Genomic DNA, 49,906 nt, shown 5'->3' with positions numbered 1-49,906 from the left:
CGCGGGCTTTCCTCCGGACGTTTCGTTCGGTGTTTCAGTTGTTCTGTTCTTGCGTTTCCGACTCTATCAGACCGTTTCCGTTCCGATTTCCTCGGTGCCTTTCAGGTTCTTCGCTTTCGCGTTTTCCCTTTCCGGCGGTTCCGACTCTATCAGATCCTTTCGGGCCTGATTCCCGGTCGAACTCGGGTTGTCTTTGCGGCTGTTGGGCCGTTCCGACGTTTCAAACTCTAGTGGATTTTCCCGTTGAACCGAAATCGGCTCCCAGCGTCAGAATTCGGCATGCCGAAATTGACCCTGGCGGGAGATCGTGCGGAGTTTGTTTTGCCGCTTTCGCGGCGGGAGTCGTTACCGCAGAACCGTTACGGCTGTGGCAACTCGGAGAACCTTACGGATCACAACGAGGGGTGTCAACCCCTCCCCGTGGCTCCCGAACGCCTGTGGCAGACGTACATAAGAGAGGACATCAGAGAGGACATCAATCCAGGTCAGTGAGGCGTCCACCGGCGTCCGGCTGGGTGTCCTCGACCCGGCGCAGGAGGCGGATCAATACGTCTCCCAGGACGCCCCGCTCATCGGCGTCGAGGTCCTGGAGGAGGTCCTCCTCGAAAGAGGCGGCCATGCGCATTGCTTCGAGCCACTTCGCGCGGCCCTCGTCGGTCAGCTCGACGATGACGCGGACCCGGTTGTTCTCGTCGCGGTCCCGGGTGACCAGGCCCTCGCCGGCCATCCGGTCGATGCGGTGGGTCATCGCGGCCGGGGTGAGGCCGAGACGCTTGGCGAGTTCACCGGGGCCCAGCCGGTAGGGGGTGCCGGAGACCACGAGGGTCTTGAGGACTTCCCACTCCGCGTTGCTGATGCCGAGGGCGGCGACCTGGCGGCCGTACGCGACGTTCATCCGGCGGTTCAGGCGGCCGAGGGCCGAGACGACCTTCTCCACTTGGGGGTCGAGGTCGCGGAATTCGCGTTGGTATGCGGCGATCTGCTCGTCGAGGCTCGGCTCATGGGGTCCATGGGGGCCGGGCGTCTCTGGCGTGTCTGGCATCCGCGAAGTATGGCATGGGGTGCGTTGGCGTTGAAGTCCTTCTCTGTGTATTGTTGAGGTTCTAATTTTAGTGTTGAAGTCTTCGGACTTCAGGTCTTCAGGGTTGAGGTGAGTATGACCAAGGCGATGGGCTCGGCGATGCGGCGGATCCAGGCCGGCAACGCGCTGAGTGCGTTCGGGCTGGGATTTACCGTCCCGTATCTCTACGTGTACGTGGCTCAGGTGCGGGATCTGGGGCCGACTTCGGCGGGCATCGTCCTTGGCGCCTTCGCCATGGCCGCCCTGGTCGCGCTCCCCTTCGTCGGCGCGCTGATCGACCGCAAGGGCCCGCTGCCCGTGCTGGTGGGGGCGGCGCTGCTGGCTTCGGTGGGCGCGCTGGCGCTCGGTGTCTCGTCGAGTCTGCTGACGGCGGTCGGCAGTGCGGCGCTGCTGGGTATCGGTACGGCGGTGGCACAGCCGGCGCTCGCCACGATGATCGTGTGGAGTTCGACGGCAGCGACCCGTACCCGGGCCTTCGCCATGCAGTTCTTCCTGGCCAACCTGGGTCTGGGCATCGGTGGTCTGATCGGTGGGCAGATCGTGGACAAGGACGACCCGTCGTCCTTCACCCTGCTGTTCTCCATCGAGGCCGTGATGTTCCTGGTGCTCGCCGGGGTCGCGCTCTCGGTGAAGCTGCCGCGGGCCGAGGCCATGGGCGAGGCGCAGGCCGGGGAGAAGCGCGGCCTGTTCGCCGGGCTCGGCGCGCTGATGAAGCACAAGGCGATGGTCCAGCTGTGTGTGCTCGGCTTCGTGATCTTCTTCGCCTGCTACGGGCAGTTCGAGTCGGGTCTCGCCGCGTACGGCACCGAGGCCGCCGGGATCGACCCCTCCACGCTCGGTATCGCGCTGGCCGCCAACACGGCGGTGATCGTGATCGCTCAGTTCGTGGTGCTGAGGTTCGTCGAGCGGCGTCGCCGGTCGCGGATGATCGCGCTGGTCGGGCTGATCTGGACGGTGGCGTGGATGTTCGCCGGATACGCGGGTCTGGGGCACGGCAGCCAGACCATGGCGACGGCCGCGTTCATCTCGACGTACGCCCTCTTCGGGCTCGGTGAGGCGATGCTGTCGCCGACCGTGGCGCCGCTGGTGGCGGACCTCGCACCGGAGTCGATGGTCGGGACGTACAACTCGGCCTTCGCGCTGGTCAAGCAGATGGCGCTGGCGGTCGGACCGGCCGTGGGCGGGCCCATGGGGGCCTCGCTCCACATGCCGTACATCGTGACCTTCATTCTCTTCTCGCTCGGCATCAGTGTGCTGGCGCTGCGGATGGGCAGGCGGCTCACGCCGACGCAGGATCTGCCGATCCCGGTGAAATCGATCGTGGTGGCGCAGCATGTGCCGGACGCGGCCGCCGAGGCACAGCAGGTGAAGGCAGCGGCGTAACACCCACGCGGTTGGCCCTCCCCCTCTAGTCGGGGAGGGCGAACTCGCACCAGACGGCTTTCCCGCCGCCCGGTGTGCGGCGCGAACCCCAGGACGAGGCGATCGTGGCGACGATCGAGATGCCTCGTCCTGCTTCGTCTCCGGGGTCGGCCCGGCGCCGGCGCGGGAGATGGTCGTCGCCGTCGGTGACCTCGATGATCAGGCGGCGGTCGGTGCGGCGCAGGCGCAACCGCATGGGAGGTGTGCCGTGCTGGAGGGAGTTGGCGACCAGCTCGCTGGCGGCGAGGACGCCGAGGTCGCGGAGTTCGGCGGGGAAGCGCCAGGAGGTGAGGACTCCGGTGGCGAAGGCGCGGGCGCGGGGGGCCGCTTCGATGCCGCCGAGGAGTTCCAGGGCGGCGTTGTGGAAGAGCTCGGCGTCGTGGCCCTTGCGGGCGGGGTGCTGGACGACGAGGACGGCGACGTCGTCGTCGTGGTCGGCGGTGATGCCCAGGGCGCGCATCAGACGGTCGCAGACGACCTCGGGGGTTCCGGTGGCGCCGGAGAGTGCGCGCTCCAGGGCGGCGACGCCTTCGTCGATGTCCTCGCGGCGGCGCTCGACGAGGCCGTCCGTATAGAGGACGGCGGTGGAGCCGGGCGGGAGGGCGATGGTGCCGGAGGTGTGCATCCAGCCGCCGGTGCCGAGCGGTGGTCCGGTGTGGTCCTCGGCGCGGGCGACGGTGCCGTCCTCGTGCCGGACGAGGATCGGGAGGTGGCCGGCCGAGGCGTAGACCAGCCGGCCCTCGTTGGGGTCGTGGACGGCGTAGGCGCAGGTGGCGATCTGGCTGGCGTCGATTTCGGCGGCGAGGCCGTCGAGCAGCTGGAGGACCTCGTGCGGGGGGAGGTCGAGGCGGGCGTAGGCGCGCACGGCGGTACGGAGCTGGCCCATGACGGCGGCGGCGCGCACCCCGCGGCCCATGACGTCGCCGATGACGAGGGCGGTGCGGCCCGCACCGAGGGTGATCACGTCGTACCAGTCGCCGCCGACGGCCGCGTCCTTGCCGCCGGGCTGGTAGGTGGCGGCCAGCCGAAGGTCGTCCGGCTGCTCCAACTCCTGTGGCAGCAGTGACCTTTGGAGGGTTACGGCGGTCTCGCGCTGGCGGCGCTCGGCGGCGCGCAGCCGCTCGTTGGCGTCGGCGTGGTCGGTGACGTCGGCGGCGGAGACCAGGACGCCTCCGCCGTCGGGTGTGTCCAGGGGTGAGCAAGTGACCGTGTACGAGCCGCCCTTGGGGGTGCGGCGGGACTTGACCGTGCGGGAGGTGCCGCTGCGCAGGACCTGGTCCATGAGGGGGAGCAGGCCCAGCTCTTCGAGCTCGGGGAGTTCGGTGGCGGCGGGGGCGCCGAGGGTGCGTTCGCCGAACGCGGCCGCGTAGGCGTCGTTGACGTACGCGACGCGGTGCTCGGTCCCGTACAACAGCGCTACCAGCGCAGGGAGTTGGCGGACGACCTCGCGCAGGGAGAGGTCTTCGAGGGCCGGCGGGCCCGGGGCCTCGGGGACTCTTTCGCCGGTCTCGGGGTCCGTGGCGGGGTCCGACGCGGGGTCGGTCTGCTGCCCGGACTCACCTCGGGCGGCGGGCACGGACCCGCGGTCGGACCGCGCTGCGGCGCGGCGCTGCGTTCCGGGGAGCCGGGCGCTCCAGCGGGTGAAGTTCACTGAACTACTTGCCTCGTGGTCGGGGTGGTGGAGCAGGTCGGCTGGGGTGGTGCGGTGCCCGGGGTGGGTTCCCGGGGTGCTGCTCGTGCGGCAGGTGGGGTCGCTGGGGATGCGTCACTCTGTGCAGGCGCGAGTCCACCTATCGTCACACGTCCAGTGTGACCGACCGCACTGACAGTCGGTAATTGGGAGGACGTCAGCGGGGCTTCGGGGGTTCGCCGCCCGCCGCAAGTTCGAATTCGGCGCGCGGGTGTTCCAGCGATCCCAGCGAGACGATTTCCCGCTTGAAGAGGCCGGAGAGGGTCCACTCGGCGAGCACCCGCGCCTTGCGGTTGAAGGTGGGGACGCGGCTGAGGTGGTAGGCGCGGTGCATGGTCCAGGCGGGAAAGCCCTTGAGCTTGCGGCCGTAGACGTGGGCGACACCCTTGTGCAGGCCGAGCGAGGCGACCGAACCGACGTACTTGTGCCGGTAGTCGGTGAGCGGCCGGCCGGCCAGGGAGGCGGCGATGTTCTCGGCGAGAACCTTGGCTTGGCGGACGGCGTGCTGGGCGTTGGGGGCGCACTCCTTGCCCTTTTCGCCGGCCGTGAGGTCGGGGACGGCTGCCGCGTCTCCCGCGGCCCACGCGTGCGGCGCGCCCGCGACGGCGAGCTGGGCGGTGCAGTCGAGCCGGCCGCGTTCGTTGAGCGGGAGGCTGCTGGCGGCGAGGACCGGGTGCGGCTTCACTCCGGCGGTCCACACGAGCGTACGGGTCGGGAAGCGGGCGCCGTCGTCGAGGACGGCGACGCGGTTCTCGATGGAGTTCAGCCGGGTGTTGAGGCGTACGTCGATGTTGCGGCCGCGCAGCTCCCTGACCGCGTACTGGCCCATCTCCTCGCCGACTTCCGGGAGGATCCGGCCGCTGGCCTCCACCAGGATCCACTTCAGGTCGTCGGCCTTGATGTTGTGGTAGTAGCGGGAGGCGTAGCGGGCCATGTCCTCCAGTTCGCCGAGGGCTTCCACGCCCGCGTAGCCGCCACCGACGAAGACGAAGGTCAGGGCGGCGTCGCGGACCGCGGGGTCGCGGGTGGAGGAGGCGATGTCCATCTGCTCGATGACGTGGTTGCGCAGCCCGATGGCCTCCTCGACGGTCTTGAAGCCGATGCCGTGCTCGGCGAGACCGGGGACGGGCAGGGTGCGCGAGACCGAGCCCGGGGCCAGCACCAGCTCGTCGTACGGCAGTTGGAGGGGCCCGGTGCCCTCCTCGGCGGTGGCGAGGGTCGTGACGGTCGCGGTGCGCTTCGCGTGGTCGATGGAGTTGGCCTCGCCGATGAGGATGCGGCAGCGCGGCAGCACCCGGCGCAGCGGCACCACGACATGGCGTGGGGAGATCGATCCGGCGGCGGCCTCGGGCAGGAACGGCTGGTACGTCATGTAGGGGTCGGGCGTGACGACGGTGATCTCCGCTCCGCCTTCCGCGAGCTGCCGTTTCAGCTTCCGCTGGAGGTGCAGCGCGGTGTACATGCCGACGTATCCGCCGCCTACCACGAGAATGCGCACTGGATTTGTCACCGTCCCATGAGGCAACGGGCGCACGGCTTTGTCCACAGGGCCGACAAATTGTATGACCGACCGCCAGCTCTCCTGAGGCTCCGAAAAGTTGGCGTTCCGCGCCGATGCGAGCGGTATTGGTGCAGGTCAGGGGGCGCGGAGGGAGAGCTGGGTACGGAGGGATCCGGAACCGGCGCCGCCGCTGGTCCGATCGGGGGGCACGCCGCGCGGAACTACCCCCTTCTGAATCTTCCCGCGCTCAACTATGTTCGTATCTCGTCCCGAGTGCGGGGTTTGTGGTCCATGGACTCACCGACTCCGGCAGTCGGGGCGGGGAGTGTCTCCGGGGGGAGACATCATTACCGGGGGAACGCTGATGCACATTCAGGATTCACAATGGCAGGCTGCCGTCGCATCGTCGGCGGCAACGACTTCGGCTTCCGGGCCCGTTTCGGCGGCGTCCCACGTGGCTGCGGAGAGCAACGGACGTCTGGGGGCGGGCGGTTCGACCACGTCTTCCGCCGAGCGTTCGGCGCCGCTCCGCGTGGATGCACAGCGCAATCTCGAACACGTACTGCGGGCGGCTCGCGAGGTCTTCGGCGAGCTGGGGTACGGGGCGCCGATGGAGGACGTGGCGCGCCGGGCCCGGGTAGGGGTCGGCACGGTCTACCGGCGCTTCCCGAGCAAGGACGTACTGGTGCGGCGGATAGCCGAGGAGGAGACCTCCCGGCTGACCGAGCAGGCACGCACCGCACTGGGGCAGGAGGACGAGCCGTGGTCGGCGCTGTCCCGTTTCCTGCGCACCTCGGTCGCCTCGGGTGCCGGCCGGCTGCTGCCGCCGCAGGTGCTGCGGGTGGGCGTCGACACGGACGCCGATCTCGGTGGGGCCTTCGAGCCGGGTGCGGTACGCGATGCCTCCCGGGTGCCACAGCAGCGGCAGGCCGGGGACTCCGGGTCCGCTCCTGAGCTGCGGCTGGTCGAGCAGGACGATGCCGCGGGCGTGGAGTTGGACGACGCGGGTGCCGCGACGCTGCTGGAGGTCGTGGGCCGGCTGGTGGACCGGGCGCGGGAGTCGGGTGAGTTGCGGGGCGATGTGACCGTGGCGGACGTACTCCTGGTGATAGCGACGGCGGCGCCTTCGCTGCCGGACGCCGCTCAGCAGGCGGCGGCCTCGGCCAGGTTGCTCGACATCCTGCTGGAGGGGCTGCGGTCGCGTCCCGCGTAACCGCTGTTCCCTTTTGTTCGCCGTAATGCCCTGTTCGCCGTAGTACCCGCGCAGTTCGTCTCTCCGCTCTCTGTCCGTTCTCTGCGTGTGGAGCAGTGCCGCAAGCCCGCCGACGCCCTCCCCTCACGGGTAGGGACTAGCACTCGATTTCGGGAAAACTCCCCGGACGAGTGGTTGGCGGGCTTGATCGGCTTTCGGCGCGTCGCCCTGTGGGAGTCTTGGCCGGTGTTCCGGTCAGAGGGTGCGTACGGGGGCTTCCGCCATGGGTGTTGACGAGCGGGGCGAGTCTCCCGGGGGTAGCGGGGAAGGGGAGGGGAATCCACCCCGGCAAGTCCCTCAGCAGGGCGGCCCGTTGGGTGCCACCCCGGCACCTGTCGCGGACGCCGGACCCGACCCGACGAGTGTGCCCGCCCAGCGCGGCGGTGGCACCTCCTCCGGGGAACAGGGCCTGTCCGACGCCGACTTGATCGAGCGGATGCGGGGCGGCGACGACCAGGCGTACGAGGAACTCTTCCGACGGCACTCCGAGCCGGTGCGGCGCTATGCGCGTACCTGCTGCCGGGACGCGCACACCGCCGACGACCTGACGGCGGAGGTGTTCGCCCGGACGCTCCAGGCGGTGCGGGGCGGTTCGGGCCCTGAGCACGCCGTACGGGCCTACCTGTTGACCACCGTGCGGCGGGTGGCGGCGGCCTGGGCGAAGACGACGCGCCGCGAGCAGCTCGTCGAGGACTTCGCGGTGTTCGCGGCGCAGGCGGGGCGGGCGTCGGAGGTGTCCGACGACGACACCCTCGACCTGGGCGCGGACGTCCGGGCGATGCACGAGGCCGAGCAGACCCTCGCCATGCAGGCCTTCCGGTCGCTGCCCGAGCGGTGGCAGGCCGTGCTGTGGCACACCACGGTCGAGGAGGAGTCGCCGAGCGCGGTGGCCCCGCTGTTCGGCCTGACGGCGAACGCGACGGCGGTACTGGCTTCGCGGGCGCGCGAGGGGCTGAAGCAGGCGTACCTCCAGGCCCACGTCAGTACGTCGCTCACGGCGGGCGGCGACTGCGCGCAGTACGCGGACCGGCTGGGCGCGTACTCGCGGGGCGGGCTGCGGATGCGGGCCGAGCGGGGGCTGCGCAAGCATTTGGAGGAGTGCGCCAAGTGCCGTCTCGCCGCTGGTGAGTTGCGCGACGTCAACGCGGGCATTCCGGCGCTGCTGCCGGTGGCGGTCATCGGGTGGGTGGCTGCCGGGTACTCGGTGAAGGCTGCGGGCATCGTGGCTGGTGGGGCGGTGGGTGCTGCTGGTGCGGGGGCGGCGGCTGCTGCGGGGGGAGCGGGTGCTGGGGCCGGTGCTGCGGGTGCCGGGGCTGCGGGTGCTGGTGCGGGTGGTTCGGGTGGTGCGGCCGGGGGTGGCCTCGCGGCCGAGGGGCTCGGCGCTCCGGCCAAGGTGGGGATCGGTGCGGCGGTCGCGGTGGCGGTGACGGCGGGGCTGGTGTTCGCGTTCGTGGGCGACGACGATCCGATGCCGCCGCGGGTGGATGCGAAGCCGCCGGCGGTGAAGCCGGTGGTTCCGAAGCCGGTGGTTCCGAAGCCCCCACCGCCGTCTCCCGCACCGCCGCGTGCCACTCCGGCGCCCAAGCCGCCGAAGCCTCCCGCGCCGCCGCGTGCCACTCCTGCCCCGAAGCCGCCGAAGCCTCCCGTGGTCAGGCCTCCGGCCCCCAAGCCCCCTCCCCCGCCGAAGCCGCGTCCCAAGCCTCCGGTGGTCAAGCCTCCGCCGCCGGCGCCTCCTGCGGCGTACCCCGTCGCGGAGTTGACGTACAGCCCGCTGGGCGATCACACCTCGCCCGAGGTGCGGTTGGCGGACAGCAGTCCGCTGTGGCAGCGGTCCGCGATGTCCATCGGCGGGGTGGGCTACGGCCACGGGGTGTCCGTGCCGCCGGACTCGTCGGTGACGATCGACCTGAACCGGAAGTGCACGACGTACGACGCGATGGCCGGCGTCGACGACATGACGATGGGGAGCGGGGCGGTCCGGTTCTCCGTCTACGGCGACGGCGTAAGGCTCTGGCGGTCACCGGTGATCCGGGGCGGTGACGCGGCGGTGCCGGTGCATGTGGGAATCGCGGGGCGCAAGACACTGAGACTGGTGACGGAGTCGGTGGAATCGGGAGAGCCGGGAGACGCGGCGGGATTCGCGGACTGGGCACGGTCCCGCATCGGGTGCGGGTGAGGGGACCCCTCCGGGGCGGGGGCCTGTGTCGATGTGCCGCTACGGCCGCGTGGGCGCAGCCTGCCGCGAGAGGCGGGCGCGCCCCCCTCGCGTCAGAGGCTGCGTCTCTGCGGTACTCCCCCGGCCACCGCGCGCTGTCTCGGGGCCGCTGAGCCGGTCCAGCAGGTTCCTCGGCGGGAGATCAGTCGGCGGAGCCACAGTTCTGTGGAGATGAGGTCGGCGAGGCCGTCGAGCGGGACGGGTTCGCCGGAAGCCGCGGCACGGACGGCCTTGCGGACGACGCGGGCTTCGATCAGGCCGGCGTCCGCGAGCAGCGGGGCGTCGAAGAGGGCGAGAAGGTCGTCCTGGGCCGCGTGGATGCCGGCCTGGGCGGTCGCCGACGAGGTGGTGTGCGGGGTGGCCGCGCCCCACCCGGGCGGGAGTTCGTGGACCCCCGCGCCCCGCAGGACCGCGCGGAGTACGGCCGCCCTGGCGCCGGGCTGCACACGGAGGGTTTCCGGCAGGTCCCGGCAGGCGCGGACGACCTGGTTGTCGAGGAAGGGGGCGTGGAGCCGTTGGCTGCGTACCTCTGCCGCCTGTTCGAAGACGCGGTGGTCGTACGCGTGACGGGCCAGCGCCGCACGCGCCCGCGCCTCGCCGGGCCGCTGCACGGACGCCGGACGCAGCGCCGACTCCTGGAGGCGAACCGATACTTCGGCGAGCGCCTCACCGGTCAGCCAGCGCGCGGCAGGCCCAGGACGGGACCAGGCGAGGGCCTCCAGTGAGGCGTCCAGGGCCCCCGTCGGGCCGCTCGCGTCGACGACGCCCCGGCTGGTGAGGCGGCCCGCCGCCTCCTCGATGCCCGAGCGGTAGGACGTACGGGCGAGGCGGCGAGCGGCGCGGTACACGGTGAGGGGGACGAGCAGGGAGTGCGCGGAGGCGCCCTCGGCCTTGGCAAGCGCCGTGGCGGGACGCAGGATGTGGCGGCGCCGGCGGTCGATGAGGAGGTCGGCGAGGCGGGCCGGGTGGGCGTCCAGCACTTGGCGGGCGCCGTTGCCGACGAGGTGGTCGGCGCTGCCGGACGACAGGCGCAGCCGGGCGCGTTCGGCGGTGACGAGGGAGGGCCCGGGTTCGTCGGTGAGCGGGCCGGACGCCAAGTCGGCGTAGGGAAGGGCTTCTTCGGCCCCCGCGACGACGACGTGGTGCAGCCGGGGGTTGGCCGCGATGGCTCCCGCGCGCTCCAACTCGGCGGCCAGCTCGCTCTCCTGGCTCCGGGCGGAGGAGGCGGCCAGATCGTTGAAGGTGACGGCGAGCAGGCGCTCACCGGCGCCGGTGCCGTGCCCCAGGACCGTACCGGGAAGGCCGGGCAGGCCCGCGGCGAGCAGGGCGAGGGTGGCCGACGCGCTGCCACCGGAGAGGTCGGAGCCGATGCCGGGGACGGGCGCCCCCCGGCGTCGGGCGCGTCGCTCGGCGGGACCCATGCCGGGCACCGGACCGGGGTCGGGCAGCGGAGTCTCCGGCGCGTGCCGGGGCGCGGTCAGCCGTACCCGTACCGCTTCGACCAGCGCGTCCCGGACGGCGTCCACCGCGCGCTCGGCATCGACCTGCGGCGCCGCGACGGCGAGTGACGCCACCGGCTCGTACCCCGTGATCTCGCGCGAGCCCTCCCGCAGGACCAGCGCGTGCCCGGGCGGAATCCGTCTGACCCCCGCGTACGGCGTGCCGTCGCGCAGCGCTTCCGGTACGTCGGGGCAGGCGAGCAGGGCGGCGAGGTGACCGATGTCGAGCTGGGCCTCGATGAGGTCGGCGAGGGGGAGCGCGGCGGTGGCGTACGCGGTGCCATTGGCCCAGGGCGTGTAGAAGACCGGGCGGGCGCCTGCCAGGTCACTGGCGATGGTGACCCGTCTGCCGGTCTGGACGACGGCGGTGTAGCTGCCGGGCCAGGCGGTCAGGTGCCTCAGTGCGCCGCCGCGCGCCGCGAACAGCCCGACCTTCAGTTCCTCGTCGGTGGCGCCGCAGCAGCCGAGGACGGCGAGCCGGGTGAACGGGTCGACGCTGACGGTGCGGACCTCGTCGGGGCGCCAGTCGCCGACCGCCCACAGGGGGTCGGGGTCGCCCCACAGGAGTTGCGCGCCGACGGGCTGGACGGTGTCGCCCTCGTGCTCGGTGCCGGGGGCGCCGACCGCTCCGACCGTGCCGAAGCTCGCGGCGATGCTGCTCCATCCCACCAACCAACGCATCGCCGCCTCCACAGGCTGTGGACAACTTTGCCCGTTGGTGCGCGGGAGAGGGGCGGGGATTCCCGGGCCCTGCATGGCCGGACGATCGCTCTGCCTGGCCGGGCGGCCGTGAGCCCCCTTCTGCCCCCGGTGCGCGCACCGTGTCGCGCATGCCGCGCGTGGGGACCATGCTGCCACGACAACGGGGCATGGGTGGGGGTACGGCAGGCGCAATGCGCGGGTGGAAAGGGGGAGTTGGGGGCAATTGGGGCGGAGCGGGTGAGTGCGCCCCGGTCGGGGGCGGGTCGGCCGCGACACCCAGGGGCCTCATTCGGCCATTTTCCGCCAGGCCGCACGCGTGTGGTCCGGGAGGCGCTGTTCGCCCCCCGGACCTTTCCGCCACCCGCGGGGATGAAGGTGGCGGAGTCCCCCAGCCCACTGGATCCAGTGCAGCGGGCCGACCCACGCACGTCCCATGGAAGCGCCGCTTCCGAGCGGGTGGGAGAGCGCATGGCCGGGCGCACGGCCACACGACAGGAGCACGAAAGGGACGGAACGTTCCTCCCGCACCGGAACTCCGGGCAACAATCTCGCCATACGGGACACATCCCCTTAACGCTTGGGATGCGGCGAACTACGCTGGGTTTACGAATGCCGCGTGCCTATGCCGGGCCCGCGGCGGCCGTCTGCGTGAGGGGTGGCGCGATGTCCAGGGAACAACGCGGGCCGAACGAAAAGCTCGGCACGGTTCTCGCCCTCGCGGGAATCAGCAACGCCGGGCTGGCGCGCCGGGTCAACGACCTCGGCGCGCAACGAGGCATGACGCTTCGGTACGACAAGACGTCGGTCGCCCGGTGGGTGTCGAAGGGCATGGTGCCGCAGGGCGCCGCCCCCCATCTGATCGCCGCCGCGATAGGCGCCAAGCTCGGCCGCCCGGTGCCGTTGCACGAGATCGGCCTGGCGGACGCCGACCCGGCCCCCGAGGTCGGGCTCGCCTTCCCCCGCGACGTATCGGTGGCGGTGCGGCACGCGACCGAGCTGTACCGGCTCGACCTGGCGGGACGCCGGGCAGGAGCCGGCGGAATCTGGCAGTCCCTGGCCGGCTCGTTCGCGGTGAGCGCCTACGCGACACCTGCCTCGCGCTGGCTGATAACCCCGGCGGACTCCTCCGTGGCGCGTGATTCCACCGTCGCCGAGGGCGCCGCCGACGCAACTCCCCTACGGGTGGGACACAGTGACGTCGCCAAGCTGCGCGAGGCCGCCGAGGACGCCCGGCGCTGGGACTCCAAGTACGGCGGCGGCGACTGGCGTTCCTCGATGGTCCCGGAGTGCCTGCGGGTGGACGCGGCCCCGCTGCTGCTCGGCTCGTACAGCGACGACGTCGGGCGCTCCCTGTTCGGCGCGACCGCCGAACTGACCCGGCTGGCGGGATGGATGGCCTTCGACACCGGTCAGCAGGAGGCCGCCCAGCGGTACTACATCCAGGCGCTGCGCCTCGCACGCGCGGCCGCCGATGTACCCCTGGGCGGGTACGTACTGGCGTCGATGTCCCTCCAGGCCACCTACCGCGGCTTCGCCGACGAGGGCGTCGACCTCGCGCAGGCGGCCGTGGAGCGCAACCGCGGTCTGGCCACCGCCCGCACCATGAGCTTCTTCCGCCTGGTCGAGGCCCGCGCGCACGCGAAGGCGGGCGATCCGGTGGCGGCCGGGGCCGCGCTGAAGGCCGCCGAAGGTTGGCTGGAACGCGCCAGGGAGGGCGATCCGGACCCGTCCTGGCTCGGTTTCTACTCGTACGACAGGCTGGCCGCGGACGCCGCCGAGTGCTACCGCGACCTCAAACTCCCGCGCCAGGTGCGTCGGTTCACCGAGCAGGCTCTGTCCCGGCCGACCGAGGAGTTCGTCCGCTCGCACGGGCTGCGGCTGGTGGTGAGCGCGGTCGCCGAACTGGAGTCGGGCAATCTGGACGCGGCGTGCGCGGCCGGGACGCGTGCGGTGGAGGTGGCGCACCGGATCTCGTCGGCGCGCACCACGGAGTACGTCCGGGACCTGCTGCACCGGCTGGAGCCGTACGGGGACGAGCCGCGGGTGGTGGAGCTGCGGGAGCGGGCACGGCCGCTGCTGGTGGCGCCGGCGTAGGAGGGCTGCCCGGGGCGGAGAACTCTCACTGTTCACGTGGCGTTGGCCATAGCTCTTGCTCAAGGGGTTTGAGGGCGTTGTCAGTGGGCCAGTGCACTATTCGGGGTGGGAGGTGACAGCGATGAGGCATGACTGCGATGTGCTGGTGATCGGCGGGGGAATCGTCGGGATGGCGTCCGCGCATGCGCTCACGCGCGCCGCGCCGGGGGTCCGGGTGATGGTTCTGGAGAAGGAGCCCGGTCCGGCGAGACATCAGACGGGACGCAACAGCGGGGTGATCCACAGCGGGATCTACTACCGCCCCGGCTCGCTCAAGGCACGGTACGCGGTGCGCGGTGCCGCCGAAATGATCAAGTTCTGTGCGGAACACGGGATACCGCACGAGGTGACCGGCAAGCTGATCGTCGCCACCGAGCGCGACGAGCTGCCCCGGCTGCACGCCCTGGTACAGCGCGGCAGGGAGAACGGCATCCCGGTGCGCGAGCTGGGCCGTGCCCAGATCCAGGAGTACGAGCCCGAGGTGCGCGGCCTCGCGGGGATCCACGTCGGCACCACCGGCATCTGCGACTACGGCCGGGTGACCGAGGAGCTGGCGCGTTCGTCGGGCGCCGAGGTGCGGTACGGGGCGGAGGTCCGGGCCATCGCCCGCCGGGAGGCCGGGGTCGCGGTGCGGACCTCGGACGGGACCGTGATCCGGGCGAAGGCGCTGGTCAACTGTGCGGGGCTGCACTGCGACCGGGTGGCGCGGCTGGCGGGCGACGACCCGGGGATGCGGATCGTGCCGTTCCGGGGCGAGTACTTCGACCTGTTGCGGCCGGATCTGGTGCGGGGGCTGGTGTATCCGGTGCCGGACCCGGCGTTCCCCTTCCTCGGGGTCCATCTGACCCGGGGCGTGGGCGGAGGTGTGCACGTGGGGCCGAACGCGGTCCCGGCGCTGGCCCGCGAGGGCTACGACTGGGGGGCGGTACGTCCGGCCGACCTGGCCGGGACGCTCGCCTGGCCGGGCTCCTGGCGGATAGCGCGCAGGCACTGGCGGTACGGGGCCGGGGAGCTGCACCGCTCCCTCTCCAAGCGCGCCTTCACCGACGCGGTACGCCGGCTGCTCCCCGCCGTCTCGGAGGCCGACCTCCGCCCCTCCCCCGCGGGCGTCCGCGCCCAGGCGGTCCTGCGCGACGGAACCCTCGCGGACGACTTCCTCATCCGGGAGGCGCCGCGCACGGTCCATGTGCTGAACGCGCCGTCCCCCGCGGCCACGGCTTCACTGCCGATCGGGCGCGAGGTGGCACGGCGGGTGCTGGCCGTGATGGCGGGGGACCGGGTGCGGGGCTGAGGGTGGGGGCGGGCTGCGGTGGGGCTCGCTGCCGTGGGGCGCCCGGCTTCGCCCTTCTCCGTAGAATCGGACCACTGTGTCCGAGAACAGCGAGAACCCCACGATGCCCCAGCCGCAGCCCCACGAGCCGCAGGCGCCCGCCGAGCCCGGCCCGTCCCAGCTCGCCGCGCGCGACGCCGCCGACCGCGAGGCCGCCCATGTCCGGGCCCGCGCCCTGCGCATGTTCCCCGAGGGGGTCGGCCCCTCCCCCGACCCCGCCGGCTCGCACTTCGAGCGCCGGATCCGCAGCTTCCAGCCGCGCCGCAGCCGGGTCACCACCGGACAGGGCGAGGCGCTCAAGCGCTGGTGGCCCACCCGGGGCACGGACATCGACGGACAGAGCGTCCTCGACCTGGACGCGATGTTCGACGGGCTGCCGGTCGTCCTGGAGATCGGCTTCGGGATGGGCGAGGCGACCGCGCGGATGGCCGCCGACGACCCGGCCACCGGCATCCTCGCCGTCGACGTCCACACCCCCGGCCAGGGCAACCTCCTGCGCCTCGCCGAACTGGGCGACCTCACCAATGTCCGGGTCGCCAACGGCGACGCGATCATCCTGCTCCGCGAGATGCTCCCGGCGGACTCCCTGAGCGGCCTGCGGGTGTACTTCCCCGACCCGTGGCCCAAGGCCCGCCACAACAAGCGCCGGCTGATCCAGCCGGAGTTCCTGACGCTGGCCGCGACCCGGCTCGCCCCCGGCGCCGTACTGCACTGTGCGACCGACTGGGAGGACTACGCCGAGCAGATGCTGGAAGTCCTCACCGCCCACCCGGACTTCGAGAACACCCAGGCCGACGGCGGCTACACGCCCCGGCCCGCCTTCCGGCCGCTGACCCGCTTCGAGGGCCAGGGCCTGGACAAGGGGCATGTGGTCCACGACCTGATGTTCCGCAGGGTCACGCACTCGGACTGAGAGCCGGTGTCGGGCGTCCCGTCCCGCCCACCGGCGCCGACGCCCCGCCCACCGGCCGACGCCCCGCGCAGCAGCAGACGCGCATCGCCACCGGCCGACGCCCTTTTCCAGCCACGAGCGGCCTCCCACAAGGAAGTTGTCCACAGGCTGTGTCCACAGGGCATCGCGGCTGTCAGTAGCACTCGTTAGGGTCGTTGGATGTACGAAACGTACGAACAGCCGCCCCCGCACCCGGCCGCGCCGGTCCAGGACCAGGTCGTCCCGGTCCCGGGCCACGCCGTGCCGGTCCCCGCGGTGCCGGGATCCGATGTCCCGGATGCCGCGCACTGGCAGGGCGACGGGGTGCGCCGTGCGTTCCCGAGCCGGTGGCTGCTGCGCCTGCGGGGCAGCCGTTTCTGGCGCAGCCGGGCGGTCCGCGCGACCGCGCTGATCCTGCTGCTGGCCCTCTCCGGCCTGGTCCTGCTCGCTCTCGTACGGGAGCAGACCGGCACCCGGGGCTTCCTGGTCGGGCTCGGCCTCGCGGTCTTCCCGGTGCCGCTGCTGGTGACCGCGTTCCGCTGGCTGGACCGGGTCGAGCCGGGGCCGTGGCGGAACCTGATCTTCGCGTTCACCTGGGGATCCTGCGCGGCGGCACTCGTCGCCATCACCGCCAACAGCTTCGCCGTGCGCTGGATAGCCGTGGCCACCGCGGACCCCGACGGGGCGGACACCCTCGGCGCGACCGTGGTCGCGCCGGTGGTCGAGGAGTGCGCGAAGGCGGTCGCGATCCTGCTGATCTTCCTGTTCCGCAGGCGGCACTTCACCGGGATCGTCGACGGGGTGGTGATCGCCGGCTTCACCGCGACCGGCTTCGCCTTCACCGAGAACATCCTCTATCTGGGCAATGCCTTCGGCGAGGACCAGTCGTTCGGCACCGGGCTGGGCGCGGTGACCGCGGGCACCTTCTTCGTCCGCGTGATCATGTCGCCGTTCGCGCACCCCCTGTTCACGGTGCTGACCGGCATCGGCTTCGGCCTGGTCGCGCTCACTCCCACCCGCCGCGGCCGCACCCGGGCCTGGGTGCGGATCCGCCGCGTCGCCCTCCCCCTGCTCGGCCTGCTGCTCGCCATGGGCATGCACGCCCTGTGGAACGGCTCGGCGTCCTTCGGCCCGTTGGGCTTCTACGCGGTGTACGGGCTGTTCATGGTCCCGGTCTTCGCGTTCCTGACCTGGCTGGCGATCTGGACCCGGCAGCGCGAGCTGCGGATGCTCGGCGCCGAGCTGCCCGCGTACGCCTCCGCCGGCTGGCTGGACCCGGCCGAACCGCTCGCGCTGTCCTCGATGCGCGCCCGCTCCCTGGCCCAGGGGTACGCCGCGAGGTCGTACGGCCCGGCCGCCGCCCGCGCCGTGGCGGAGTACGAAAGGTCCGCGACCGCTCTGGCCTTCCTGCGCTACCGGGCCCGCCGCTCGACGGCCACACCCGAGTCGGCCGCCGCCTTCACCGCGCGTGAGCGGGAGCTGCTGCAGGAACTGTGGCAGCGCAAGCGGACAGCGGGTCCCGCCCTGGTGTACGCCGCCCAGGTCACCGGGCGAATACGGCTGCTGCCCCCGCCGTACCACCCGGCCTACGCGGCGGCGTACAACCCGTACAAGCACTGAAGCGGAACCGTGGCGGCCACTTCGCTGCATGCCCGCAAACGCGAACCGGCAGCCCTGGCGTCGGGGGGTGAGCGCCAGGACTGCCGGAGTCCGGAAGTGCGGTGGTGCGGGCCGTCAGGTGCGAAGACCGTCAGGTGCGGAGGCTCAGACCGTCAGGCCCTTGTCTCGCAGCCAGGCCGCCGGGTCGACGCCGTCGCCGCCGGGAGTGTGCACCTCCAGGTGCAGGTGCGCTCCCGACACATTGCCGGTGGCGCCGACGTTGCCGATGACCTCGGCGGTGGTGACCTTGTCGCCGGGCGAGACGTTCATCTGCGAGAGGTGGCAGTACCAGATCTCGGTGCCGTCGGACATTTCGAGGACGATGCGGTAGCCGTAACTGCCGGACCAGCCCGCCGACTTGATGGTGCCGCCGTGCACGGCCTTCACCGGGGTGCCCGCCGAGGCGGCGAAGTCCAGTCCGGTGTGCTGGCCGGAGGACCACATCGAGCCGGCCTGCCCGTAGGTGGCGGTGAGGTAGTACGAGGAGGTGGGCAGCGAGAAGCTGGCGGCCAGTTTTGCCAGCCGTTCGGCCTCCGCACGCGCCTCGGCCTCGGCCTTGGCCCGCTCCTCGGCCTCCGCCTTCTCCCGGGCTGCCTTCTCGGCCTTCGCGTGGGCCGCGTCGCGCTGCTTCTTCGCCTCGGCGGCCGCGTCCTGGACGGCCTTCTCGCGCGCGGCCTCCTGGACGGCCTCGTCGGCCGCGGAGCGCTGCTGCTCGGCCTGCTGGAGGATGCGGGCGCGCAGGCTCTCACCGGCACCCGCCTGCTGCCCGGAGCCTGCCGCGTCGGCGACCGGCGCCGCGACGGGCATCGCCGCGACCACCACGTCCCTCTCGGAACCGGCCTCGATGACGCCCTCGTCCTGCTTGTCCTCGGAGTCGGACATCAGCGCGCCGACACCCGGGAGGGACTTGGCGTCCGGCAGGGAGCCGGCGAGGGAGTCGAGCGAGTCGGTGATCTGGTCCGGCAGGGATATCGACACCGCGGGCTTGTCCTGCGCGGTGGCGATGCCACCCGCGCCGACCGCCGCGATCACGCCGACACCCAGCACGGTGGAGCTACGGGCGAGCGAGCCGCGCTGCTTGGCCACCCGGTGCTTGCCGCGGACCGGGACGACGGACTCCTCGGTGGGGTTCCACTCCTCGGCCGATGCCTGCGGACCCTCGTGGTCCGAGTAGTCGACGAAACCCTCGAACCCGGTGCGGGGCTGGTGCATCGTCTGCGTCATGGTCTGCGTCGCCTGGACCGCCGGCATCGTCGCAGTGGTGGAGCCGGCACCGTGTCCGTTGCCGTAACCGGTGCCCTCCGGGCCTTCACTGTCGTTCGGGACACCGTAGGACCCGTACGAGAAAGCGGTGGTGGGGGCTGCGGGGGCAGGCCTGTTGGACGCCACGGAGGCGCGCTCCTTTCCTTCCTTCTCGCCTACCGGGTTAGCTGACGGGTTCGGAGCAGGAAGGTCTCCTACGGGCCAGGCTCAGCCCGATTCACCCCAATTGGTGGTTCCCCGGTTTCCTCACGGAATTCGGCGCACGCGCACGGCGCCGTCTCTGACGACGGCTGGGACGACCGCGCTGCGTTATCGAACGTTAATAGACACACAAGTGGAATTCCAAGCCGTTCCTGTTGATCGTTAACGCAACGCTTGCATCCCTGGCCATGACATAAGACCCAAAAGGCCATCAACCCGGGCGTCACAACGCCCCCTTGACGCCCCTTCGGCCACACCCATTCCCACGCGCGCAAACTCTCCACAACTGATAGATCGTCAATTGTTATGCACAGCGCTCCCCTTCGCGCACACTCAGTGACAACCCGTAGTCACAGTGCCCGTGCGGCCGCGCACGGCGGCCTCACCTCCCGCCCTCACGGCCGTTTCACGATCTCCACGGTCCGCCGCCGCTCCGGCTGCCGCTCCCCCGGCCGTCCGACCGCGAGCAGCGCCATGTCGTCCGTCTGCTTGCCACCCGTGTGCACCCGTACGTCACTGATCAGCGCGTCCAGTACGGCCTCGGGCCCCGGGAAGAGCGACAGCCGCAGCCGGGCCGCCGGATCGTAGAAGACCCCCTGCGCGTCCCGCGCCTCGGTGATCCCGTCCGTGTAGAACAGCAGCGTCGACCCGCCGGGGAACGTGAACTCCCGCGCCCGGTCCGGCCAGTCCCCCAGGTCGCCCATCCCCAGCGGCAGCGCGAACTCCTCCGGCTCCAGTACGTCCAGCTCCCCGTCCGCGTACAGCAGCAGCGGCTCCGGGTGCCCCCGGTTCACCAGTCGTACGACGCCCTCGCCGCGCGGGATCTCGGCGAGCACCGCCGTGGTGAACCCCTCCAGCGCGTCCAGCCCGTCCCGCCGCGCCCCTTCCCTGGCCAGTGCCCGCTCCAGCCGCTGCGCGACCCCCTCCAGCGTGCTCTCCGTCTCGGCCGCCTCCCGGAACGCCCCCACCACGATGGCGACCGCCTCCACGGCCTCAAGTCCCTTGCCCCGTACGTCCCCCACCACCAGCCGCACCCCGTAGGGCGTGTCCTGCACGGCGAACAGATCGCCCCCGATGAACGCGTCCGCGTCGGCGGCCTCGTACCGCGCCGCGATCTGCAGTCCGCCGATACGTTCCGGCGGCGTGGGTACGACGGCGCGCTGGGCCGCCTCCGCGATGACCCGCACCGTGGCGAGGCGGCGGTCCCCGCGACGTACCACCCGGTTGATGAACACGGCCAGCGCGCCCACCGTCAGTACCGTCAGCAACTCCGTCACCGACAGCACCCTCAGCATCGTGCCGTCACCGATCCGCAGTCCCACCACGGCCAGCACCGAGGCCACCGCGATCAGCACGGTCGGCAACAGCGGGAAGAAGGGCGCGGCCACCAGCGGAGCCGCCGTGAACAACGGGGCCGCGGTGAAATCGGGTGGCGTCGCCTCGTCGTAGACCACTCCGCCGACGATCATCAGCACGGGCAGCACCCGTACGAACCGCCTGCTCTTGCGTCCCCTCCGGTCCGCCGGTTCCGCCCCGCCCCCGGCCCCGTCGCTCCCACGCCCGTTCCCCGCCACCGTCTGCTCTCCTGCCCAGGTCCGCACCGGGTGCGGACGGTACCGCTCCCCACCCAGGCTGGCCGGAGCCGCGCCGCAGTGCGAATCGGCATCCGCCATGTGGGGGACGCCGGTCCGTCGCCCCCGAAAACGCCTGAGGCCCGGAACTCTTTCGAGTTCCGGGCCTCAGGCCTACTGCTACTACTTCTTCAGTAGCGGGGACAGGATTTGAACCTGCGACCTCTGGGTTATGAGCCCAGCGAGCTACCGAGCTGCTCCACCCCGCGTCGGTAAACACAACCCTACGCCATCCGGGCAGCCCCTTCGACCACGTTTACCCCGGAGCCGCTTTCCCGCCCGGGGTCACTCCGCTCCGAACGCGGCCGCGTTCTCCCGAGCCCACTGCCGGTAGCTGCGGGCCGGCTGCCCGAGCAGGCTCGCGGTGGTGTCGGCGATCTCGGCGGGACCGTCCTGCGCCGACGCCCACAGATCGAGCAGCGCGGTCACCATGCGGTCCGGCAGGTACTTCCCCATCTGCTGCTCGGCCTCCCCGCGGCTGATCCGCTCGACGGGGATCTCCCGGCCGGTCTCGTCCGAGAGGATGGCCAGCTGCTCGCGGAAGGAGAGCGATTCGGCGCCGGTGAGCGTGACCGTACGGCCGGCGAGGGTGCCACCGGTCAGCGCCTCGGCCGCGATGTCGGCGATGTCATCGGGGTGGATGGGCGCGATCCGCGCGTCCGGGTAGGCGAGCGCGACCGGCATCGACTGCCCGATCGGCCAGGCCCAGCCCAGTGAGTTGCTCGCGAAGGCGTCCGGGCGCAGCACCGTGACGGTCAGGGTGGAGTCCGCGAGCGCGCGCTCGACCCGGAGGTTGTGACTCCCGATCGGGTGGGTCTCGGCATCGGGCCCGAGCACCGCCGCCGATGACAGCAGCACCACGTGCTCGACCCCGGCGGCCTCGGCGGCCTTGATCAGCTCGTCGATGCCCGCGGGTTCGGGATAGAGGAACACCTGCCGTACGCCGTCCAGCGCGGCGCCGAAGGTCTCGGGCCGGTCGAGGACCATCTCGACCGTCTCGACCCCGTCAGGCACCGCCAGCTCGGCGGGGCGGGCACTGGCGGCACGGACAGGGAAACCGGAGGCGGCGAGCCTGCCCAGGACACCCTGGCCGACCTGGCCACGGGCGCCGGTGATGAGGACTGACACAGGAGAACTCCACTTCATTGATTGCATACACATGCATGCTCACACGCACACAATTTCACGTCAACACATATATGCTGCGCGTAATCCAGCTGCGTACGATGCGGTCATGAAGAAGCACGAAACGGCCGATGACCTGCTCAACGCGGTCGGCCCGGCGTTCGGGAAGCTGCGGCGGTCCTCGCTCCTGGAGGTCGAGAACCCGATCCCCCAGAAGGACCTGAGCCGCACCCTGATCCTCAACATCGTGCTGGAAGCAGAACAGCGGCCCGAGCGGCAGCCCGACGCCCCGGCAGCACCCGACGCGGCCCCGCGCGAGATCACCGTCGGCGGCGTCGCCGCGCACCTCGGCGTGGACCCGTCCGTGGCCAGCCGCATGGTGTCCGACTGCATCGCGGCGGGCTATCTGATCCGCGCCGCCTCCCAGCAGGACGGCCGCCGCACCGTCCTGCGCCTCAGCCCCGAGGGACGGAACCTGATGGCCCGCTTCCGCCGCCACCAGCGCGACGCCTTCGAATACATCACGGCATCCTGGTCCGAACACGACCGCCTGGAATTCGCCCGCCTGATGCTCCGCTACGTCACGGACCAGGACGCCGTACGCACCCGCCCCTCGGCCCCCCGAACGGACCGAGCGACGCCCCGGGCCGCCGGAAACGACGGAGCGCCCCGACCGGCGTAAACCGGTCGGGGCGCTCCCCCGCAGGTCGGAGGCGTAAGCCCCCACCTGCGTCCTGTAGGCCATGTCGGACTCGAACCGACAACCAACGGATTAAAAGTCTGCGGATCACCCGTAGCGATCACTCCCGCCCCATGTCGCGCAGTGTCGCGGCGTCCCGGTAGGTCCCAAAGTCGCAGCTCAGAGCCGCATACCGCGTTTCACTCGGTACCGGTCCGTCCGCCCACAACCGGCCGCTATCAAGGCATCCGGGCCAGCAACGGGCCAGCAAAAAGGCCCTGCCACCTGCGGTGACAGAGCCGTTTGCCGCTTCAGTCCAACGCTACTACGCCACGTCGGGGACTGCCTGAATCATCTTGGGGCGCCGCGCCCGGGGGACCACCGCCGCCGCCTTCTCTGCAATCTCCTTGTCCACCTCGGGCAACAGGCTCGTGTACGTGTCGGAAGTGAGCGTGATCGTGGAGTGCCGCAGCGTCTCCTTGATCGAGTGCAGGTCCCCGCCGCCTCGATGCTGAACGGTGGCCGACACGTGCCGTAGGTCTCGCAGGTTGATGGGCGGAAGGCCGGCAGCCTTGGAGATTCGGCGGAAGGCATCCGAGACGTGCTCAGGGTGCAGCCACTCCCCCAGCTCCGTCGTGAAGACCTTCCCGGTCTCCACCCACTTGCCCTTTGCTTTCTTCTTCTCCGCGAGCTGCCGCGCCCTGTGGTCTCTGAGCGCTTGCACACTGACGGAGTCAAGGGCGATGGTCGCCGCGCTGCCATCGGTCTTGGGCTCGGTCTCGTACGGGGTCCACCCGTCCACCACGATCTCTTTCGAGACCGTCAACTCTCCTGCATCGAGGTCGAGTTCGGCCCACGCCTGCCCGACACCTTCCCCACGGCGCAGTCCACGGAAGCCGATCAGGTGGAAGAAGGCATACAGCCGATCCGACTCGGCCTCATCCAAGAAGGCGCCGAACTGTTCCGGCGTCCAGACCATGACCGGGCTCGGCTTCTCACCTGTCTCCCGCCAACGCTGTACACGCTCCGTGGTCCACAGCAGCGGCTTGGGTCGCTTCCCCGAGTCAAGCTCGACGTGCTCGGCCGCATTGAAGGTGATGAGCTGCCGCGCAATCGCCGCATTGAGCGCGGCGCGCAGCGTCGAACGAACCCTCTGCCGAGTCGCCGGCCCCGTGACCTTACGGAAGGGCTTCATGCCGTCGAGCTTTGCCCGCTCAGCCACGAAGTGGGCGCGTTCGGATGCCTTCATCCTGCCGGACCGGCCACGGGAGCACCGCCCGACCTGATCGCGTCGGGCCTGGTTCTCGGCCTCGATCACTTCGTTCTCGTCGGATATCGCGGTGAACAGCTCGACCAGGTGCCCCACGTTCAACCGGTCGAGGCGCAGGTGCCCGATGCGGGGCTTCAGGTGCACCCTGACGTGCGAGGCGTAACCGTTGGTGGTGGTCTTGCGCGTCTTCTTGCTGGCAAGCCACACGTCAAGCCACTCGCCTACGGTCATCTTGCCGTCGAGTGGGACGCCCACGCCGAGCCGCCGGGAAATCTCGGCAGCCTCCGGGACGGGTACGCGACGCTTCGCCACGTCCGCGAGGAGGTCGCCGACCCGGCACTGAGCGTCCGTATCGTCCCCTGCAAGGTCGAGGATGGCGCGCAGGCGGTCGAGGTCGGACTGAGCGTCTTTGACTTTCTCGTATCCGGTCCGCCGGAACGTCCGGCGCGTGCCGCCCTCCGAAGGAGGGAGTTCCTGGCGCACCGCAGGCCGACCGTGATTCCGCTTGGCCAAATCGGGACAACCGTTTCCGAACAACTTGCCGTTAGCGTCGCGGCATTCGCAACGCTTGTACACGGCCCCACCTCGGCGACTAGATGACATTGCGCCCCCTCTTAGTTAAGCCTGATTGGTCCGCGAGTGCACTCACTCGACAATTGGTGCTCAACCTTCATCTCCATCTTTGGTACGCGCTGCGTCCGCCAAGAACTTCAGCTCGGGCGGCGGGTCGACCTTCTCCCGGAAATAGGGAGCCAGATAGAACGGGAGGGGCGGAGGGTTCAGACCGTCCTCGCGCATTTCGCTCCGTAGGCGTTCGATCTCCTGCGCAGCATCGTGCGTAGCCTCTGTCATCTCCTCTGCTACCTGGATCAGGGCGAGTCGAAGTTCGCCATCCAAGGGGCTGTCGGCAAGCTGGGCCGCCCTCTTCAGCTTCTCGTCAGCTCTGATCTGATGAGAAACGAGTCCCCGCACAAGCCTTTCGTGCTGGCGGAAGCGCCACACACCGAACGGGGAATCTTCGAAGAGGTCCGTGTCCTCATCCGTCATACGCCAATTCTCCGGGCCAGTATGACCAGGATGTTCACCTGCGAACCACAGAGCGGCGTCAAAGGTATCGCCCACCTGCGCCGGAAGAACTTCCACCGTGTCCATGAGGCCAACAGGGAACACCAAGGACGCCGGCGGCACTCGAAGTGCTTGCGCAATGACGAGCAATTCAGCAACCGAAAGCGTGGGGCGCCGCCCACTCTCGAAATTGGCGAGGACCGATCGAGCAATGGGCATACCCAGCTCAGCGCAACGGTCCGATAGCTGTTGCGCGCTCATACCCCGGACCTGCCGAAAGCGCCTTACCTCCCCTGCCATACGTCGCGCCAGATCGCCAGGCCAGTCACCTTGTGTCATGGAAGCACAATAATCAGATCGATTGACACTGTCCAGCAGAGACGGCCATCCTTGTGCTTCCAGATCCTTAAAACGTCGAAGGTAGACACGCCATGACACAGCTCGGCATGACCCGATCTGACCTGCTGGCCCTGCCCGCCGCAGTCGACCTTGTAACGGCAGGACGCGCCCTCTCTCTTGGGAGATCGAAGGCGTACGAACTCGCGCAGCGGGGAGAGTTCCCCGTTCGTTTGCTCCGCCTCGGCAACGCCTACCGCGTTCCCACTGCCGAGCTGCTTGACCTGCTCAGCGTCCGACGCGAGGACGACCACGGCCATCAGCCCGAGGTGCCTGCCCCGGCAGGGTCCCGGCTGACCGCATGAGTGCGGCGGCGCGCGAGATGCAATCGCCGGGCAACCCCGACCCAGCACAAGACCCGGTGGCGCTCTGGGCCTCAGCGCAGGTGACCACGCTCGGTGCCGTGGACTGCCCGGAGTACGGCAGTCCCGCATGGTCCGCACTGCGCGCCGCCGACCCGCGTCGCGCCGCCGCGATCATCACGGCCGCTGAGCAGTGGCGCCGTCACAACGCCCGCGAGGCATGGCTCGACCACCTACTCATTGAAGACCCCGAACGATGGTTCGCCCACGTCACGGCGGAAGCCAACGCCTACGCCGCTCGTATCGCTCCCGCCCTCGCGCGCCGACCGACCTTCGACGAGTTGGCCGCGCGCCGCTCGGCCCAAGTCGAGCCCCGCGAAGTTGTGGCCGCTGCCGGGTGGCCGCCAGTAGCCATCCCGGGCCGTCCGGGTTACTGGCGCCATCGTGGAGCGCACGGCGCGCAACTCGACTTGCCCTACAACACGCGACAGGAGATGGCCGCTTGACCCCCGCACGCAGCACGCCCACGCAACCGGCCGAGTCGCCGCCGCTCGACCCGGTGATGAACTTCTTGTCCGCCCTGCCGCCCATCGACGGGGGCACCCCGTACGCCCTGCCTCCGAACTCCCCGAACGGCTCTGCACGGCCCGAGCAGCATCGCGGGCACCTGCGCATGGCCGAGCGGTTCATCGAGGAGCACACCGACAATCTGCGCTACGTGCACAACGTCGGTTGGCACCGATGGGACGGGTCCCGTTGGGCCCCCGACGAGCAGCGCGCGGACAAGGCGGCTGCCGTGCAAACCGTCAAGACCGCGCTGCGCGACCTCGACCACCTCGCCGGCCAGGAACGTGATGCTCTCTACAAGGACATACGACAGTCGGAGTCTGACTCTGGCATTGAGGGGATGCTGAGAATCGCATCCGCCCTGCCGCCGATCTCCACCGCGTCGAAGGCGCTCGACGCAGACCCGTACCTCTTCAACACGCCCACCGGCACCGTGAACCTGCGCACAGGCATCGTGCAGGCCAACGACCGCGCAGACCTGATGACCAAGGCTTCCGGCGCTCACCGTGCCGACCAGACCAACGACGAGTGGCAGTCATTCCTTGCCCGCATCCTGCCCGACAGGGACGTGAGGGCATTCGTTCAACGCCTCTTCGGATACGCCATGTTGGGGAAGGTCACCGAGCACGTCATGCCGATCTTCACCGGCACCGGAGCGAACGGCAAAGGCACCCTGCGCGACGCCGTCATGGCCGCCTTCGGTGACTACGCCATCGAGGTCGACCCCGCCATGCTCATGGAGTCCAAGCACGAGCGGCACGGCGCATTCAAGATGCGGCTGCGCGGCGCCCGCCTCGCGTTCTGCTCCGAAACGGAGAAGGGGCGTCGGTTTGCCGAGGCCACGATGAAACGGCTTGTCGGTGGTGACCCCATCGAGGCCAACCTCATGCATCGGAACCCGATCACCTTCGACCCGTCGCACGCCCTGATCATGCTGACTAACTTCCTGCCCGCCGTCTCCGGAGATGACCCGGCAGTCTGGCGACGCATCCTTGTCGTCCCTTTTGACGTGACGATTCCCGAGGCGGAACGCGACCCGGGCCTCTCCGACCGGCTGCGCGCCGCCGCCCCCTCTGTGCTCGCGTGGGCCCATCAGGGTTGGCGCGACTACCAAGCACAGGGGCTCAACCCGCCCGAGGCCGTACGGGTACGGACAGCCGCCTACCAAGCCGCCAGTGACGAACTCGCCCGCTTCCTCGACGAGAACGCGATTACTGGCCCACACAACGTCGTCAAGGCACGGGACCTCTTCACCGCCTGGTCGAAGTGGTGCCACGACAACGGCGAGCAGCCCGGCAGCGAGGTCACGTTCGCCGACTCAATGCACAAGCGCGGCTACGAGAAGAAGAAGCGCAGCGCCGGTCAGTTCTATCTCGGTCTCATGCTCGCCGGGACCGACGACGAATGCCCCTGACCTGCACAAGTGCAGGGCTGTGACGGGTTTCCCGGTTCCTTCTGTACAGGTGCGCATGGGGAGTTGCGGAAAACCCAGCACAACCCTGCATCCCTCTCCCGCCTCCCACCTCCCTCACGTCCGCCCACGTCGTTCCGCGTCTCGCGCGCGTGCGCGAGGCCGTCGACAGTCGCGTCCCGCGACCGGTCGCACGCCCTCCCGCGCGCGAGACAGAATTGGAGACCCGTTCATGACCGTCAAGCACCGCCCCGCCGCAGTAGTCGCCCTCGCTCAGGGCCGTACGACCGGGCAGGCAGCCACCGCCGCCGGAGTATCCGGCCGCACCGTCCTGCGGTGGCTCGATGACCCCTCCTTCCGCCAGGAAGTCACGGACGCCCGAACCGAGTTGCTACACCTCGCCGTCGGGCGCCTCGCCGCCGGCGCATCCAAAGCCGTTGACGCCCTGGTCGACGCACTCGACACCGAGAAGGGACAGGCGCGCGTACAGGCCGCCCGAACCCTGCTCGACGCCTGCCTGTCGCTACGCGAATCTCTCGACCTCGAACAGCGCCTCGCCGCCCTCGAAGCATCCGAAGAAGGAGCCCACCGCCGATGACCCGGACAACCCCGCTCACCCGCCGCCTGCTCGCCGTCGAGAAGACCCGCGACGGCCGGCGCCTCATGCACGCCCATCGGCTCACCGATGGGCGCACCGTCCACCTGTCGACCCTCGATGTCCTCGCCGCCCTGCAAGACGGGTTGGCGCTGCAAGGGGAGCGCGTCACCGAGCCGCCGCCGGACATCGCCCGCACGCTCGCCCTGCTCGACCCCGACGACGACACGTCGATGCTGGGGAGCACCGTCCACGCCGTGGCTGCCGAGTGGTGCGCCGCCTACGACGAGCACCGCGCCGTCACCCTCTACGACGACGCCGACGAGAGCACGGGCAACGGAGGGGCTGCCGGGTGAGCCACGCCGACACTGACGCACTGACGCGCGCCGACGGGGCGGTGATCGTGCCACCGGCCGTCGCGGGTGAGGTACTGCGCTCCCTTGTCCGCGACCTCACGACCCGTGTGCGCGCCGACGGAGGCGAGGTCACCCCCAGCGTCCGCCAACTCCTCTACGCCCTGCACACGGCCGCTCAACGGGCCGACGTGTTCGATTCCGTCACCGCGCCGTTCGATTCTTCCGCTACCGGAACCGCGCCCCGTCCCTCGGGCACGGTGTCAGTGGCCGAGGCCGCCGCCCTACTGGGCTGCACGCCCCGCCACGTCCGCACCCTGATCACCGCCGGCCGGTTACCCGCCGCGCGGATCGGGGCGCGTGTGTGGGCGGTCGACGCCGACGCCTTGCACCACTACCGCCACGGAAAAGGAGACACCCGACCATGACCACCACAACCGCCGCCCAGCCCGGCAGCGAGACCGCAGTCGAGCAGGCCGAGCAGGAAGCCACCGAGGCCGAGCAGTTGCTCACCGCCCTCGAAGAGCGCGTACGCGAGGGCGACGACGAGATCACGCCCGACCAGCTCAGCAACGCACGCGAGTTGGGACGGTTCGCCAAGCTGCGTGCCGACGCCGCCCGCCGTAAGGCCGAGCGCACCACCGCCAAGGCTGCCGAGCAGGAACGCGCCGCGCACCTCGACCAGGCCACCGCCCTCGCCGCACCGGGCGGACCGCTCGACGCCGACGCCCTCGCGATCACGTACGCCACCGCCCGCGCCGCCGTGCGCGCATTCATCACCGCATCGGAGACGTACAACACGACCACCGGACAGGGCGCGCGTCTGCTCGCCGCCGCCGGCGTACCTGACAGCACATTCGGCCCCACGCCCGAGCCGGGCACCGCCGCCCGATGGGGCACCGACCGGTTCCGCCTCGCTGACGGCAGCACGTACTACCCCACCGGGACGGGGCTGCGCCTCGCCGTACTGCTCGACGACCTCAACACCGAGTTCCACGACATTCCGACCGGCGCCTTTCACCCGCCGTTCGTCCGTACGCCGATCAGCGACCAGGCGACCCGAGGCCGGGACGGTCACCCGCAGTTGCACGTCCTTGCCGCCGAGCAGGCAGGAGGCGCGAAGTGAGCGCGCGCGAGCACATGACCGACGACAACCTCCCCCAGATGGAGACCGCACCCCGCCCGCCCCGCGCCGGGCAAGGCGGGTACGTGTCGCCCACCCACCGCCGTTGGGCCGAGCAGATCGAGCGCGACGCACGCCCGCCGGCCGACACCTTCACCATGCCCACCACCGCGGCCGAGCTGGACGCCATGAGCTACCCCGAGCGCGCCCGCGTCCACACCGCCGACCCGGCCCTGTACGACCGCCTCACCGGTCGTGCCCCTGCCGCATGACGCCGCCGCCCCGCCTACCGCAGAGGAGAACGCACACGATGACCACGACCGACGTAGAACGCTCCCAGTGGGACGACAAGACGCCCGACGACCGTCGCATCCCGTGGCATCGGGTCGACGCGTCCGACGACCGTTCGGGCCCGGTGAGCACGCACGCCACGATCGGTACCCGGGGCATGGTGCACACCGCCCCATGGTGGGTCGAGGGCACCCTCTACACCGACAACGGCCGATGGCTCGGGCACCTGCGCGAGCAGGCCAAGCAGACCGGCGACGCGCTCACCATCGAGGCCGCCCCGGACGGGCCGCCGGCCGCGCACCGCGCCGAGGTCGACGCACTGCGCCGGTACGCCGAACGGCACACCATGCACCCTGCCCGCACCCTCCCCCGCGACGAGCAGGGGCAGCCCCTCCGCGTCCGCTACTACTGACCCACCATCCGAGAGGCCCCCGCCCATGACCACCGCCCCGCCGTTCGGCCGCAGCATCGTTGACGCGCAGCTCGGCCTCGCCGCCGTGCGCCGCGCCCGCACCACCGGCATCAACGAACTACGCCGCCAACTCGAAGACGCGCTCAGCAAGGCGCACGCTTTCCGTGACCCGGACCTCACCGCGGAAGCCACCCAACGCCGCCGCGCCGAACTCACCACCGCCGCACGTACCCGGGCCGCCGCCGAACTCGACCGCATCGAGCGCGAGACCCGCACCGCTGCCGAGCAGGTACGCGCCCACGCCGACCGGGCCACCACTCCCGCTTACCGTGACGCATCCGAGCAGCTGCTCGCCGAGACCCGGCAGGGGCGCGCATGGGAACGGGCGCGCGCACTGCTCGACGCCGGGCGCACGCCCCGGGACATCATCGAGGGCGCCGACCTCGACACCCTGCACGCACTCCGCGCCGAACTCCCGACGTACCTCTCAGCGCAGCACACCAAGCCGCAGGGCCTCGCAGGCGCCGAATTCACCGAGCCCGACCCCGCCCGCATCCTGCGCGACCTCGACCGCGCCCGCGTCGACCTCCTGCCCAAGGAACAGGGTGCCGCACTGCGCGCCCGCCTCGACCTCGACGCCATCGAGCCCGGACTACGCGAAACCCTCGCCGGCCTGCGCCGCGAAGTCGACGGCACCGCCGACAGCAGCAACGGTCTACGGTCCGCCATCGCCGCCCGCCTCGCCGACCAGGACGCGGGCGCGCTTCCTGCCGCATAGGGCACGCCAACGGCCCCGCCCGGAGCATCGTCCGGACGAGGCCGCAGGGGTCCGCTGGTTACTATCGCTGCCCCGGCGGGACCGGATCAGCCAAAAGCGGCCCCGGGGTGAGGTGGGGTGCGCAGTCTGGGCACGCATAGAGCGTCAGGCCGGGTCCGCTCGCACTCACGATGTGGCGCACCGCGACGGGAGCGCACGTCACCCGCCCGCACTGGCAGCACAGATCGGCGCTCACGCTCCCACCGCCACGGGGACCGTACGGCCGTGCGACCGGACTCGTACACCGTGGATGACTTCGGGCCCCACGTCGATACCGCGTAAGGCCATGTCCAGCGCCCACCGCCGTTCCGCCTGCGCGCGACGCTCCGGAGTATCCGGATGCCTGCGAGGCGGCGCCGTGACGTAGGGGCGTACCGGGTTGATCGTGTCCACGAACGGCCGCCGCTCGGCCGCCTCGCGGGCATACGGGCTCTTATGCTCGGGCAGCAAACGCCGGGGTCGCGCCGCCGGGGTGTGCGCGGGGGCAGGGGCGGGGGTAGCGCGGTGCGTCCCATTGGCGGGGAAGAGCAGCACAAGTAAGCGCACAAGGTGCGCGATAAAGTCGGTCACGTTCGTCAGCTCCAAGAGGCTGATGGGCCATGCCCCCGGACGTTCGCCGCGTCGCGGGGGTCTTTCATGGGCCGACACTAGACCTACCTGTAAAAGCCTGTAAAGGGCTGTATGAGCCTGTCAGGGAGTGTCTTCGTCGTATCGGCCGGATACCGTCTGCCCCATGGAGTACGGGCCTGATGACCAGGTGGAGCGCGATGCGCCCGACGCGCCGTTCGAGCAGCTCACGGGGATCTTGCGGGCGCGTCTGAAGCGGGGCGACTGGAAACCCAACAGGGCCATTCCCAGCGAGAACGCGCTCGCGGATGAGTACGGGCTTTCCCGTCCAACGGTGCGCCGCGCCATTGCCGCGCTCGCCGAGGATGGACTCGTCTACGCCGTATCGGGGCGCGGCACCTACGTTGCAGAGCAAGGGCCGGAAGCACCGTCACCAAGCGCGTGAAGTGGTTCCGCCCGTTCGCCGTGCAGGTGGCGAACGGACGGCACCAACGTGAGATCAGCCGTACGAGGCCGACCAGCTACCGCGCGAGAAGTGGCACACGCCATCGGGCGTGATGCGCACGCGACTGCCGTAGAGGGGTAGCCCTCCCTCCCCGTTGAGACGGTGGCGGATGCGTTCCAACTCGGTCCACAGCCGGCGGGGGCCGCCCTGGTGGACGGTGGGCGGCTCGATCCACGTTGCCGACGCACGGGCCCAAGAACCGTCCGCGTGGACCAGCCACGCCGTACGGGTCTGCCCCCGTTCTTCGTAGTGGGTCTCCACGCCCGGGGCGGCGAGTTCCAGCATGGCTCGCACGTCCCAGGCTTCCGCCACATTGAGCACCGGATACCGCCCCTCGGTCACCGCGTCGCCCTCCCGGTCCCGTACGGAGGCGAGTAGTTCGGCGAGGGCGGGGGGATAGTCGGGGCCGGACCGGGTGGCCATGAATCCGGCCCGGTCCCACTCGACCATTCCGCGCGTCTCGCCGTCCGCTTCCTTCTCTGCGGTCACGATCACGTGCACCCGCGCAAGGGTGGTCACGAGTCGCCCGCCGGGCCGCAGTGCCGCGAGGGCCCCCGCGAGGTTGGGCAGCGCGACCATGGACACGATGCGGTCGAAGTCCCCGCCGATCGGGCCGGCCGCATCGCAGGTACGGACGTGAGGGTTCAGCCCGAGGGAGCCGAGCCGCTTCACCGCTGCCTCAGTGAGGTACGGGTCTACATCCACGGCGGTGACGTGCCTCTCGCCGAGTCGGCGCGCGGCAAGGGCGGTGCTGTAGCCCGACCCTGTGCCCACGACGCAGAGGTCTGCGCCGTCGTACAGCAGGCCGTGACGCATCATCCGTACGACCAGCCCCGGCATCGTGCTGGACGACGTGGGCACGCCCGAGGGGTGGTCGTCGAGGTTCGCCCCGTCGGCGTGCAGTGGCCCCACGCGGGTGACCAACGACGTGTCCGAGTAGGCCGCACGCAGCCATGCCGCTTCATCGGCCGGCCCGTCCCGCAGCGCCCATGCCGCGCCGTCCTGCCGCTCCCACCAGCGAGGCACGAACATGTGCCGGGGCGTGGATGCGACCGGCCCCCGCCATCGGGACACGCTCGGGGTCACTTCGCCCGCCAACCGTTCGGCGTGTGCTTTCCAGTTCATCGGCGCCTCACTCGTTGTACTTGGGGTCACAAGCCGTCTGCTCGGCCGGCGCGCAGTCGCCCCCGTCGGACGCCGGGTTGCAATCGGGGTCGCACGGGTCGCTGTACGCGTGCGCCGGAATCGACCGGAGCGCCTGCGCCCACGCGTTGCCGCTCAGCACCGCCGCCAAGCCTTGTTCCCGTACGTTTCCCGTGGTCATCCACCGGGCCATCACGCACGGCGTCACCTGTCCCGTGGGCAGGACCGCCACCTGTCCTCGCCCGCATCCCCCGCACAGCTCGGACACGTCCGGCGCGGTTCCCGGGGGCAGCGCGCGCCCGACCGCCCGCGCGCGGTCCGTACGGATCTGCGTCACGCCCAGTTCTTCCAACTCCGCGCGTGCCTGCTCCACACGTTGCCCCGGGAGAACCGACACGATGCCGACCCGCAGCGGAATGCCGCGCCGCACCGCCTCGACGATGTGTTCACGGGTTCGCGCGTAGCTTCCCGCCCTGGTGGTGATCGCCTCATGTTCCGCCGCGCGGTCGCTGTAGTAGCTGGTGGCCAGCTTCACGCCGTCCCGCGCAAGCACGCGCCACCAACTCGGCCTCACGTGAAAGAGGTTGCTGTACACCTCGACCTGTAGCCCGAAGCTCAGCGCGTGATCCACCAGTTCCGCCCATGCCGGGTACATCGTCGGTTCGCCGCCGATGAGTTGGACCTCGCGCACTCCAAGCGTCGCCGCGTCGGAGATAACGCGCCGCCAGTCGTCGGCCGTCATCGCGCCGTGCGTGCCGCTCGGCCCCGACTGAGCGAAGCACTGCGTGCACTGAAGCTGACAGGCCCCGGTGATTTCCAGCTCGATCGACCTGAGTAACCCAGTGGGGGACTTGGCCGGACTTTCCACGGTCGTTGTCACAGCTACCTCGCTCTTCGGTGTGGTCGTCGTTGCTGTGCGGTCCGTGCGTCCTCGCTCGGCGGTCGCCGCGAGGTCCGCCCGGCTGCCTACCGTGCAGGGACGGCAGCCGGGCGGGGTTCAAACCCGCCCTCTGCCGGGATCACCTATCGCCGTGGGGAGACCACGCGGATTTCGTCCGGCAGGGGGCGGGGGTCTATGGGCGGGCGGTGTCTCGCTGTTGCCGCGCGACGTGCTCGCAGATCGCCTTGAGCTGACGCTGTTCCCGCTCAGTGGCCGGCCGCACAGAACCGGCGCGGGTGTGCCACGTCATGCCAGTGGAACGGGAGAGGTGCACCACCGTGCCCTCGAAATCGGCGACGACGCCGGTCAACCCCTGGTAGTTGTCGAAGACCACCATGCCGACCTTGAGCCCAGCAGGGCCTTTGCGCTTCCCTGCCATGTCACCCGCCCACCTGTAGCGCACCCTGGTCCTTGCGGACCAGGTCCGCGTGCACCATGTGCCGCAGCTCGGCTATGCACGTTTCGCAGCCGTACATGTGGCCTGTCGCGTCCGTGACGTGAACAGGTCCGATCCACAGAACCGGAATCCCCTCACGTCGGCAGTAGAGCCAACAGCGGCCAGCCACCCAGTCGTTACCGTCGCCCGCGCGCGGAGTGCTCACGCCCGCCTCACCTCATTCGGGGGCACCGTCCACTCAGCGCCGCCACCCTCGGGCCGCAGGAACGCCGTAGGGCGTTTACGGCGCCTGCCGGGAGGGTCGCCAGGGTCTACGTAATCCCGGATCACGTCGCGCAGGATGCCGACGCGCCCCGCCGCATCCTCGACGCGCTTACCAATGTCCGCCGCAGTGATCACGTCCACCCTCCCCCGACCTCGCGAGGGTCGAACATCCGGACGTTGGCGACCTTGACGCCGGCGCTCAGTCGTTCGCCCACGGTGACCGGACGCACGTGACCGGGTTCCGCCTGCCACGACTGCCCGCCGCCGATCGGTCCGAGAAGGACGTACACGGCCGTGATCTCCTCGATCCTGCCCACGTCGCCCGTGACCTCGTCTATGGCGTACCCGCCCACCTCCGGGACTGAGGACTCAAGCGCTTCTGCCATGGTCGCCGTACCCCTCGTTTCCTCGCCTGCTCGCAGTAACTCTCTGCTCATACCTTTGCCGACAAGGGCCGTTGGGTACACGCTTGGACTGTCACCAAACCCCTTGGGTGGACAGTGAGTTGATGCGAAGAAGGGTTCGAGTGCGTGGAGCTGAACAGCGACGATGGCAAGCTCACGCCACGGCTCAGGCTGGGCAAACGGCTGCGCCGACTACGGGAACGCAAAGGCCTGTCACTCCGGCAACTGTCCGAACTCGTCGGCGGCTACTCGCACAGCTACTTGGGACGCGTAGAGCTCGGGGAACAGCTTCCTTCGGAAGCCCTGGTCAGCACCCTGGACGAGTTCTTCGACTCCGACGGGATACTCGCCGAACTGCTGGAGTTGGCACACGACACCCTGATTCCGGACTACAGCCGGGAAGCGGTCAACAAAGAGCCGGTGGCGGTCCGCACCCAAGTGTTCAACAGCAGCCTCGTACCCGGTCTGCTGACAACCGCGGAATACACACGCGCAGCATTCCGCAGATCACTGCTCGGGGAATCCGAGGAGCAGATCAACGAGCGGGTGGCCGTTCGCATCAAGCGGCAGCGAATCCTTGAAAGGGAGAATCCGCCCTATTACTGGGGAATCATGGATGAAGCCGCATTGAAACGACCAATCGGCGGTGCCTCCGTCATGGCCGCGCAAATGCGGCATCTCGTGCACCTCGCGACCCTGCCCCATGTGACCGTGCAGGTCCTGACCTTCGCCCGAGGGGCACACCCCATGCTCGGCGGGAGCCTGACACTGCACACAATGCCCGACGGTTCCACCATGGCCGCCGTCGAAACCTTCGACTCAGGTGAGCCAGTAGAGTCCCCAAGAAGGGTGATGGAGCTGACCCAACGGTTTGACTTGGCCCGCTCCCTGGCCCTCACAGACGACGAATCCCTCGGCCTGATCCACGAATACTTGAAAGAGTACGAAGTTGAAGACGATTCCTGACGCCTCGACTCTCCCCACGTGGCGCAAGTCCAGTTACAGCGAAAACGCGTCAGGCGGCTGTGTCGAGGTGTCGGACGGGTACCCCAGTGGTGACGTGCCGGTCCGCGACTCCAAGGCCCCACACGGCCCCGCAGTCATCTTCGAAAGGGCTGCCTGGTCGGCGTTCGTCGCCACCGTCAAGGGCGAGGGATTCAACGCCTGAACCCCCGCCTCAACTCCCCCACCGCCGGCCCTCGCGATCCACGGGGGCCGTCGCCATGTCGAGGCCCTGCCCGCATCTACCGGCACCGAGACGCCCTCGCACTCATGATCGTTTGCTCTCCGGGCCAGCAGAGGGCCAGCAAATGATCTTGGAACGAGGTTCGGCCCCTAACCGGCGGAGGAAACCGCAGGTCAGGGGCCGAGTGTCCTGTAGGCCATGTCGGACTCGAACCGACAACCAACGGATTAAAAGTCCGCTGCTCTGCCAATTGAGCTAATGGCCCTCGGCAGGACTCCCAAGAGCATAGCTGCCCGACTCGCGACGACCGATCGGGTATTGCGCACAGGGTGTTCCGTGCCCTGTGCGCACCCGGTGCGCGAGGGCTACTTGGGCCCGTTCCGGTGCCAGATCTTCACCGGTGACGTGCCGGAGAGGCCGAGGGTGCCGGAGGTGACCTCGCGGGCTCCGGTGCCGTCGCCGGGGTCGACGGTCAGGGTCCAGGTGTGGCGGCCGCTGGGTGCGACGTTGCCCTTGTCGTCCTTGCCGTCCCAGACGGGGGTGATCTGGGTGCCTTCTCGGGCGGTGCCGGTGCGGGTGGCGACGGTGGTGCCGGTGCGGTCGTTGGTGAAGGTGAGGGTCCAGCGGGCGGCGGGGCGGGAGAGGAAGAAGCGGGCGTTCCAGGGGTCGGCGGCGTTGCGGGCGACGGCTGTCTCGTCAACCTCGGACTCAAGGACCGTGACGGCCTGGCGGGCGACGCCGGTGGGCTTGAGGTGGATGCGCTGCTCGGCATCGGCGAAGGCGACATGACCGCCGTACGCGTCGACGGTCCACTGGGTGGTCCCGGGGGCCGAGATCGTTTCGGCCTCCGGGGTCGCCTTGGTGAAGTCCGTGAGCAGCAGCCGGCCGTCGTCGTCCCTCCGTACGAGGAAACCGTCGCCGAGCTTCGCGTTCGCACCCCCTGCCCCCTGGACGCGCTTCTTGGCGACCGTGTCGTAGACCCCGGTGCGGAAGGGGTCGCACTCCCAGTAGATCCAGCGGCCGACCGCCTGGAGCCGCTCCGGGGTGCAGCCGCCGACCAGGTTGACGGCCGGGCCCGTCACCTTCGTCTTCAGGTTGTACGACTCGACCGTGCCTTCCTCGGCGGCGGGCTTCCACAGGGTGTCGCCCCACAGGGCGACCGCCGAGACCTCGCGGGTGAGGACCAGCTGGTTGCCGGTGGTCGCCTCCATGTCCACCACGTACTGCTGCCCGCCCTCGCCGTTCGCGACGGCGTACCGGCCCGACGCATCCCTCAGCCAGCCCATTGCCGGTACGGGGGTGACGCGCAGGGTGCCATCCGGGTTGGGCGACACGACGCCGTTGCCCATGGAGTACGCGACCCTGCCGTTGCCCAGGGCGAAGGTGTACGCAGGGGAGCTGTCGAATCGCTGGTTCAGCCTGGCGGCGCCCGCGGTGGGAGTGCCGGTCGGGGACAGCTCCCGGGTGTGCAGCCCCGGCAGCATGCTGCCCTCGACCGCGCCGGCGTAGCCCAGAGTGCTACCGCCGAGGACCAGCGACTCCACCCGCGCCGGGGCGGGTGGCAGGGTCCGTACGGTGGTGACGGCCGGGGAGCCGTCCGCTGTGACGGTGATGCGGCGCACCGCCCAGTCCGCAGCGCTCGTCCCTCCGATCGCCAGGACGCTGGTGGCGGGCTCGTTGAGGGGTGCGGCCCTCCTCGCGTGCGCGAGCAGTTGCTTCGGCGCACCGCCGCTGAGCGGGTAGGCCAGCAGGGGGCCTCCCGGGCTCTCCTTGTCGGGAGCGGCGAGCGCCGCGAGCAGCCAGTCGCCGACGGCCGCCACGCTGGACGCGTTGGGCAGCACCACCTCTGCGGGCGGGGCGCCGGGATCAGCCCGGGAGAAGAGGACGACCTTGCCCGTCGGGGCACTGCTGGGCGTACGGAACAGCAGGTGCTTCCGGCTGATCCCGATGGCGTTCTGCGCGCTGGCGGTGGGGATGCGTCGAAGGGTGGCCGCCGCGTAGTCGAGGACGTAGAACCCCGAGGAACTGTCCGTGGCCGTGAGGTGGACGACGGCGCCGTGGGCGTCCTGGAAGCGGGTGGCGATACCGCCGGCCTGGGCGGGCAGGCCCTGGATGTCCCGTTCCTGGGCCTTTCCGTCGACCATCCGGAGGGTGACCAGGCGGAGCGGAGCGGCAGCGTCGGCGCCGCGCCGCAGTACGGTCACCGTGTCCTTGGTGTACGCCCGGGTCCAGGAGTCCTTCGGGCCCAGGGGCACCGTGACCGTCGTGCCGCTGCCCAGGTCCGTGAGCAGGACGCGGGCGGGCTCCGCGCCCTTGGCGGGGTAACTCCTGGCGGTAAGGCCCTCGTACGGAAGGGTGCTGCTCAGCGCTTGCAGAGGGCGGCCGACTCCGGTGGCGAAGTCGGTCCACAGTGTGCCCGCGTGCCCCTCGGCGGATTGCAGGTATCCCGTAGTGCCGACCGTCAGCAGGGCGGCGTTGCGCGGTTCGACCCGCTCCCTCGCCGGGAGCACCACCTCCTCGGCCGGCTCCGCCTCCCCGGCTCCCGCCACTCCCCCCAGCACCGGCACCAGCCCCACCGCCGTGCCCAGCACCGCCGTCACCGCCACCGCGGATCTCACTCGCATACGTCGATTCATCGCAAGCACCCTTCCCAGGCAGCCCAGGAGGGGGCGATCGGCCCAGCCCCCCGGCCGCTTCCCACGCACGCGCGCATGGCACGTGTCACACAAGTCGCCGGATGTTAACCCAGTTCCGTTTGTGGCGGAAGTGAAAAGAGAAATGGGCCCACTCGTGAAGAGCGGGCCCATTTCAGGGAGTTGGGGCTACTTCAGCCCCGGCGTTCGGACTCAGCCGTTGCGCTTCCAGCGCGGCTTGTCGTCGCGGCGGCCGAAGGAGCCGGTGCCGGTGCCGGTGCCGGTCGAGCGGTGCTCGCCGCCACGGAAGCCACCGCCGGTGGACGGACGGTCGCCGCCACGGAAGCCGCCCGAGGGACGCTCGTCACGACGGTCGCGGTTGAACGGACGGTCGCTGCCGCCGGAGCGGAAGCCGCCACCGGTCGCCGGACGGTCGCTGCGGTCGTCGCGGCGGAAGCCGCCCGACGCGGGACGGTCGTTGTCGCGACGGAAGCCGCCGCCGGCCGGACGGTCGTTGCGGTCGTTGCCGCGGTAGCCGGTGGCCGCCGGGCGGTCGCTGCCGCTGCGCTCACCGCCACGGAAACCACCGGACGGACGGTCGTCGCGGCGGAAGCCACCACGGTCGCCGCCGCGGTCGTCACGACGGTCGCCGCCACGGAAGCCACCCGACGCCGGACGGTCGTTGTCGCGGCGGAAGCCGCCGCCGGCCGGACGGTCGTTGCGGTCGCCGCCACGGTAGCCGCCGGACGGACGGTCGTTGCGGTCGTTGCCGCGGAAGCCACCGCGGTCGCCGCCCCGGTCGTCACGACGGTCGTTGCCGCGGAACCCACCACGGTCGCCGCCGCGGTCGTTGTTCCCGCGGTAGCCGCCACGGTCGTTGTCACGACGCTCGAAGTTGCCGCGGTCGTCGCGGCGCTGACGCTGCTCCTCCGCCGCCTTGGCGGCAGCGGCGGCCTCGGCCTGAGCCTCTTCCTGGGCCTCGGCCTCAGCAGCGGCGGCGGCCTCGGCGACAGCGGTCTCCGGGTCCTCGCCACGCTCACGGGCGGCACGGGCGACCAGACGGTCGGCCTCCTCGCGCAGCTCGCTCGCACGGCGCTGGACGCGCTCCAGCTCCTTGGTGAGCTCCTTGGCCTCGCGCTCGGCCTGCTTGGCCGAGTTGGTCGCGGAGTCGGCCTGGACCTCGGTCAGCGAACGGGCACCGGTGATCTCGGCGACCTCCGGGTCGAACGCGCCCGAGCCGCCGACGATGTGACGCGAGGCGTCGACGCCCGCGTCCTCCATCAGGCGGAAGATCTGGCGGCGCTGGTGCGGCAGGGAGAGCGAGACGACGACACCGGACTTGCCGGCACGGGCGGTACGGCCCGAGCGGTGCAGGTAGTCCTTGTGGTCACCGGCCGGGTCCACGTTCAGCACCAGGTCGATGCCGTCGACGTGGATGCCGCGGGCGGCGACGTCGGTGGCGACCAGGGCGTTGACGTAGCCCTTCTTGAAGTCTTCGAGGACGCGGGTACGGGCGCCCTGCGTCATGCCGCCGTGCAGGGCGTCGGCCTTGACGCCCGAGTCCTGGAGCTGCTCGGCGATACGGTCGGCGCCCAGCTGGGTGCGGACGAAGATGATCGTGCGGCCCTTGCGGGCGGCGATCGCGGCCGTGACCGGCGCCTTGTCCTTCGGCTTCACGACGAGGACGTGGTGGGTCATGGTCGAGACGTTGCCCTGCGCGCTGTCGACCTCGTGCGTGACGGGGTTCGACAGGTAGCGCTTGACCAGGGTGGAGATCTCGTTCTCCATGGTGGCGGAGAAGAGCATCCGCTGGCCGCCGCCGGGGATCTGGTCGAGCAGCTCGGTGACCTCGGGCAGGAAGCCCAGGTCCGACATCTGGTCGGCCTCGTCGAGTACGGCGATCTGGACGTTCTCCAGGGAGGCCGCGCCACGGTTCAGCAGGTCGCGCAGACGGCCCGGGGTGGCGACGAGGACGTCGACACCACGCTCCAGCGCGTAGATCTGGTTGCCCATCGACGTACCGCCGCAGACGACCTTCATCTTGAGGCCGAGCACGTCGCCGTACGGCTGGAGGGCGTCGGCCACCTGCATGGCCAGCTCACGGGTCGGCGTGAGGATGATCGCGCGGGGCTTCTTCTTCTCGGTGGTGCCGCCGGCCAGCGTGGCCAGGGTCGGCAGACCGAAGGAGAGGGTCTTGCCGGAGCCGGTACGGCCACGGCCGAGGATGTCCTTGCCGGCCAGGGCGTCCGGGATGGTCGCGGCCTGGATCGGGAAGGGGGCGGTGACGCCGTTCTGCGCGAGCTTGCGGACGATGCCCTCGGGCAGGCCCAGGTCACCGAAGGTGGGACCGGTGTAGGCGGGCTCGGCGTCGACGGCCTCTTCGGCCTGTACGTCAGCTTCTGCCCGTACGTCAGCGGCCTGTACGTCGGTGGCCTGTACGTCGGTGGAGTCGGCGACCTCGGCCACGGGGGCCTCGTCGGCGACAACCGCCTCGGGCGCCTCGGCGGCGACCGGCTCGGCGGCGACGGCCTCGGCCGACGCGACGATCTCGGTGGCGGCCTCTACGACCTCGGCGGGGTTGACCGTCTCGACTGCCTCGACCGACGCGGTGTCGAGCTGCTGCTCGGCGTCAGTGGGCATGGCGGTGCGGTCAGAACTGGAAATAGACATGCGGATGCGAAACCTCTCGGAGTCTCGGCACGCGCCCAAACTCCGTGAATCGCAAGTGAAACCGCCTCGATGCGGTCAGTCACGGCAAGGGAGAGTACGCGCCACACGGCGCTCTTCTGTTTCGGCGCCGGGCAATGGGATCAAACGATCTATAACCTTACGCACCCTCCCCCACACCTGGCAAATCGACCGCGCTACACCGCTGCCACCTGCGGATTTGCGGCTTTCCCCAGCCGCTCCCCGTGAAATTGCGTGGTCCGGTACGAGCCGTGGAACTCGACCGGCTCCTGCGTCCCTGAGGCCCGGAGCTCCGCCGCCGGCGTCATCGACGGGGTCGGCTGCACGGTCGGCTCCGGCGGCTGGGTGGGCGTCGGAGTCGGCTCGGGTGCGCTGCTGGTCGGCGGCGGGGTGGGCGTCGGCGGTTCGGCCGGCCGGGTGGGCGTCGGGCCCCCCGGTGTGCGCGACGGCGTCGCGGCCCCCGGGGGCGGCGTGGCGGCCCCCGCGCCCTTCGCGGGGGTGGCCTCCGGGCCCGGCGAGGCGCTGGGCGCGCCCGAGGCCTCCGTACCGCCCCCCTCGCCGTCCGCACCGCCTCCACCTCGGGAAACGGGCCTTCCGTCGGTACGTCCCTGCCCCTCGCCACTCACCGTGGCGCCGCCGCCCCGGTCCGTCTGCTCCTGCTTGGCGGCGGGCTTGGCGGGAAGAGGTTTGCCCCCTTCGTCGCTGACGCTCATGCAGCCTGCGGAAGCCGCCACCGCGAGCACCGCGGCGGCGAGACGGACAGGGGCGGGCAGCTGGCGCACGGGCGCACCTCCGGGATGACGGCCCCGGGTGACGACGGCGACAGGCGGCACGGATGCACGGGTCTGCGGCGGTCGGGGGAGCCGTAAGGCTGGTTGGGGTCTGCCCTCTCAACTCCGTTTGCCCCGCCGGGGACACGCGCCCGCACGCGACCACCACCGCGCCGCCACCCCCGGCACACCCCGGGCACACCGCCCGCGCCCCTGCGGACAGGCCCCGCCGCTACCCGCCGAGTCCCCGCCCCAGCACCGTCCCGGCCGCCACCGCCCCCAGCCCCACCAGCACGGACACCGCCACATTCGCCACCGCGAGCCCCCGCCGCCCGCCCTCCGCCAGCCGCAAGGTCTCGTAGCTGAACGTCGAATACGTCGTGAGCGCCCCGCACAGCCCCGTACCGATCAGCAGTTGCACGGAACCGGAGGCCGCGCCCACCGCGACCGCCCCGGTCACCACCCCGAGCAGCACGCTTCCGACGGTGTTCGCCACCAGCGTCCCCCAGGGGAAGCCGGCGCCGAACCGCGCCCGCATCGCACGGTCCGTCAGATACCGCAGGGGCGCGCCGAAAGCACCGCCGACGGCCACCAGCAGCCAGTTCATCCGTTACGTCTCTTCCCCGGTGCGCCGCCGCAGTGCCCACCGCACCGCGCCGGCCCCTGCCCACACGGCCACCAGTGCTCCGGCCACGGTCCCCGCCGCGTACACCGCCGCCGTCACCGCCTCACCCCGCCCGAGCAGGTCGTCGACGTCCATGGCGTACGTCGAGAACGAGGTGAACCCCCCGAGCACCCCCACCCCCAGGAACGGCCGCGCCAGCGGATGCGCCCGGCGTCCGCCCTCCGCGACCCGCGCCATCAGCACCCCGATCAGCGCGCACCCCAGCACATTGATCCCGAACACCGTCCACGGGAATCCCCCGTCCGGCGCGGGCCACGCCAGCAGCGCCCCGTACCGCGCGAGCGCCCCGAGCGCACCCCCCACGGAGACGGCGGCGAGCACCGGCCACTCGGCCGCGACCGGGCCGGCGGGACCGGCCGCCGGACCCGACGGGCCGGCCTGATCAGACCGGCCGGCCGCCCCCGCCGCCGGACCCGGCGATCCCGTCACCCGTACCCCAGCGCATGCAGCCGCTCGTCGTCGATCCCGAAATGGTGAGCGATTTCATGGACGACAGTGATTTCGGTCTCCGCCACCACGTCCTCCCGGTCCTCGCACATCCGCAGCGTCGGACCCCGGTAGATCGTGATGCGGTCGGGCAGTACGCCCGCGTACCACTCCCCCCGGTCCGTCAGCGGCGTCCCCTCGTACAGCCCCAGTAGCTCGGGGTCGTCCTTCTCGGGCTCGTCCTCCACGAACACCGCGACGTTGTCCATCAACCGCGTCAACTCCGGCGGTATCCGGTCCAGGGCCTCGGCGACCAGTTCCTCGAACTCCTCACGCGTCATCTCCAGCACGCGCCCATTCTCGTCCACCACCCGGCATGGCCGCCCGTGCGACTGGGCATACGGGCCCAATGGCCCGAGCACCCCGAGCCCAGCCACCGGACCGGCCCCGCGACGCACCCCGCACCGCACCCCTCCCCCACCGCCTCCGCAGCACCGCCGCCCGCCTGGTCAACCACTACCGCTCGCACCACACGGCCCCCACCAGCACGCTGGATCACACCCCACACCCGTGGGGCCGCGCACTCGGCCTCGTCGCCGTGGTCCTGCTCGGAGCCTGGCTGGGACTGCTGGTCGTCGGCGCCGTCCGCGCCCCGGTGGGCCCCATGGACACCACCATGACGCTGCGTCCCTCCGTCACCGGCGGCACCAAGATCAACGTCTCTCCCCTGGGCGCCCTGGAGCTCGACTCCCACACCGCCCCCATCCGCCTCGATGTGGACATCGACCAGCTCGACCCGGAACGCGCCTCCGCCCTGGTCCGCCACCCCGAGCGGATATCCGGCCTCCAGGAGGAGATCACCGAGGACGTCGCCACCGGCACCCTCGATCTGGCGCTGCGCTCCTCCGCCGCCGTCCTGGCCGGCGCCACCGCCCTGGGGCTGGTCGTCTACCGCCGCCCCCGCCGCGCCCTGGCCGCCGGCGGACTGGCCCTCGCCCTGCTGACGGCCTCGGGCGTCGCGGCGTACGCCACCTGGAACCCCAAATCCGTACTGGAGCCCAAGTTCTCCGGCCTGCTCTCCTCGGCCCCCTCGGTGGTCGGCGACGCCCGCGACATCATGGCCGAATTCGACGTCTACCAGCAGGAGCTGGCCCGCCTGGTCACCAATGTCACCAAGCTGTACAACGCCACCTCCACCCTCCCCGCCTACCAGCCCTCGCCCAGCACGATGCGCGTCCTGCACGTCTCGGACATCCATCTCAACCCGGCGTCGTGGCACATCATCAGCTCGCTCGTCGAGCAGTACGACATCGACGCGATCATCGATTCCGGCGACACCATGGACCACGGCAGCCCCGCCGAGAACGCCTTCCTGGACCCGATCCCGGACCTGGGCGCCCCGTACATCTGGGTCCGTGGCAACCACGACTCGGCGGCCACCCAGACGTACCTCTCCCGTCTGAAGAACGTGCACGTCCTCGACAACGGCCGGGCCGTCACCGTCGCGGGCGGCCTGCGCGTCGCGGGCATCGGCGACCCCCAGTTCACCCCGGACCGCTCGGTGAAACCCCAGGGCGACGGCAACGAACGCGTCGCCGGCGTCCAGCTCGCCGCCGCACTCCGCGACCAGAGGGCCGCCCGCACCCCCGTCGACATCGCCGTCGCGCACAACCCGGTCGCCGCCGCCCAGACCGACGGCGAGGTCCCCCTCGCCCTGGCCGGCCACACCCACACCCGCAAGACCGAGGTCATGAAGCGCGGCACCCGCTTGATGGTCGAGGGCTCCACCGGCGGTGGCGGCCTGCGCGCGGTCGAGGACGACGATCCCCAGAAGATCCGCGCCTCCCTCCTCTACCTGGACCGGGACACCCGCCGCCTCCAGGCCTGGGACGAGATCACCCTGGGTGGCCTCGGTCTGACAACAGCCGAGGTCAGCCGCCATCTCCCGACGGGCAAGTGACATCAGTGGCTCGGCCACGGACCCCCGTCGCCAAGCCCCCGTCCGCCCCCGCTCCCGGCTCCCGCTAAACCGTTTTGGCGAACCCCGCCGGCATCACCTATGCTTCAAACGTCCCCGACGCGCTGCAAGGCGCGATGGCGGGCCAATTAGCCCTCATCGTCTAGTGGCCCAGGACGCCGCCCTTTCAAGGCGGTAGCACGGGTTCGAATCCCGTTGGGGGTACGCATTATCTGTGCGAGACTTCTTCGTCTGACGAAGGGCGTCTCGCACAAGCCAGGTCCTGTGGAGCAGTTTGGAGTGCTCGCCACCCTGTCAAGGTGGAGGCCGCGGGTTCAAATCCCGTCAGGACCGCTGCGGATCGCAAGATCCGAGTGGCTGGGTAGCTCAGTTGGTACGAGCGATCGCCTGAAAAGCGATAGGTCGCCGGTTCGATCCCGGCCCCAGCCACCATTCGAAAGGCCCCGTTCATCGAACGGGGCCTTTCGCGTACGCGACTTCAGCGCACCCAGGCCTTGAGCGGCTCGGTCTCCAGCGCGAAACCGACCGGGTCGGGCAGCTCGATGGTGCGGCCGAAGGGACGCCGGACGAGGTGGGCGTAGGTGCCGCTGTCCGGTTCGCTGTGAACGAGGACTTCGCAGCTGTCCCGGTCGACCAGCAGGTAGACGGGGATACCTGCCTGGGCGTACGCGAGCGGCTTGTCCCTCCGGTCGCGCAGGTCCGTGTCGCTGTCGTACGAGGTGACCTCGGCAACCATCAGGACCTTGCCGGGGTCGGCCCATTCGCCCTGGCCGGCGAAACTGCCCTCCGGGGCGAGGGCCCCGGCCGGCTTGGCATAGCCCTTGCGGTACTCCTCGATTCTCAAGCCACGTTCCGGATAGAGCCAGAGATCGGGCCGGGCCTGCATGCACCGCTTGCTCAGCCAGCGAAGGATCTCGTCGTGGTCGCCGTCCGGCACCGCCTTGACCCCCAGCCTGCCGTGGATGAACTCCAGCCGGACACCCTCGCGCCCGGCGGCGGCGGCAATGCGCTCGAACTCTTCGGCCAGCATCTGCGGCCGGTCCTCAGTGACGGTCACCACACACCTCCTGCGCCCAGACTAGGCAGTCCGGGCCCAGGAGGTACCGGCATCCCAGAAGCCGCTATTCGGACAAGGCGCCCGTTTCCCGGTCGGCCAGGGTGTCCAGACTTTCCCGGCCGCGTCTCCCTCGTACCGCCAGCACCACGGCCACCACCCCCACCAGGGCCACCAGCAGCGCCCAGTCCGGGACCGCCTTGCCGATGCCGCTCGCCCACTGCTCCAGGGCGAAGGAGTTGTCGACGTCCAGCAGGCCGGGGAGGGCCGTGGTGCCGTCGAAGAGAAGGAAGATCACGCCGAGTGCGATGAAGAAGAGGCCGGAGAGGAGCGAGGTGGTGTGGAGTTCGAAGCGGCCGACGGTGAGGGTGCGGCCGCGCAGCCAACGGCGTCTGCCGAGGTCGAAGCGTTCCCAGAGAAGGGCGAGGAGGAAGAGCGGGACGGCCATCCCGAGTGCGTAGACGGCGAGCAGCAGTCCGCCGTAGACCGGGCTGCCGCCCATCGCGGCGACGGTGAGGACGCTGCCGAGGATGGGTCCCGCGCAGAAACCGGCGAGGCCGTAGACCGCGCCGAGCGCGTAGACGGAGAGTGCGGTGGTGGGTCTGATACGTCCCGACAGCTCGGCCATCTTCTTGGACGCGAAGCCCATCCCAAGGATCTGCGCGACGCCCAGCACGATGATCACCGTGCCGGCGACGGTGACCAGCAGATCCCGGTTTCCGTAGAAGAAGCGTCCCGCGTACGAACCTGCCGCGCCCAGCGGTACCAGGGTCGTCGCCAGCCCGGCGTAGAAGATTCCGGTACGCGCGAGCAGCCGGGTCCTCGAATCGATCGAGTAGGCGAAGAACGCGGGCAGCAGGAGGGCACTGCACGGGCTGACCAGGGCGAGCAGGCCGCCGAGGAAGGCGGCGAAGTAGCCGATGTTCGCCGTCACTGCTGCTTCTCCCCGGACTTCTCGCCGGACTTCTCGCCGGACTTATCCCCGGGCTGCTCCCCGGACTTCTCGCCGGGCTGCTCGCCTGCGTTCTCCCCTGTCGTTCCCGACTTCCCGCCGGCGTCGGGCTTGGCGTCCTTGACCGGCTTCGCGGTCTTCACCGCGTGCTCGATGGCCTGCACGAAGACGTCGTCGGGCTGGGCGCCGGAGATCGGGCGGCCGTTGATCAGGAAGGCCGGGGTGGCGCTGGCGCCCAGCTTGTACGCCTCCTCCTGGTCCTTCTTCACGGCGGCCTTGGCCTGCGCACCGTTGAGGTCGGCGGTGAACCCGGCCAGGTCCTTCACCCCGGCCTCCTTCGCCAGCTCCTTCAGCCGGTCCTCCCCGAAGCCCTTCTCCTTGGCTCCCTTGGCGTAGGCGGCGCGGTGGAACTCCCAGAAGCGGCCCTGTTGTCCGGCGGCCCAGGACGCGCGGGCGGCGGCCTCGGACTCCTCGCCGAAGATCGGGAAGTTGCGCCACTCGATGCGCAGGGTGCCGTGGTCGACGTACTTGCTGATCAGCTCGGGCTCGGTGTCGCGGGCGAACTTTCCGCAGAAGCCGCACTTGAAGTCGGCGTACTCGACCATCACCACGGGCGCGTCGGCCCTGCCCAGCGCGAGCTTGTCGCCGTCGGTACGGCGGGCCAGCTTCTCCAGTTCCGGGTAGACCCCCTCCGCCGGGTCGGCGGAGACGGAAGCGGCCGACTCCTCGGTCGGGGTGAGGGTGTTGTCCGCGGGCTTGGTGGCGGAGTAGGAGACCGCACCGAGGGCGAGGGCGGCGACGGCCATCCCGGCCGCGATCAGGATGTTCTTGTTCTTGCTGTTCTTCTTGGCGCTGTTCGTGGCCATGGGGAGCTCCTGGAAGTTCAGAGGGCGGGGGCGGAGGCTGCGGTGGCGGGCGCGACCGGACAGGCCACCTCACCCGCGAGCCGGCGCACGGCGGCGACGGCCAGCAGCACCAGGGAGACGAGCGCGAGTACGGGCTGGAGGGGCGCCCAGATGCTCATCGCGCCGGAGGTGCCGAGGGCCAGCAGCACCACTTTGTTGCAGACGGGGCAGCCGACCGCCAGGAACGACAGCACTCCACCGGCCATCCCCAGCCGGCTGCGGCGCTCGCGCGGCTCGCGCGCGCCGCGCGGCCCCAGATACGTCGCCAGAATCAGCCCGCCGAGCAGGGCGGACGCGGCGAACACGGGGTAGTTCCACCACTCGGGCGGCAGGATGCGGCCGAAGACCGGGTTCGGCACGAGCGAGGTGGGCAGGCCGAGCAGCAGTGCACAGAGGACTGCCGAGGCGACCGCGATGCCCCATCGCGAGGGTGGCCAGGCGGCGCAGGCGCGCGCCGCGTTGCGCAAGGTGATCAACATCTATGGGGAGTTCTTTCGTGTCATGTCGTACATGTACGAGGGCAGGCCGGATCGGCGCCTCGCTACACGCGCAACAGGACGGAAAGCTCGACAGGTGAGGAGGGCACGGCGGGCGGCCCGCGCCGGGGCGCGGTGCCGGCCGCCGCATCGAGGTACCGGCTGGTGGCCGCCGCGTGCGCGCCCCCGCAGAGGGCGGGCGCCAGGTCGTGGGCGGAGCCGGTCCGGGGCGGCGTCGCGGGATGCGCGCCGTCCTGGTGCACGGGGGCGCGGTCGCACCCGGGTGCGTCCACCACCTTCACGACCACACTGCCGTGCGACACCGACTGGCCGCCCTGCGCGACGGCCGGCCCGCCGAGGACCCCGAGCACGACGGCAACCAGTGCGGCCAGGCCGCACCACTGCGTGAGTCGTCGTGTCGTACGGGGCACGGGGGCCTTTCGGGTCGCAGGAGGTCTGTCCGAAAGGGTACGGGGCGTTTGTCACGGGACGGGGCGGACGCTTCGCGGGCACTCCTGCTCCCGCCCCCGGGATGCTCCCGCCCCCGGGATGCTCCCGCCCCCGGGATGCTCCCGCCCGCCTCCGGGGCGCTCCCGCTCCCGCCTCCGGGGTGGAGGCGGACTCGCTCCGGCTGCCCCCGGTGAAATGGTTCGCCAGTCCCCCGCCCCAAGTGAGATCCTGAACCAGGTATGTCTACTTCCCTCGCCGACCTCCAGGCCACCCTCGCCCAGAGCTCGCTCCGTGACGCCCACCGCCTCGGCCGCCGTCTCGAAGGCGCCCGTCGTATCCGCAAGCCCGAGGCCCGGCAGGCCGTTCTGGACGAGATCGCCGTCGAGGCGGAGAAGTCGGTGCGCAAGGTGGCCGCCCGGGCCGCCAGGATGCCCACGATCACGTACCCCGAGAACCTTCCCGTCAGCCAGAAGAAGGACGAGATCGCCGACGCGATACGTGACCACCAGGTCGTGATCGTGGCGGGCGAGACCGGCTCCGGCAAGACGACGCAGATCCCGAAGATCT

48 protein-coding genes, 5 tRNA genes and 1 riboswitch (1 of these 54 running past the window's edge) are annotated in these 49,906 nt (G+C 70.7%); of the genes, 26 read left to right on the top strand and 27 right to left on the bottom strand.

Annotation, left to right across the window (positions count from 1 at the left end; all coding sequences use genetic code 11):
* Nucleotides 1–475 precede the first annotated feature (475 nt).
* On the bottom strand, nucleotides 476–1,042 hold the full coding sequence (locus ACIA73_RS23610; protein WP_399440622.1) for a MarR family winged helix-turn-helix transcriptional regulator: 567 nt from the start codon (nucleotides 1,040–1,042) through the stop codon (nucleotides 476–478).
* A 114-nt stretch (nucleotides 1,043–1,156) separates the two neighbouring features.
* On the opposite strand from ACIA73_RS23610, the gene ACIA73_RS23605 reads away from it, so the two are divergent.
* Nucleotides 1,157–2,464 carry an MFS transporter gene (locus ACIA73_RS23605; protein ID WP_399440621.1) on the top strand — a complete coding sequence of 436 codons (1,308 nt, stop codon included), beginning with the start codon at nucleotides 1,157–1,159 and terminating at the stop codon, nucleotides 2,462–2,464.
* Between the two features lie 25 nt (nucleotides 2,465–2,489).
* Here ACIA73_RS23605 and ACIA73_RS23600 read toward each other — a convergent pair whose 3' ends face one another.
* Complete coding sequence (locus ACIA73_RS23600; RefSeq protein ID WP_399440619.1) at nucleotides 2,490–4,154, bottom strand: SpoIIE family protein phosphatase; 1,665 nt, start codon at nucleotides 4,152–4,154, stop codon at nucleotides 2,490–2,492.
* Nucleotides 4,155–4,350: 196 nt separating this feature from the next.
* Entirely contained in the window at nucleotides 4,351–5,703 is a 1,353-nt protein-coding gene (locus ACIA73_RS23595; protein WP_399440618.1) for an NAD(P)/FAD-dependent oxidoreductase, read from the bottom strand.
* Between the two features lie 355 nt (nucleotides 5,704–6,058).
* On the opposite strand from ACIA73_RS23595, the gene ACIA73_RS23590 reads away from it, so the two are divergent.
* Both ACIA73_RS23590 and ACIA73_RS23585 read left to right on the top strand, forming a co-directional pair.
* Nucleotides 6,059–6,907 (top strand): TetR/AcrR family transcriptional regulator, encoded by an 849-nt coding sequence (locus ACIA73_RS23590; protein WP_399440617.1) that lies wholly within the window; start codon nucleotides 6,059–6,061, stop codon nucleotides 6,905–6,907.
* A 262-nt stretch (nucleotides 6,908–7,169) separates the two neighbouring features.
* On the top strand, nucleotides 7,170–9,122 hold the full coding sequence (locus ACIA73_RS23585; protein WP_399440615.1) for a sigma-70 family RNA polymerase sigma factor: 1,953 nt from the start codon (nucleotides 7,170–7,172) through the stop codon (nucleotides 9,120–9,122).
* Between the two features lie 92 nt (nucleotides 9,123–9,214).
* On the opposite strand, the gene ACIA73_RS23580 is transcribed toward ACIA73_RS23585, so the two are convergent.
* Nucleotides 9,215–11,341: an asparagine synthase-related protein gene (locus ACIA73_RS23580; RefSeq protein WP_399440613.1), complete on the bottom strand. Its 2,127-nt coding sequence runs from the start codon at nucleotides 11,339–11,341 to the stop codon at nucleotides 9,215–9,217.
* 684 nt (nucleotides 11,342–12,025) lie between these two features.
* On the opposite strand from ACIA73_RS23580, the gene ACIA73_RS23575 reads away from it, so the two are divergent.
* The 4 genes from ACIA73_RS23575 (at nucleotide 12,026) to ACIA73_RS23560 (ending at nucleotide 17,376) form a co-directional block, all read left to right on the top strand.
* A complete protein-coding gene (locus tag ACIA73_RS23575) occupies nucleotides 12,026–13,456 on the top strand; it encodes an MFS transporter (protein ID WP_399440611.1) in 1,431 nt (476 codons plus the stop codon).
* Between the two features lie 121 nt (nucleotides 13,457–13,577).
* Nucleotides 13,578–14,786, top strand: coding sequence for an L-2-hydroxyglutarate oxidase (lhgO, locus tag ACIA73_RS23570; RefSeq protein WP_399440609.1), 1,209 nt, complete (start codon nucleotides 13,578–13,580; stop codon nucleotides 14,784–14,786).
* A 103-nt stretch (nucleotides 14,787–14,889) separates the two neighbouring features.
* Nucleotides 14,890–15,738, top strand: coding sequence for a tRNA (guanosine(46)-N7)-methyltransferase TrmB (gene trmB / locus ACIA73_RS23565; RefSeq protein ID WP_399440641.1), 849 nt, complete (start codon nucleotides 14,890–14,892; stop codon nucleotides 15,736–15,738).
* Between the two features lie 198 nt (nucleotides 15,739–15,936).
* Entirely contained in the window at nucleotides 15,937–17,376 is a 1,440-nt protein-coding gene (locus tag ACIA73_RS23560; RefSeq protein ID WP_399440607.1) for a PrsW family intramembrane metalloprotease, read from the top strand.
* A gap of 144 nt (nucleotides 17,377–17,520) precedes the next feature.
* Here the strand turns inward: ACIA73_RS23560 and ACIA73_RS23555 are convergent, their stop codons facing one another.
* The 4 genes from ACIA73_RS23555 to ACIA73_RS23540 form a co-directional block, all read right to left on the bottom strand.
* Entirely contained in the window at nucleotides 17,521–18,804 is a 1,284-nt protein-coding gene (locus ACIA73_RS23555; RefSeq protein WP_399440606.1) for a M23 family metallopeptidase, read from the bottom strand.
* An 11-nt stretch (nucleotides 18,805–18,815) separates the two neighbouring features.
* Nucleotides 18,816–18,949, bottom strand: a riboswitch (cyclic di-AMP (ydaO/yuaA leader).
* 325 nt (nucleotides 18,950–19,274) lie between these two features.
* Entirely contained in the window at nucleotides 19,275–20,552 is a 1,278-nt protein-coding gene (locus ACIA73_RS23550; RefSeq protein ID WP_399440605.1) for a PP2C family protein-serine/threonine phosphatase, read from the bottom strand.
* A gap of 93 nt (nucleotides 20,553–20,645) precedes the next feature.
* Nucleotides 20,646–20,719, bottom strand: a tRNA-Met gene (locus tag ACIA73_RS23545).
* Nucleotides 20,720–20,795: 76 nt separating this feature from the next.
* Entirely contained in the window at nucleotides 20,796–21,638 is an 843-nt protein-coding gene (locus ACIA73_RS23540) for an SDR family oxidoreductase (protein WP_399440604.1), read from the bottom strand.
* Between the two features lie 106 nt (nucleotides 21,639–21,744).
* Between ACIA73_RS23540 and ACIA73_RS23535 the strand changes: the two genes are divergently transcribed.
* Nucleotides 21,745–22,317: a MarR family winged helix-turn-helix transcriptional regulator gene (locus ACIA73_RS23535; protein ID WP_399440603.1), complete on the top strand. Its 573-nt coding sequence runs from the start codon at nucleotides 21,745–21,747 to the stop codon at nucleotides 22,315–22,317.
* A gap of 322 nt (nucleotides 22,318–22,639) precedes the next feature.
* On the opposite strand, the gene xerC is transcribed toward ACIA73_RS23535, so the two are convergent.
* Entirely contained in the window at nucleotides 22,640–24,187 is a 1,548-nt protein-coding gene (xerC, locus tag ACIA73_RS23530; protein ID WP_399440602.1) for a tyrosine recombinase XerC, read from the bottom strand.
* A gap of 60 nt (nucleotides 24,188–24,247) precedes the next feature.
* On the bottom strand, nucleotides 24,248–24,910 hold the full coding sequence (locus ACIA73_RS23525) for a helix-turn-helix domain-containing protein (protein WP_399440601.1): 663 nt from the start codon (nucleotides 24,908–24,910) through the stop codon (nucleotides 24,248–24,250).
* A gap of 170 nt (nucleotides 24,911–25,080) precedes the next feature.
* Here ACIA73_RS23525 and ACIA73_RS23520 point away from each other — a divergent pair, with 170 nt between their 5' ends.
* The 11 genes from ACIA73_RS23520 (at nucleotide 25,081) to ACIA73_RS23470 (ending at nucleotide 31,928) form a co-directional block, all read left to right on the top strand.
* Nucleotides 25,081–25,350 carry an integrase gene (locus ACIA73_RS23520; protein ID WP_399440600.1) on the top strand — a complete coding sequence of 90 codons (270 nt, stop codon included), beginning with the start codon at nucleotides 25,081–25,083 and terminating at the stop codon, nucleotides 25,348–25,350.
* On the top strand, nucleotides 25,347–25,853 hold the full coding sequence (locus ACIA73_RS23515; protein ID WP_399440599.1) for a hypothetical protein: 507 nt from the start codon (nucleotides 25,347–25,349) through the stop codon (nucleotides 25,851–25,853). Before ACIA73_RS23520 ends, ACIA73_RS23515 begins: the two co-directional genes overlap by 4 nt.
* Entirely contained in the window at nucleotides 25,850–27,328 is a 1,479-nt protein-coding gene (locus ACIA73_RS23510; RefSeq protein ID WP_399440598.1) for a phage/plasmid primase, P4 family, read from the top strand. The genes ACIA73_RS23515 and ACIA73_RS23510 overlap by 4 nt, the downstream gene beginning before the upstream one ends.
* A 229-nt stretch (nucleotides 27,329–27,557) precedes the next feature.
* A complete protein-coding gene (locus ACIA73_RS23505; protein WP_399440597.1) occupies nucleotides 27,558–27,923 on the top strand; it encodes a hypothetical protein in 366 nt (121 codons plus the stop codon).
* Nucleotides 27,920–28,276 carry a hypothetical protein gene (locus ACIA73_RS23500; RefSeq protein ID WP_399440596.1) on the top strand — a complete coding sequence of 119 codons (357 nt, stop codon included), beginning with the start codon at nucleotides 27,920–27,922 and terminating at the stop codon, nucleotides 28,274–28,276. Before ACIA73_RS23505 ends, ACIA73_RS23500 begins: the two co-directional genes overlap by 4 nt.
* Nucleotides 28,273–28,701: a helix-turn-helix domain-containing protein gene (locus tag ACIA73_RS23495; protein ID WP_399440595.1), complete on the top strand. Its 429-nt coding sequence runs from the start codon at nucleotides 28,273–28,275 to the stop codon at nucleotides 28,699–28,701. The genes ACIA73_RS23500 and ACIA73_RS23495 overlap by 4 nt, the downstream gene beginning before the upstream one ends.
* Nucleotides 28,698–29,399, top strand: a complete 702-nt coding sequence (locus tag ACIA73_RS23490; RefSeq protein ID WP_399440594.1) for a hypothetical protein — start codon at nucleotides 28,698–28,700, stop codon at nucleotides 29,397–29,399. Before ACIA73_RS23495 ends, ACIA73_RS23490 begins: the two co-directional genes overlap by 4 nt.
* Nucleotides 29,396–29,668, top strand: coding sequence for a hypothetical protein (locus ACIA73_RS23485; RefSeq protein ID WP_399440593.1), 273 nt, complete (start codon nucleotides 29,396–29,398; stop codon nucleotides 29,666–29,668). Before ACIA73_RS23490 ends, ACIA73_RS23485 begins: the two co-directional genes overlap by 4 nt.
* Nucleotides 29,669–29,706: 38 nt before the next feature.
* Nucleotides 29,707–30,099, top strand: a complete 393-nt coding sequence (locus ACIA73_RS23480) for a hypothetical protein (protein ID WP_399440592.1) — start codon at nucleotides 29,707–29,709, stop codon at nucleotides 30,097–30,099.
* Between the two features lie 25 nt (nucleotides 30,100–30,124).
* Nucleotides 30,125–30,877, top strand: a complete 753-nt coding sequence (locus tag ACIA73_RS23475; protein ID WP_399440590.1) for a hypothetical protein — start codon at nucleotides 30,125–30,127, stop codon at nucleotides 30,875–30,877.
* A gap of 772 nt (nucleotides 30,878–31,649) precedes the next feature.
* The gene (locus tag ACIA73_RS23470) at nucleotides 31,650–31,928 is read left to right on the top strand and encodes a GntR family transcriptional regulator (protein WP_399440588.1); all 279 of its coding nucleotides are present in this window, start codon (nucleotides 31,650–31,652) and stop codon (nucleotides 31,926–31,928) included.
* A 54-nt stretch (nucleotides 31,929–31,982) separates the two neighbouring features.
* On the opposite strand, the gene ACIA73_RS23465 is transcribed toward ACIA73_RS23470, so the two are convergent.
* The 5 genes from ACIA73_RS23465 to ACIA73_RS23445 all read right to left on the bottom strand — a co-directional run bounded on the left by ACIA73_RS23465 (nucleotide 31,983) and on the right by ACIA73_RS23445 (nucleotide 35,118).
* On the bottom strand, nucleotides 31,983–33,020 hold the full coding sequence (locus tag ACIA73_RS23465) for a methyltransferase domain-containing protein (protein WP_399440587.1): 1,038 nt from the start codon (nucleotides 33,018–33,020) through the stop codon (nucleotides 31,983–31,985).
* A 100-nt stretch (nucleotides 33,021–33,120) separates the two neighbouring features.
* Nucleotides 33,121–33,999, bottom strand: a complete 879-nt coding sequence (locus ACIA73_RS23460) for a radical SAM protein (RefSeq protein ID WP_399440640.1) — start codon at nucleotides 33,997–33,999, stop codon at nucleotides 33,121–33,123.
* A gap of 205 nt (nucleotides 34,000–34,204) precedes the next feature.
* Complete coding sequence (locus ACIA73_RS23455; RefSeq protein WP_399440586.1) at nucleotides 34,205–34,450, bottom strand: hypothetical protein; 246 nt, start codon at nucleotides 34,448–34,450, stop codon at nucleotides 34,205–34,207.
* A gap of 1 nt (nucleotide 34,451) precedes the next feature.
* A complete protein-coding gene (locus ACIA73_RS23450) occupies nucleotides 34,452–34,673 on the bottom strand; it encodes a hypothetical protein (protein WP_399440585.1) in 222 nt (73 codons plus the stop codon).
* 190 nt (nucleotides 34,674–34,863) lie between these two features.
* Nucleotides 34,864–35,118 carry a hypothetical protein gene (locus ACIA73_RS23445; RefSeq protein ID WP_399440584.1) on the bottom strand — a complete coding sequence of 85 codons (255 nt, stop codon included), beginning with the start codon at nucleotides 35,116–35,118 and terminating at the stop codon, nucleotides 34,864–34,866.
* 144 nt (nucleotides 35,119–35,262) lie between these two features.
* On the opposite strand from ACIA73_RS23445, the gene ACIA73_RS23440 reads away from it, so the two are divergent.
* Both ACIA73_RS23440 and ACIA73_RS23435 read left to right on the top strand, forming a co-directional pair.
* Entirely contained in the window at nucleotides 35,263–36,102 is an 840-nt protein-coding gene (locus ACIA73_RS23440) for a DUF5753 domain-containing protein (protein WP_399440583.1), read from the top strand.
* Complete coding sequence (locus ACIA73_RS23435) at nucleotides 36,086–36,304, top strand: DUF397 domain-containing protein (protein ID WP_399440582.1); 219 nt, start codon at nucleotides 36,086–36,088, stop codon at nucleotides 36,302–36,304. Before ACIA73_RS23440 ends, ACIA73_RS23435 begins: the two co-directional genes overlap by 17 nt.
* Before the next feature lie 210 nt (nucleotides 36,305–36,514).
* On the opposite strand, the gene ACIA73_RS23430 is transcribed toward ACIA73_RS23435, so the two are convergent.
* From ACIA73_RS23430 to ACIA73_RS23400, 7 genes are all read right to left on the bottom strand, one after another.
* Nucleotides 36,515–36,587 (bottom strand) — tRNA-Lys (locus tag ACIA73_RS23430).
* A gap of 100 nt (nucleotides 36,588–36,687) precedes the next feature.
* Nucleotides 36,688–38,946, bottom strand: a complete 2,259-nt coding sequence (locus ACIA73_RS23425; RefSeq protein WP_399440581.1) for a FlgD immunoglobulin-like domain containing protein — start codon at nucleotides 38,944–38,946, stop codon at nucleotides 36,688–36,690.
* 222 nt (nucleotides 38,947–39,168) lie between these two features.
* Nucleotides 39,169–41,625, bottom strand: a complete 2,457-nt coding sequence (locus ACIA73_RS23420; protein ID WP_399440580.1) for a DEAD/DEAH box helicase — start codon at nucleotides 41,623–41,625, stop codon at nucleotides 39,169–39,171.
* A gap of 194 nt (nucleotides 41,626–41,819) precedes the next feature.
* Nucleotides 41,820–42,425, bottom strand: a complete 606-nt coding sequence (locus ACIA73_RS23415; RefSeq protein ID WP_399440579.1) for a hypothetical protein — start codon at nucleotides 42,423–42,425, stop codon at nucleotides 41,820–41,822.
* Between the two features lie 220 nt (nucleotides 42,426–42,645).
* Nucleotides 42,646–43,020, bottom strand: a complete 375-nt coding sequence (crcB, locus tag ACIA73_RS23410; protein ID WP_399440578.1) for a fluoride efflux transporter CrcB — start codon at nucleotides 43,018–43,020, stop codon at nucleotides 42,646–42,648.
* Between the two features lie 3 nt (nucleotides 43,021–43,023).
* Nucleotides 43,024–43,527: a fluoride efflux transporter FluC gene (locus tag ACIA73_RS23405; protein WP_399440577.1), complete on the bottom strand. Its 504-nt coding sequence runs from the start codon at nucleotides 43,525–43,527 to the stop codon at nucleotides 43,024–43,026.
* Complete coding sequence (locus tag ACIA73_RS23400; RefSeq protein WP_399440576.1) at nucleotides 43,524–43,874, bottom strand: metallopeptidase family protein; 351 nt, start codon at nucleotides 43,872–43,874, stop codon at nucleotides 43,524–43,526. The genes ACIA73_RS23405 and ACIA73_RS23400 overlap by 4 nt, the downstream gene beginning before the upstream one ends.
* 59 nt (nucleotides 43,875–43,933) lie before the next feature.
* Here ACIA73_RS23400 and ACIA73_RS23395 point away from each other — a divergent pair, with 59 nt between their 5' ends.
* From ACIA73_RS23395 to ACIA73_RS23380, 4 genes are all read left to right on the top strand, one after another.
* Nucleotides 43,934–45,484: a metallophosphoesterase gene (locus tag ACIA73_RS23395; protein ID WP_399440575.1), complete on the top strand. Its 1,551-nt coding sequence runs from the start codon at nucleotides 43,934–43,936 to the stop codon at nucleotides 45,482–45,484.
* A 149-nt stretch (nucleotides 45,485–45,633) separates the two neighbouring features.
* Nucleotides 45,634–45,706: transfer RNA gene (locus ACIA73_RS23390), tRNA-Glu, on the top strand.
* Between the two features lie 54 nt (nucleotides 45,707–45,760).
* A tRNA-Asp gene (locus ACIA73_RS23385) sits at nucleotides 45,761–45,835 on the top strand.
* Nucleotides 45,836–45,857: 22 nt separating this feature from the next.
* A tRNA-Phe gene (locus tag ACIA73_RS23380) sits at nucleotides 45,858–45,934 on the top strand.
* 46 nt (nucleotides 45,935–45,980) lie between these two features.
* Here ACIA73_RS23380 and ACIA73_RS23375 read toward each other — a convergent pair.
* The 5 genes from ACIA73_RS23375 to ACIA73_RS23355 all read right to left on the bottom strand — a co-directional run bounded on the left by ACIA73_RS23375 (nucleotide 45,981) and on the right by ACIA73_RS23355 (nucleotide 49,320).
* On the bottom strand, nucleotides 45,981–46,532 hold the full coding sequence (locus tag ACIA73_RS23375) for a Uma2 family endonuclease (RefSeq protein WP_399440639.1): 552 nt from the start codon (nucleotides 46,530–46,532) through the stop codon (nucleotides 45,981–45,983).
* Between the two features lie 91 nt (nucleotides 46,533–46,623).
* Entirely contained in the window at nucleotides 46,624–47,490 is an 867-nt protein-coding gene (locus ACIA73_RS23370) for a cytochrome c biogenesis CcdA family protein (RefSeq protein WP_399440574.1), read from the bottom strand.
* Nucleotides 47,487–48,374: a DsbA family protein gene (locus tag ACIA73_RS23365; RefSeq protein ID WP_399440573.1), complete on the bottom strand. Its 888-nt coding sequence runs from the start codon at nucleotides 48,372–48,374 to the stop codon at nucleotides 47,487–47,489. Before ACIA73_RS23365 ends, ACIA73_RS23370 begins: the two co-directional genes overlap by 4 nt.
* A 17-nt stretch (nucleotides 48,375–48,391) precedes the next feature.
* A complete protein-coding gene (locus ACIA73_RS23360; protein ID WP_399440572.1) occupies nucleotides 48,392–48,892 on the bottom strand; it encodes a hypothetical protein in 501 nt (166 codons plus the stop codon).
* A 62-nt stretch (nucleotides 48,893–48,954) separates the two neighbouring features.
* A complete protein-coding gene (locus tag ACIA73_RS23355; protein ID WP_399440571.1) occupies nucleotides 48,955–49,320 on the bottom strand; it encodes a hypothetical protein in 366 nt (121 codons plus the stop codon).
* Nucleotides 49,321–49,578: 258 nt separating this feature from the next.
* Here ACIA73_RS23355 and hrpA point away from each other — a divergent pair, with 258 nt between their 5' ends.
* Nucleotides 49,579–49,906: the start of an ATP-dependent RNA helicase HrpA gene (gene hrpA / locus ACIA73_RS23350; protein WP_399440570.1), read on the top strand. It continues 3,644 nt past the right edge of the window; only the first 328 of its 3,972 coding nucleotides appear in the window; it begins with the start codon at nucleotides 49,579–49,581; its stop codon lies off the right edge, out of view.

Origin of the sequence: Streptomyces sp. NPDC051561 (genome assembly GCF_044454195.1) — a bacterium.
Lineage (GTDB): Bacteria > Actinomycetota > Actinomycetes > Streptomycetales > Streptomycetaceae > Streptomyces.
Note: the sequence above shows the minus strand (reverse complement) of the source record. Positions and strands in the feature narration are given on the sequence as shown.

Coding starts and splice junctions, on each gene's coding strand:
- ACIA73_RS23455 (WP_399440586.1), bottom strand. CDS start 34,450: ATGGCAGGGAAGCGCAAAGGCCCTGCTGGGCTCAAGGTCGGCATGGTG.
- ACIA73_RS23585 (WP_399440615.1), top strand. CDS start 7,170: ATGGGTGTTGACGAGCGGGGCGAGTCTCCCGGGGGTAGCGGGGAAGGG.
- xerC (WP_399440602.1), bottom strand. CDS start 24,187: ATGTCATCTAGTCGCCGAGGTGGGGCCGTGTACAAGCGTTGCGAATGC.
- ACIA73_RS23610 (WP_399440622.1), bottom strand. CDS start 1,042: ATGCCAGACACGCCAGAGACGCCCGGCCCCCATGGACCCCATGAGCCG.
- ACIA73_RS23420 (WP_399440580.1), bottom strand. CDS start 41,625: ATGTCTATTTCCAGTTCTGACCGCACCGCCATGCCCACTGACGCCGAG.
- ACIA73_RS23560 (WP_399440607.1), top strand. CDS start 15,937: ATGTACGAAACGTACGAACAGCCGCCCCCGCACCCGGCCGCGCCGGTC.
- ACIA73_RS23525 (WP_399440601.1), bottom strand. CDS start 24,910: ATGAGCGCGCAACAGCTATCGGACCGTTGCGCTGAGCTGGGTATGCCC.
- ACIA73_RS23505 (WP_399440597.1), top strand. CDS start 27,558: ATGACCGTCAAGCACCGCCCCGCCGCAGTAGTCGCCCTCGCTCAGGGC.
- ACIA73_RS23375 (WP_399440639.1), bottom strand. CDS start 46,532: ATGCTGGCCGAAGAGTTCGAGCGCATTGCCGCCGCCGCCGGGCGCGAG.
- ACIA73_RS23365 (WP_399440573.1), bottom strand. CDS start 48,374: ATGGCCACGAACAGCGCCAAGAAGAACAGCAAGAACAAGAACATCCTG.
- ACIA73_RS23500 (WP_399440596.1), top strand. CDS start 27,920: ATGACCCGGACAACCCCGCTCACCCGCCGCCTGCTCGCCGTCGAGAAG.
- lhgO (WP_399440609.1), top strand. CDS start 13,578: ATGAGGCATGACTGCGATGTGCTGGTGATCGGCGGGGGAATCGTCGGG.
- ACIA73_RS23590 (WP_399440617.1), top strand. CDS start 6,059: ATGCACATTCAGGATTCACAATGGCAGGCTGCCGTCGCATCGTCGGCG.
- ACIA73_RS23580 (WP_399440613.1), bottom strand. CDS start 11,341: ATGCGTTGGTTGGTGGGATGGAGCAGCATCGCCGCGAGCTTCGGCACG.
- ACIA73_RS23515 (WP_399440599.1), top strand. CDS start 25,347: ATGAGTGCGGCGGCGCGCGAGATGCAATCGCCGGGCAACCCCGACCCA.
- ACIA73_RS23550 (WP_399440605.1), bottom strand. CDS start 20,552: ATGGCGGATGCCGATTCGCACTGCGGCGCGGCTCCGGCCAGCCTGGGT.
- ACIA73_RS23445 (WP_399440584.1), bottom strand. CDS start 35,118: ATGGCAGAAGCGCTTGAGTCCTCAGTCCCGGAGGTGGGCGGGTACGCC.
- ACIA73_RS23465 (WP_399440587.1), bottom strand. CDS start 33,020: ATGTTCGTGCCTCGCTGGTGGGAGCGGCAGGACGGCGCGGCATGGGCG.
- ACIA73_RS23520 (WP_399440600.1), top strand. CDS start 25,081: ATGACACAGCTCGGCATGACCCGATCTGACCTGCTGGCCCTGCCCGCC.
- ACIA73_RS23470 (WP_399440588.1), top strand. CDS start 31,650: ATGGAGTACGGGCCTGATGACCAGGTGGAGCGCGATGCGCCCGACGCG.
- ACIA73_RS23395 (WP_399440575.1), top strand. CDS start 43,934: ATGGCCCGAGCACCCCGAGCCCAGCCACCGGACCGGCCCCGCGACGCA.
- ACIA73_RS23475 (WP_399440590.1), top strand. CDS start 30,125: ATGACCACCGCCCCGCCGTTCGGCCGCAGCATCGTTGACGCGCAGCTC.
- ACIA73_RS23360 (WP_399440572.1), bottom strand. CDS start 48,892: ATGTTGATCACCTTGCGCAACGCGGCGCGCGCCTGCGCCGCCTGGCCA.
- ACIA73_RS23605 (WP_399440621.1), top strand. CDS start 1,157: ATGACCAAGGCGATGGGCTCGGCGATGCGGCGGATCCAGGCCGGCAAC.
- ACIA73_RS23535 (WP_399440603.1), top strand. CDS start 21,745: ATGAAGAAGCACGAAACGGCCGATGACCTGCTCAACGCGGTCGGCCCG.
- ACIA73_RS23425 (WP_399440581.1), bottom strand. CDS start 38,946: ATGCGAGTGAGATCCGCGGTGGCGGTGACGGCGGTGCTGGGCACGGCG.
- ACIA73_RS23480 (WP_399440592.1), top strand. CDS start 29,707: ATGACCACGACCGACGTAGAACGCTCCCAGTGGGACGACAAGACGCCC.
- ACIA73_RS23575 (WP_399440611.1), top strand. CDS start 12,026: ATGTCCAGGGAACAACGCGGGCCGAACGAAAAGCTCGGCACGGTTCTC.
- crcB (WP_399440578.1), bottom strand. CDS start 43,020: ATGAACTGGCTGCTGGTGGCCGTCGGCGGTGCTTTCGGCGCGCCCCTG.
- trmB (WP_399440641.1), top strand. CDS start 14,890: ATGCCCCAGCCGCAGCCCCACGAGCCGCAGGCGCCCGCCGAGCCCGGC.
- ACIA73_RS23490 (WP_399440594.1), top strand. CDS start 28,698: ATGACCACCACAACCGCCGCCCAGCCCGGCAGCGAGACCGCAGTCGAG.